Genomic DNA, 40,545 nt, shown 5'->3' on the forward strand with positions numbered 1-40,545 from the left:
TATATATATAGATGTAGCATCGCTATTGTCTCCAACCTGAGAAACCTCCTCCCTTCTTCCTCCCTCTGCGCCCTCTGCGCCCTCTGCGGTTCCCACATCTAAATTCCCAGAAAAAGATGTCAGCTCACCGCTTTCTCCTATATATATAGATGTAGCATCGCTATTGTCTCCAACCTGAGAAACCTCCTCCCTTCTTCCTCCCTCTGCGCCCTCTGTGTCCTCTGCGGTTCCCACATCTAAATTCCCAGAAAAAGCCCGCAGATATCCCAGTAAATTGTGCCGCAAAACAGACAGCGAGCGATCGAACTTTTCGCGATCGCCCACCGCCGCCCAATCAATCAAACCCATCGCCAAATCAATCTCAGATTTCAGCATTTCCCCCTTGACAAACCTGGGGCGATTTGCTATTATTTCGGTGGGGAGGTATTGGGAATTTTCAATTTCTAAATTTCGACTAAGCGAATTTTGCAAAATCTCTAATTCGGCAGCCACAAAACCCGGATCGAAACAAGAAGAGTCAGCAGCTTCGTACAAACAAATCGATCGCACTAAAGCACCGCTATCGTGACCCGGACTTACCAACCGCAAAATTACTAAAAATTCATCTCCGGGATTGGCCGACGAACTCAACAAAACTCGATCGGCAAAATCAAATAAATCTCCCTGTCCGACCAACTCGCCGTTGACAAAAATTTGAGCATCTTCCGCCCACCAAGTCAAGCCCAGTAGCAACCGCAAACCAACCACAGGATAGCCGTGCAAATTGTCAGGAATTACAAATTGCTGACCCAAATACAAAACTTGCTTCCCCGACGGCCAAGTAATATGTCCTTTGCTGTTAAGTTCGACAACAGGACTGTTACAAATATTTACCGAAGAGACAGCAGAGTCAGAATCGCAGTACCTCCAACCAGACTGAACCTCCACTTGGCTGAGGCGGCGCAACTTTTCGACAGTGGCAGAAATATTGTTGCTAGCAGGTGACACAGAAGCGCTCATATTTCGCTAAAATAGGAATTGTGTATTAATCAAAAATCGGATTGAACTCACATCTTGCACTATTCTCAAGAACAGGCAAGATGCCTGTTCCACAAAGAGTGAATTTTCTTGTGGGGAGTAGGGGGTGGGCATCCTGCAGTCAGTAAAAGGCTTATTGACATTGGTGCAATATCTTATATCGAACCGCGAAGACGCGTTCGGCGAAGCCGTTCCCGAAGGGTAGGACGCGAAGAAATAAAGGTTTCAGAGGGTTTGAAGCTTCGATTAAGATATCGCTTTGATTTTACAGCAATATTCAGCAATTCCGGCGCGAATCAAAAATCTGAATTCAAGAATTAAACTTATGTCCAACGGTTACTACGGCCCATACCAAAGCCGACTATTAAATTTTATATCGAAACAGTCCCGCCAAGTCGCTGACAATTGCGATCGAACTTGGCGTCAAATTAAAGAAACAACTCTCACCGCCACCCAAATTCTGCTTTATCCAGCTTATTTGCTGGTGCAAAGTTCCCGAATGCTGGGCCGACAGTTGCGGGCATCAAGTCAAAAAATAGATTTACCGGAACTGCAAGAATTTGGCGGTGACGAAAATGCCGATTTGCCACAAAATTGGTATCAGGGGGAAGTTTCCGAAGAAAGTTCGATCGCCGAAATTTTGCACCTCGCCGAAAATTTACTAACCTCGTCGCAAACCGCGAAAACTTTAGCCAGCTTCCCGCTGTTAATAAATCAGGGAAATGCTGCTAGCGATTTACATCCGGCTATCAATTTTAGCGGACAAACCGCCAAGCATCAAACCACTTCCGTCTTAGAACACCCGCTGGCTAAAACTGAATTAAAACCCCAGCCGAAAGTTGAGGGAATTGCCAGTTTTATACCAGCCCGCACTTTAGTATTGGTGGGAAGAGAAAATCAGATATTAGATATTTTGACACCCGAACAGCAGGAAATGCTTGAAGGTTGCATAACTTGGGAAGTAGCCAACAGCGGGCCGGAACGACGGGAAATTACCCAAAAAGAATTAAAATTTAATCTCGGTTTGGAGTCAGCGGCGAAAAAAGCGCAGTTACCGCCGATGCGTCGTTTTTGGGAATTGATGGCCTGGCTTCAGACGAGTCCGGTTGCCCTCAAAAGAAATCAGTTTGGAGAATCAATCCTCGCAGTTAAAAAATCGATCGACCGCAATGCCATCCTAGTCCAAAAAGCCCGCGCGCAGATCGAAGCAAAAACCGCACAGCAGTCAATTGCGGCATCGAATTCGATCGACCACAATACCCCAAAACTAGAAACTAATTTTAACAGCAAGTTCGATCGACCCCCAACTCCTCTCTCCTTTGTTACATTACTCGATCGCGCCGCCGTCAACATCGAGGAATTAACCCTCCCGCCAGCGGCAAAAACAACCGCCGCACCCACGGAAGCCCCCGGAGTCAAAATTGACACATCCGGCACAGATGCCAATGTAGATTTTTCCGCCCGTGACATCCTCGAAAAATACGCTAGAAACATCGAACAAATGATTTGGTCGTCAGTAGACCACCTTTTGGGCAAAGAAACGGCAGCCAGTGATAATACGGAGAAATCAGTTGCAATTCAGTATTATTTGAAACAGCGACAAGAACAAGAAAACACCCAAAATAGCCCAGAGGTCGATCGACCGTGGCTCAACTGGCAAGACTTATTCGGGGAAGCAGCACCGCCGCATTTAATCGACGGCAGTTCCCAGCCAGAGGCAGTAGTTCAAACCCTAATATCACAAGCTAACCCAAAAGTCAAGCAGGAAATAGCAGAAGTAGGAGAATTGCCCGAAGGTCGATCGATCGCAGTCTCAATATCCCCTTACCCCGAAGCACTTCACCGCCTGCTAGGGCAGCTAAAACAGAGCTTGCTCACAAAAAGCCCAAATACTCAACCCCAAACAGCATCTGATTTATCAGATTTAGCAGTTACTCAAAAAAATAGCTCTGCACTCGCAGCAGAATCAACCCCAGGGCGCGCGCCGGAAACCCAAGTGCCAAAAAACACCAACCCGAACACCGCACAAAACAACAAATCCCCAGCAGCAATCACCCCGCAAACCAGCAGATACACCGCCCCAACCCGCGCTGCTGCTGAACCAAAAAATCCCAGCGCAGGCGTCCCACCAGAGGGCGAATACTTAGAAACAAAAGCAGAATCGATGGGATACATTAAGCACCCCCTAGAACAAGTGCTCGAATGGCTCGATCGAGTTATGCTGCGGCTAGAAAACATCGCCGAGCAACTCTGGAATTGGGCAAAAATCAACTTGCCAAAAATCCTCAAAAGCAAAGATAAAATTGACTAATCTTTAGCTTATGATAAAAAAGTTGCGGCAACAGCAGCAAATCAGCTCAGTATTAGGCCATCTTTGGAGACTCCCACAGTGCTAACCCTCAAAATCGTAGTTAATGTAGTTGTTTTATTTTTTGTTTCCCTGTTCATATTTGGATTTTTGTCCAATGACCCAGCCCGGAACCCCAACCGCAGAGACATGGAATAAACAACTTATCTCGCCCGCAGAGTAGGGGCGCGTCACCGCAGCCCCTGCAACAGCCGACAAACCCGCAAAAATTAGTCGGACAAAACTTGACAATCCAAGCATCCAGGATACAAGCCCCCTGATTCATCAGTCCAGAAATAAAAAACCTGTATCCGATAAAGGAGCCCCCGAATTGATCCGTGGGGTAAATGCTTCAAATCTAAAATCTAAAATCTAAAATCTAAAATCGATTGACCTCGCACCGCCAGCGAGGTTATCTTGTGGCGGAAGCAAGTTCTGAAAGCAGCCCTATTCCGGCGCGCCAAAGCCACTGCAAATTTTAGATGTCAGATTAATCTCTAAACAGTTACCTTTTAGATGCAAAATTTTCAATAAATTGCACCCTATAAAATCTAAAATCTAAAATCTAAAATCTAAAATCGGATGACTTACCTGTAGTAACTATGCCCTATCCGGTACCGCCGCCAGAACCCCCTGGCATCATCTACATCGCAAAGCCAAAAAAAGTCGCCCTCACTGTCGCGGCCGGCGATGGAGACACCCTCCGCAACCCCGCAGAAATACCGGAACCAAGCCCAGACATCGTTCAGCCAGAACCCACACCAGCCCCAGCAGAACCCGCAGCCACACTCCTCGGCACCACTGCAGCCACCGATGGGCCTCCAGAAATCGCCGACCCCCTAGCGGAAGTCGAAAGCGGCCACGCAGTGGTGGGATTTCAGCGTCAGGCCCCTGTGGAAGAACCCGAAACTGCGGAAACTCCGAAAGATTCCTCGTTTACAGCTTACCAATTGGGTTCGGTAGAAAATGCCATTGCCATTCGGAATCGGGAACGAACCGCAGAGGCGCAGAGAAAACAGGAGAGAAATCTTGCCGGAAAGCAGGAAAGTTGGTATCAGGCCCAAGGCCGACAGTTAGAAGATAACTCTCCCCAACCTGCTGAAATTCCCGTTCCAGAACCCGCCCTAGAACCAGAACCCAGCGGGCAACAGCAGTTCGACATTCCCGCACCAGCAACCACCCCCGCACCCAGAACCCCCCCTGCGCCGACACCGAAACCTAAACCAGCCGCGCCGGGAGTCCGCACCGCCCCTTCTGGGCGGACGGTGCCTTTTCCCGTGACTCCAGCCGATACTATCGAAGTTAAGGCTGACAGCCAAGAATTCGACGACAAGCAGCAAATTGTGACGGCGGTTGGTAATGTCGTCGTGCGGTTCCGGCAAACTGTGATTGATGCCGATCAAGCGATTGTCAACTTAGTCACCCGCCAAGTGGTAGCATCCGGCAATGTCGCCTATACCCGCGGGCAACAAGTAGTGCGCGGCCAGCGGATGGAGTTCAATCTCGGCCTCAACAGCGGCGCAGTCGAACAAGCAAGAGGCGAAATATTCCTGCCCGCAGCAGGTAGCGAATTGACTCCCACACTGCCGACAGATATTAGTGCCGGGACGATTCTCGAACAGCCACTGAGCGATCGAATTACCAGCCAGCAGCCCCTGCGCGGAGTCAGATCCCCCGGCGCTGCTACAGTAACTCTCGGTGGGGGTGGACAGCTAGCAGCCCCCCAAGTGGTCGGCGCCGTCAACCGCATCCGCTTTGAAGCAGAACGCATCGAACTGCTGCCAGACGGCGCGAGGGTAGCAACCAACATTCGGCTTACTAACGACCCGTTTTCCCCCCCGGAATTTGAATACAGGGCCCGGACGGCGACGATTAGAAGGATTTCGCCCACGGCAGAGGAATTAGTCACAACGAAACCCCGCTTGGTGTTCGACAACCGAGTGAAAATACCCGTGTATCCCCGCAGGCAAGTGTTTGACAGCAGGCAGCAGAGCGGCCCGTGTTTGACCTTTGGCTACGACGGAGGCGAACGCGGCGGTTTGTATGCCGAGTGCGGTTTTGAGGTGTTGCAAAACGGGCCGGTGCGGCTGACTCTGACGCCCCAAATTTACCTGCAGCGTCTCGTGGCAGAGAACGGCGGCAATCCGTTTTCTCCCGACAGCTACGGGCTGAAAGCGAGGTTGGGCGCTAGTCTGGGCCCGCGTACCAGGCTGGACGGATCGGCAATATTTCTGAGTTTTGAAAATTTCCCGAACTTGCCGGAAGACAGCTTTCGGGGCAATTTGCGCCTGCGACAGTCGATCGGCACTCACACTCTGGCCGCAGAATACAGTTATCGCGATCGACTGTTTAACGGTTCTCTGGGCTTTCAAACCGTGCAGAGCAGCCTGGGGGCAGTCCTGACTTCCCCAGTCATCCCACTCGGAGGCACGGGCATCAATCTCAGCTACCAAGCTGGGTATCAATTTATCAATGCTGACACCGATCGACCAGACTTGCTCGAACCAGTGCGGGAAAACAACCGCATCGATCTGGGCCGTTCCCAAGTTAGCTTTGCCTTGAGTCGCGGCTTCAACCTGTGGGAGGGCGAACCGCTGCCCCGCACTCCCACCCAAGGTTTGAAGTACACGCGGACGCCGGTGGTTCCTTTCTTGCAACTAGCCTTGGGACTCCGGGGAGTTGGTACTTATTACAGCAGTGGCGATCGACAAAATTCCCTCGCCCCCAGCGTCGGCATTCAAGGGCAGTTCGGTCATTTCTCCCGCCCTTTCCTCGATTACACTGGGTTTAACGTGACTTATACCCAAGTGGGGCGCGACGGTGTATCGCCGTTTTTATTCGATCGCCTAGTAGATTTGAGAGTCCTGTCTTTTGGACTTGTCCAGCAAGTTTACGGAGGCTTTCGAGTTGGATTTCAAAGTGCTATTAATTTAGAAAGCGGGGAAACAATCAGTACGAATTACACTCTAGAATACAGCCGCCGCAGCTACGCAATCATTTTGCGTTTTAATCCTGAGCGTCAAGTCGGCAGCCTGACTTTTAGAATTAGCGACTTCAACTGGAATGGGACTCCCCAACCTTTTTCCGGGGACGCGCGAACTGTAGAAGGAGGAGTGCGTTTATCCGATTAATTCAATGGGCTAATTGGGAATTGGTCATTGGGAATTGGTCATTGGGAATTTGGAACCAACCGTCAACAGAAAACAGTCCACAGAAAACAGTCAACAGTCAACAGTCAACAGACAACACATGACAGAAGTGACCGCAATATCTGCACAAGCAGCGGCTCTGCTGGTTCACTACGGTTTTGACCTAGGTGGCAAAAAAGCCGAGAAATTGGCGGGTGAATGGCTGACCAAGTATCCCGGCTATTGGCTGCGTTTAGCAGTGGTTGAAGCACTTTATCAAGGGCGCTACAAGGCTGTTTCTGTGGGACAGCTATTGAGTATGTGGCATCGGATAGGTCAACCTCTCTATCATTTCAATCGCGAGTTTGAACGCTTGGTATGCAATAATTTTCCTCAAAATTTAACCGGGGAAAGTGCTGCTCAACTGTCACCGGAAGATATACTTTTATCGCACCAGGAACCGGAAGTAAGTGCCGCAGAGTTAGATTTGCGTGGGCCGTCAGAGGCGCAACTGGATGTGGCGCTTCAAGCAGAAGTCCCAAACACAGAGGCCCAGGAAACAGGAAAATTACCTGCTGCCGACGATCGCACCAAAGAAAATACAGAATTTGTAGTATATGAAGATGTGGCTGTTACCGCCCTCGCCGATCGAGCCGAAGTTGAGCACAAATTAGCGGACAAACCTGTGGCAAAATCATTCCCAGTTGTCAAACACACTGATTTTCATACCAAGTTAAAAGCGATTGCCAGAGAAGGCCGAAGAAAGAAGGGAGAAAGCAGAAATAGAGTGTAAACTTTGGGAACTATATAGTTATTTTTCACTTTTCACTTGGGGCACTTACTCCCATCCGAATTTCCGAACAAAAAGAAGCTTGTTCCGTACCGTTAGCTTGCTTAACAACGCTAGTCCGCAGCCGCAAATTGGGCATGAGATACCACAGCCTTTCTTCCGCATGGAGGGTGTCTGATTCTGTAATCAATGTCAGCACGTCGTCGCCCATCACGTAGCGACTATTACCCTTGTCTTGCAACACTTTGCCTTCGCTTGGATTGTCGGGATTTGGTACGATCGCTAGTATTGTAGAACCGATTTGTTTAGCTTGGTCGCGATCGGGAATACCGTCCCAACTAATCCGAACGCTAGTTAGCTTAGTTGAAGCCGGGTTAATCGAGTGTTGTTGGCAAAGTTTAACGACTGCTGCATCGCTAGCTGTCAGTATTTCTATTTTGAGGTCGGATTTACCTGCCTGCAATTCCCCAGAATGGAGATTGTGTACGGTACGCTGAGAAAACCATTTACCTGCACTTAACTCGAAAAACTCGATAACATCCATGAAATTTGTCTCTAAAGTCAATACTGCTTTATTTGCGATCGTGACTTGCGCGCTATGGAGTCAGAAACCCGGTTTCTTCCTACGTACCTAGCGGTCAAACCAATGATTTTGTCTAGAAACCCGGTTTAATAGTGCAAGTCCTTTTCTATATTTTAGAGGAAGGGGGCGCACCTGCAAAGCTTTCTGAGAGCTTTAGGTGAAACAGATTGCAGATGCCGCCCTGGTAGCAAACCCAACCAGGGGGACATCTGCCTCCCTGATGTGGCCGACTTGAGAGAAAATTAGAGCATCCGCCATCATGTTTCGTTATAAAAAGTCTTTTTCGCACTTTCAATAGGATTGCGATACCTGAAAATTTTTAGCTTGAGAGTGTTTATCGATCGACCATTGCCCAAAGAGCCGCTATGTTAAGAAAAACAAAGATATATGTCAGCTTTTGTCGCTCAATCGGTAAATTGGGCGTTGCTGAGTTGAATTATATTGGCCGCGATTTATTGTAATCGCACTGCTTGAAAATTCTCAAAGCAGACTTCGACTAAAAAACAAGCAATTCATCGAACCATCACCAAACCGAGGACAGCAAGCCTATAGCACATAGCATTCAAATATGTCATGCTAAGTCTAAGAGAAAAGATTCTCGATCGGCTTTTCGGTAGGGTGCAGCTAGCGATCGTATACATTTAAAGAACACATCCGTAAATTTATGACCGAGTTTAAACAAGGGCTGGATCAAATCCAGCCCGCAGAACAGACGAACTACCTGGGAATATTGCCCAGTCAGCTAGCAGCGACTTCAGACTCCGAAAAATTATACAGCTTACTAACAGATTACAATTTTATTAAAGCCAAGCTGTCAGCATCGGGAGTACAGGCGCTAATAGAAGATTACGATTTAGCAACAAGTCCCGATATTATTTCAGACCAAAAAGCCGAACGACTCAAATTAATCCAAGAAGCAATTCGGCTGTCAGCCCACATTCTAGCCGCAGATAAAAGCCAACTAGCCACCCAACTAATAGCCCGCTTGATGCGCTTTGAAAGTCCAGAAATTCAAGCCCTGCTAGCACAGGCAAAACATCAAACAACCCCCTGGCTGCGACCGCTAACGCCCAGCTTTACCCCTCCCGGCGGGAGATTGCTGCGTACCCTCACCGGACATACAGACTGGGTACAAGGTGTAGCAATCACCCCCGACGGCAAGCGGGCAATTTCTGCGTCCTCCGACCACACTCTTAAAATTTGGCACTTAGAAACAGGAGAAGAACTTGGCACCCTCAAAGGTCATCTTACCTACGTCAATGCTGTAGCTGTAACCCCCGACGGTACTAAAGTAATTTCCGGTTCTTGGGACAATACAATTAAAATTTGGGATTTAGAAACAGCGACAGAAATATTTACCTTTGCAGGCGATACTTTTGCCGTAGAAGCAGTAGCAGTAACTCCCGACGGCAAGCGAGTAATTTCAGGTTCTTGGGATGGCAGTATTAAAGTTTGGGATTTGACAAGCAGGGAAGTAATTTTTAACTTCAAAGGTCACAGCAGTTTTGTCCAGTCCGTAGCAGTAAGTCCTGATAGCAAACGGTTAATTTCCGGGTCGGGAGACAACAGCATGAAAGTCTGGAACATAGAAACCGGAAAAGAACTTTTTACTCTCACCGGTCATACAGACTGGGTAAAAAGTGTAGCCGTTACTCCCGACGGCGAAAAAATAATTTCCGGCAGCTACGACGAAACTGTTCAAGTCTGGAGTTTGTCAGAAAGAAAGCAACTTTTCACTTTAGGAAAACACAGCAGTTTCGTTCAAGCTGTGGCTGTTACCCCCGACGGCAAACGGGTAATTTCGGCTGCCGGCGACAAAACGCTGAAAGTTTGGAATCTCGAAACAAAAGAAGAACTTTTCACTTTTACCAATCACATAGCCCCAGTGAATGCTGTGGCCGTTACCCCGGACGGCAAGAGGATAGTTTCTGGTTCCTCTGACAAAACTCTCAAAGTTTGGCACTTAGAAACAGGCAAAGAAAATTTATCATTTGCAGGTCACGATGACTGGGTAAATGCCGTAGCAGTGACGGCGGACGGTACGAAAGCGATTTCCGGTTCAGGAGACAACAGCATTAAAGTCTGGAATCTCAAAAAGGGACAGGAAATTTTAACTATTTCGGGGCATCAAGATTGGGTAAAAGCGATCGCAATCACACCGGATAGCAAGCGAGTAGTTTCGGGTTCCGGCGACAAAACTGTGAAAGTTTGGGATATAGAAACCGGAAAAGAAATCTTTACTTTCACGGGTCACACAGACTGGGTAAATTCTGTGGCAGTGACGCCAGACGGAACGATGGCGATTTCCGGTTCTGGAGACAAAACTATTAAAGTTTGGAATCTAGAAACAGGAGAGGAAGTTTTTACTTTTTTAGGTCATGAGGACGGGATAAAAGCTGTGGCAGTTACTCCCGACAGCAAGCGGGTTATTTCGGCTTCCGGCGACCAAACTCTGAAAATTTGGAGTTTGGGTAAAGAAAAGAATATTTTGGCAAATTTCTGGAATTTAGCCGTCAAAAATCTACTTTTCACTCTCAAAGGTCATGAGAGTTTTGTGAATGCTGTGGCAGTTACGGCGGATGGCAAATGGGCGATTTCAGGAGGGCGGGAACAGAATTTGAAAGTTTGGGATTTGTCAAGTAGAAAAGAAGTTTTTACTTTGGCAGGTCATGCAGATGCGGTAACATCGGTGGCGACTATGGGAACAAAGGCAATTTCTGTTTCGGACGATAATACTCTCAAAGTTTGGGATTTGTTAAGTCGAGAAGTAATTGCTAGTTTCAGCGGAGATAGTGCTTTGAAAGCTTGCGCTATTGCACCGGATGGGGTGACAATCTTAGTGGCGGAAGCTTCGGGACAGGTGCATTTTTTGAGGTTAGAAGACGGGAAATAGTCATTAGTCATTAGTCATTATGCCGATCGCACTTTTGCTAAAATTTAAAAGTGCGATGGTCTTTTCCCCCATCTAGTTTACAATTGTTCCGGGTCAATTCCCATCGATCGCAGTCTTTCTGCTAGGACAGCAGCCCGCTGTTCAGCTTGTTCTGCCCGCAGTCGTTCTTGTTCCAAGCTGCGAGAAACATCCTCATAACTTGTAAACGGTTGGCCGTCAGGGCGATAAATTTGCAACTCTTCACCCGACAAATCAAAGCGAATTCCCAGTCGGGGACTGACCCAATTTTCGATCGCATCAATTACGTCCAAACGCCCCTGTGAACGCATCCAACCGCTGAAATCGTTGCGTTCCGGGTCGTACAGGTAATATTCCTCTACCCCGTGGCGATCGTAAAATACCTGTTTTTTATTCATTTCTGTTAGCCTGTTACCGGGAGAAAGAATTTCAAACACTACTTGTGGCGCGATATTTTCTTCTTCCCACTGCTTGTAAGAACCCCTATCTCCTTTCGGTCTGCCCAAGACTACCATCACATCCGGGCCGATAGAAGTTTTGTTATCTCCTTCAACAGGATACCACAGCAAATTTCCGGCGACAAATACATTCGGGTCATCCGCAAATAGCCACGCTAAATTTTGTTGAATGATGAGTATCCAGCGAAATTGTTTGGTATTGTCTGACATTGGTTCGCCGTCGCTGTCGGGGTAAATTACATCAGGTTTTTGAGGAGACTTAAGTTGAGTTACCATAACTGTTGTCCGGGGTTAGGGACTGTTTAATTTAATTTTAGCTTGTAGGAAGAGTGAAAAGTGCGATTAAGAGCGGGATAGCTAAGCCGCGCGTACTTTCTCAATACAATAACCTATTCATATTTCTCTCTCTTCTCTTCCTCTGCGCCCTCTGCGCCCTCTGCGGTTCATAAAAAAAATCTCACTCAGCAGCGAAAATAGGGCAGACACCGCCCGCCCTACAAAACTACTTCCTCAGCAACTTCACCCCGCGAATCGAATAATCCAAAAGCTCAATTGGGTGCATCAAAGTAACTGTTTTTCCCTGCAACTCCAAATGCTTCTTAATTTGCAAAGAACAACCCGGATTAGAAGAAGCAATCAACTCCGCCCCAGTATTCAGCAAATTCTCCACCTTTTGCACACCCAACTCATCAGCCACCTCCGGCTGAAGCATATTGTAAACCCCCGCACTCCCGCAGCACAAAGCCGCATCCACAGGTTCTTTTAACTTCACCCCAGGGATTTGTTGCAGCAACTGACGCGGCTGCAAACTAATTTTTTGGCCGTGCAACAAATGACAAGCATCCTGATAAACAATTGTCAAATCTCCGTCAATCAAAGGATTGAGTTTTGCCGTAATTCCCGCACTTGCCAAAAACTCTTGCACGTCCTTAACATTAGCAGCAAATTTCTCAGCTTTCTCCCGATAATCAGGGTCATCCGCTAAAATGTGACCGTATTCTTTCAAAGTATGGCCGCACCCAGCAGCGTTGATAATCACAAAATCAACACCCGTATTTTCAAAGCTATCAATCATTTGTCTCGCCAAAGCTTTCGCCTGTTGGGCTTGGCCTTGGTGTTCCGGCAAAGCAGCACAGCATCCCTGACTTTTAGGAACCACAACCTCGCAACCGTTAGCCGTCAAAACACGCACAGTAGCCTCATTAACTGGCGAAAATAACAGCCGCTGCACGCAGCCTAAAATCACGCCGACTCGATAGCGTTTCTCCCCTTGTGCCGGAATTACCTCTGGTAAATTATCCCGGAAAGAATCGACAGTAACTTTCGGCAAAATTGATTCCATCGCCGCCAAGCGGGGAAAGACTTTTTTCAGCAAACCTGTTTTGCGGACAAGTTTTGGCAGTCCTAATTTTTGATAAATAAATAGCGGTACAAGCAAAGGCCGCAATCTGTGAGGATAAGGGAAGAGATTAAAAATCAGAGTGCGAATTACATTGTCGGAAAAAGTGCGTTCCTGATTTCTAGTAACTTGGTGGCGAGTAGCGGAAATTAACTTGTCGTATTGAACTCCAGACGGACAAGTTGTAACGCAGGCCAAACAGCCCAAACAAGTATCGAAATGCTGCGAGGTTGCTTCGTTTAAAGGTGCGTCGCCTTCGTTAATTGCATCCATTAAATAAATGCGGCCTCTGGGGGAATCCATTTCTTTGCCGAGTACGCGATAACTCGGACAAGTTGACAAACAAAAGCCACAGTGTACGCAAGTGTCGATTAATTTCGGATCGGGCGGATTGTTCGCGTCGAAACCTGGGATTTCGAGGGTTTGTAATTGGGGATTTTGTGCTAGAAAATTGCTTTCTTTTGCAGGTCTTAAATTGTCGCTGGGAAGTTGAGATTTTTCTGAAGTTTGCATATATGGGAGAAAGTTCGGCAACGAGCAATGTACGGGATGTAACGGATGTAACGGATGTCAGTCCGATGGAAGTCGGAAGAAGAAAGAAGGAATAAGAAAAAAAGTTTAGTTATCTAGGAGAGAAGTCAGAAGCAATCGATTGCTTATATTTCAGCAATTAAGAAAAGAACTTCCTAACAGTCAGGCGCGGTTGCTATGCTTAGCAAGCCTAAATCCATCAAGCAAACAAAACTTCTCTTCTTTTCTCTTTCTTCGCGGTCTTCGCGCCTTCGCGGTTCGTTAAAAAACAAATCTGGTTCACAAATGACATAGACCGGGATTCAAGAAATACCCAACTCCTGACTATAAACTTTAAACTAAATACCGCTGATAAAACGATCGGGACTCAAAAGATTTTCCGGGTCAAACTGCTGTTTGATCCGGCGCATTAAATCGATCGCACTTCCAGTATAGCCCCAAACATCTAACTGTTGCTTGATATCGGTCGGCGCTGCTAAAACAGTCAGAAAACCGCCTTTAGCTTCGCACCCTCTGCGTACCTGCAACAACGTATCCGCCGTCGCATTCTCAAACCGCAAAACCCCCAAACCGCTGCCTGCATGAATCCAAGCGTTCTGTATCGGCAATGTGTTAATTGCCGTTACAGCTTCCGACGGTCTGATTCCTATTTTGCAAATAATTGCCGACTTTGTGCCAGAATCCCACATTGTTTCTGGCAATCTTTGCCATAACTGATTCTCATCATTTTCGCCGTAGCTAGTGCCTTGCAAACCCAACTTTTCGCCAACTTCCAGCAAGCGGGCTGATTGTTGTTTAACACTTGGGGCGATACTTTGAAATCTGACGATTAATCCCGTGCCCTTTCCTAAGCCTAATTTTGCCACTAATTCAGGTGACAGCAAATCAACGGCACTTGGTGTCAAAGCAGAGGATAATAAGATTTGAGCCGTTTGGGACAAAGCATTAATTTCCCCTGTCAGCACTACGGTTCCCGATGATTCAGGCAGCGGATAAACTCGGAAAGTTACTTGACTTATGACGCCCAATGTGCCGTAAGCACCAGTAAACAGTTTCATCAAGTCGTAACCGGCGACATTTTTAACAACTCGACCCCCGGCTACGGCAATTTTACCGTCCGATCGCACAAAGGTAATTCCCAATAGCAAATCTCTCACCCCCCGATAGCGATGCCGCAAGGAACCCGCATCAGCAGTAGCGACAATGCCGCCCAAAGTTGCCTGTTGCGGATATGCTGGATCGATCGGCAAAAATTGACCTGCTGCAGCTAAAATTTGTTGCAAATCCGCAAACTTCATCCCCGCTTCCGCAGTCACCGTTAAATCGCCCACAGCGTGTTCTACAAGCCGATTGAGGCGCGAAGTGCTGACAGCCACAAGCCCCGCTGCATCAGGAGATACCCTTAAATCCCCCTTAAAAAGACCCACTTTGACAACATCTTGCTCCCCCCTTTGTAGGGGCGGTGCCCCCGTGCCCGCCCTGGGCCGGGGGGGATCGGAGTCTAATTTAACTAAACCGCCCCAATCAAGTTTGCTGCCACTGCCACAAGGCAAGACTGCACAGCGATGTTGCTGTGCCCAAGCAATGACGGCCGCCAGTTCTTCCTGAGTATTGGGGTAAACAGTACAATCCATTTTCGTGTCGGGGGCAACTGCTTTTTCTACCCGTTCTTGCCAAAATGGCTCTGTATCTTGCCAGCGACAGATGCCAGCAGCCCCGACAATACTTTCTAATTCTTGTATGCTTACGTAATTTTCGGTAGAAAAAGATTTCATGAAGGTTATCAGACGCCCGGTAAAAAAAATTATCAAAACACTGCCTAAAACCATTAAATATTAATACGGGCCCGATATTCAAAACATGAAGAAACAAATGTCTCAAAACCGAATTTCTGTGGGAATTACCGGTCTCAACGAAGTGATTGGCGGCGGCCTGATTCCTCAACGCTCTTATCTGGTGCGCGGCGGCCCGGGTACTGGCAAGACTACACTGGGCTTTCACTTTTTGGCAGCAGGTGTGGCTCTGGGAGAAACGCCCCTGTTTATTACTTTAGGAGAACCGGAAGCGCAATTGCGGGCCAATGCCACAAGTCTCGGTTTTGATATGGAAGCGATGGCGTTCCTCGATTTGAGCCCATCCTCAGAATTTTTTACAGAAGTTCAGACTTATGATATTTTCTCCCCCTCCGAGGTGGAGCGAGAACCGACTACACAAAAGATTATCGAGCGAGTCCAAGCTGTCAAGCCACAACGGGTGTTTTTGGACGCAATCACTCAATTTCGCTACTTAGCTGCGGATGAGTTTCAGTTTCGCAAGCAAGTTTTGTCTTTTCTGCGGTTTTTAGTCGAAGGGGGGGCGACGGTGGTGTTTACCTCCGAAGGCACTTCAAGTGCTCCCGATGACGATTTGCAATTCATCAGCGACGGGGTAATTTATTTAGAACTGCGCCCTGAAGGACGCGCCCTGACTGTCACCAAGCTGCGAGGCTCTAACTTCCGCAGCGGCCGCCATTCGCTGCGCCTGACTCAGGCTGGTATGGAGGTGTTTCCGCGACTGCTTCCAGACAACTTTCAACAGGATTTTGTTGCGGAAGCGATTTCTTCTGGGGTTCCAGAAATTGACGAACTGCTGCACGGGGGACTGGAACGGGGGACTGTGACGGTGATTAGCGGGCCTAGCGGCGTGGGTAAAACGACGGTGGGGATTCAGTTTATGAAGGAAGCTGCAGGAAGGGGGGAGCGATCGGTAGTTTACATTTTTGAGGAGTCAAGTTCTACTCTGCTGCGCCGCTGCGAATCAGTTAACATCCCGGTTGGGGCGATGATTGGACAAGGAAGCCTTTCGGTGATACCCGTGGAACCTTTGCTGTACTCGCCGGATCAGTTTGCCTGTATGGTACGGCAGGAGGTGGAGCAGGAAAAGACGCGGATTGTGATGATTGACAGTATTTCTGGCTATCAGCTTTCGATGCAGGGACAAGATTTGGTGAACAATTTGCACGCTTTGTGCAAGTATCTGAAGAATATGGGAGTCACCGTTATCTTGATTAATGAGGTAGAAGCCATTAGCGGAGATTTTCGGCTGACCGAGATCGGAATTAGCTATTTGGCGGATAATCTTCTGTTTATACGCTATCTGGAACGCCAATTGCATAATAGGACAGAAATCCGCAAGGCGATCGGAGTAATTAAAAAACGAGTCAGCAATTTCGAGAGAACTCTGCGAGAACTCGAGATTACTCGCTACGGAATCAAAGTCAGCAAACCGATAGCGGGGCTGCGCGGCATTTTGAGTTCGGCGCCGGTGTGGATTGAGGGGGGAGCGGATGAAGATTGAATCGGGGTTTGTCCTGCTGTTTCTGGGCAAGTGCAGCTAATTTCGCAGTCGTGAATCTACTAATGAGTAGGGGGCGCACCGCGCACCTCACCACTAGCCTAAGTCCTGGAAAACTTAAATATATTGGTAAATTTGTGTATTTTTCGACTTTTATCGTAGTGTAGTTTTTAATTCTATGAAATACAGTAGGGGTACAGGGTACGCGGCAGTGTCCTGTACCCCAGCATCTGTACTTCACTCAACTGAAAACCTATGTAATAGTTCGCCGACAAGTAAGCTAATTCCAGATAGAAAAAGAATCCAACTTTATGCCACATCCCAACCCATATATAATCACTCACTCTCCAATCTAAAATCTAAAATCTAAAATCTAAAATGGTATAACCCGTATTCACAGGAACCTGATAAATGACTGGCAAATCAATAATTTTAGCCGTAGATCGCAATCATCGAAACTTGGAACTATTAGCACAATTTCTTAACAAAGAAGGATACCAGATGATCGCGGCTTATAACTTTGAAGATGTTGCACAAGCTATCAGTCAGCCTGCTAGGATCGGGATGGCTTTAGTAGATATTTCTGGTTTCGATCGCCGGATTTGGGACTGCTGCGAACAACTGCGAAATCACCAAATCCCTTTTCTGATACTCTCGCCCAAACAAAGCGCTGCTATTGGGCACGAAAGCCTCTGCCACGGGGCTCGGAATATGTTGGTAAAACCTTTGATCGTTAGAGATTTGCTATCCATTGTGCACAGCTTGCTAGGAGAATCTGCGTGAGTCAAATTTTATTGCTTGTCGAACAGAAAGAAAATCGCCGCCTGTTATTAGAATGGCTAGCTGTTTACTATGAGGTATTGCTGCCAAACTCCACAGATAATAGTGAGGATTTTTTACCATTTAATCAATCTTTTGACCTGGGGATAATTGACGGTATTTCCCTGAAACGCCACTGGCAATGGGTGGCAGCCCAAAAACAGGCAGAACACCCGGTATGCTTGCCTTTTCTTTTGATTACATCCCGCTCGGATGTAGGGATGGCAACGCAATTTATTTGGCAAAGTATTGATGATTTGATTATCGCTCCGATCGAGAAGATTGAATTGCAAGCGCGGGTGGAGATTTTGCTGCGATCGCGCCAGTTGTCTTTAACTCTCAAATTGTCTCACGACCAACTCGATCGCACTCTGCAAACAGCCCAAGAACTCAATGAGATGAAAACATCTTTGCTGTACATGATTGCCCACGACGTTCGCAATCCTTTGAATTTCATCATCGGCACTACACAACTTCTTAGCAAGTACAAGTTGACATTAACAGATGAGAAAACACAAGAACTTCTAGACAAAACTCAAGCAGCCGCCAAAGGTATAGATTTGTTATTAGATGATGTTCTGCTGCTGGGGCGTGTTGAGTCAGGACAAGCCGGGTTTTGCTTGCTACCGCTAGACTTAGCAAAGTTTTGTAATGAGTTGGTAGGCGAATTTCAGAGCAGCCTGAAGCTGAAACCTGAAAATGATCGGGTGACGCTGATTTTTGTGAATCACCATCAATCGGCTATGGCGTGTTTGGAGGTAAGCTTGCTCCGGCGAATTCTGGGCAATTTGCTGTCCAATGCTATTAAGTATTCTGCCCCCAATACCGAAGTAATTTTTGAATTAAAAGTTACTGAAACCGAGGCTATTTTTTCGGTACAGGATGCAGGAATTGGCATACCTTTAGCAGACCAAGGACGGCTTTTTGATTCATTTTACCGGGCTAAAAATGTCGGTCGAATTCCCGGTACTGGACTGGGGCTGAGCATTGTTAAAAAATGCGTGGACTTGCACGGTGGCGAAATTACGTTGAGCAGTGAAGAATGTGTGGGCAGTACATTTACAGTAACACTGCCGATCGCAAAACCAGGAAAAAAGCAAATCTCGCCTGCAACGCCTTAAACTAGATGCAGGCTTTTTCTTGGGATTTCAAGACGGGATTTTTCACAGGGATAATGTATGGCTGGTTTCTCATTTTTATTACGGACTCGATGGGACGCTTTTGATGGCTTTTTCGTGGGGAATTGCAGCGGAAATTAATCAGGAGCGATCGCACCGCTGGCGGAAAATTCACACTGGTTTAAACTGCATAGCGCTGCTGCTATTTCTCTGTCAAAGAGTAATATCATGTCCGATCGATTGACCATAATATCCCGGCCGGGGCGGGTTTTTGAGATTGTCAATTATTGGCAGATATTGTTGGTGAACCCGCCCCTACATGATTTTGGGCGAAGCGAAGCGGAGGGAATCGACCGGACATAATATAACGGGTTATCGCACTTTTTTGGAAATTCGTTTAAGCGGGCAAAAATAACTCATTTATCGCTGCGATTTCAAAAATTAAACTTGTCCGAAACCAGCGCCAAAATACAGTAAAATACTTTTTTTTATGCTACTTGTTACTTTTTTATACGGACTAATTCAAAGTTCTAAAGGAGCAATAGCGTTCAACAAATTTTCTAGGATAAATCGCAGCAAAGATTGAGTTGCTAATATTAAACCTAATCGAGCTTGGGCGAGTTGTGGCTGTTCTATTTTAACTTCTCCCCAAATTCGGCACTGGCTGTAAAAAATCTGAAATGCTTCGCTCAAACTATTGGCTAATTTGAAATAATTGACAGGTTGTTCGCGTTTTTTTACCTCAAAATTAGGATATAAATTGTCTAGCACTGTTAACAGTTGGGATATTAAACGGCGTTCTGCTGGATGCACTAACCGCAGTCGATCGCCCTCGTCGATCCAAGGGATAGGATTTGGACTCTCCAGCGACCAAATTTCCGGCGCTGTAGCGACATCTGGCTGGGCGATCGCAATTATCCGATCGCGGTGGGCCATTCGCAGCAGGGAACAGCAGCGCGCGTGGCTGTACTGAATCGGAAACAGTCGATCGGCACACACAACAGGAGATAATATTCGAGATTCTGGAAGTGGGAGGTTCGTTTGAGCTAAACGCTGCAACCAGACGGCTAAACCTGCATCAGTCAACTCCAACTCAATAATTCCAGCCCGTGCGACTTTAACGGCGAAATCTGGGTAGCACAGCGGTTGGAGAGTTTCGGCCAACTCGGCGGCGATTGTCTGCGGTGTCTGCTGCCAACTTTTAGCCAATTTCAGGGCGATCGCAGACAGGTACAGCACCCGCGCGCTATCTTTACTCCGATTTAACGGAATTATTGCACCATTCTCAATAAGCTTTTTATGGGCGGGCAGGATGCCCACCCCAAAATCAAATTCACTCTTTGTGGAACAGGCATCTTGGGCGGGCAGGATGCCCACCCCACAACCAAATTCACTTGTTGTGGAACAGGCATCTTGCCTGTTCTTGAGAACAAATTCATCTCTTGTGGAATGGGCATCTTGCCCGTTCTTGAGAATGGTGCCACCTATGAGATTTAATGGAATTTTCCCTAGTGCCTCTTGCTGGCCGATCGCCCTTTGGAACCTGGAAAGCAAGAAACACTTCACTGTAACTTCCGGGCACTGCTCCATATTTGCTGTATCCATATCGGCTCATCCTACCGTAAGAGCAACGATCGACTGTTACCGCTTGCACTTTTCTTGTACGTTAAACTGCTGATCTCAGAGATAGTCGATCGGCTCCCCCGGACGAGGCTACATCGAATTAATCGGCTTTATAGCGATTTTTTTGCTAAATATACAATAATTTACGACAAATTTTTTGCTGAACTATACCATTTTGATGTATTTTTTGCTACATTAAATATTTCGGTAAAACTAAGAAAAGTCAGCACAGTTAAGAAGCGTGCAAGCTCGATCGGGGGTTGGTTGTCTCACTTGGTATCGCACTGCTGGCAGAAGCTGTTTTTCTCACTCTTAAATATATCCCAGAGCCTCACTTATGCAATCAACTTCCACATCTGTAGAGACTATCGATCGACCGTTTATCACTTGGCAGCGAATTATCGACTGGGCCCAGGAACACTACCGCTGCCGGACTTTTAGCAAAGACGAGCGGATTCCCGCAAGACCCGGACTGCTGTATTTAGTCCAGAAAGGTTCTGTGCGGCTCGTAGGCAGTGCTCAAGTTAGCGCTGCTGCGGGGAAGTCGAAATCCGCTGACAAAACTACAGAAGAAGCTTTTTTGGGCTTCGTTGGCGCCGGTCAGCCCTTTGAACTGGTTGCTCAGTCTCCGTTTACTCTCCAAGCTTACGCCCACGCCGATCAAACTCACGTAGTGTGGATGTATTGGCACGACTTGGATAATTGGCCTCACTTTCGTAGGGAAATTTTGGATGCGTTTCGCTACCAACACCAGCGGAAACTTCTCTGGCTGAGCACTTTGGGACAGCGCCGGACGATCGACCGACTGCTGGGATTTCTCACTTTGTTGATCGAAGAGTTCGGCGAACCTTACATAGGTGACGGCGAACCGGATGTGGTTCGGGGCTACCGACTGCCTTGGACATTGACTCACGCTCAAATTGGCAGCGCAATTGGCTCAACGCGGGTGACGGTGACGCGCTTGATGGGTAAGTTGCGATCGAAAGGTTTGATTAATACTGAGGATGATAATTTAATCTGTTTGCCTGCTAAGTCTAACCCCCAAAAGACAAAAAACCAAAAGCAGGAGGTAGAAGATTCCTTGGATGATTCCCTGGATGATGAAGATTCCCTGGATGATGAAGATTCCCTGGATGATGAAGATTCTCTCGAAGAATCTGCATAAAATCCTGCGGGAAATTGCCAACAAACAGCACGTCACTATTAGTTTTGGGCAGTCGCGCTCGATGGCTCGACAGTGTAGGATAAATTGTGTAAACTTTTCCTGTTCTCGAAAGGTGCGACTGACAATGACCGATGACAAGCCAAAATCTTCAATCCCGAACAATCAGCAACGGGTGGTATTCTGCGACTTTGACGGCACGATAACTGTTGAAGAAACTTTTGTGGCAATGCTCAAGCATTTCGCACCGGAACTGTCGTCTCAACTGATGCCAGAAATATACGCTAGAAGGCTGAGTTTGCGATCGGGAGTGCGGCAGTTACTAGAGTCTATTCCCTCGGAACGTTACGGGGAAATTGTGGAATTTTCTAGGGGAAAGCTGATGCGGCCGGGATTGGTGGAATTGCTGGATTTTTTGGACAAAAAAAAGGTAGATTTTGCGATCGTTTCCGGCGGTCTTCGGATTATGGTAGAGACGGTAATGGGCGATTTGGTACACCGGGCGAGGGTTATTTACGCTGTGGATGTGGACGCTAGTGGCCCTCGCTTGCAAGTCAATTCTGAGTTTGAAGGAGATGAGGAATTGGTGTCTAAGGTGCGGGTGATGGGCCAGCACCCGGCCGAGGAACAGGTGGCGATCGGAGATTCGCTAACGGATTTTAATATGGCTTTGCAGGCTTCGTCGGTGTTTGCGCGCGATCGGCTTGCCCAGTATCTAGACGAACAGCAAAAGCCTTATACTAAATGGGATAATTTTTTTGATGTGTTGGAAAATTTGTCCCAAAAATGGAATTGAAACTATCGCCTTTCTCAGGTAATATAAATTCCGTTTGCATCGGTATTGTACGATGTTAAATTTTGTAGGGGCGGGTTCACAAACAATAATTGCCCATAATAGACAATATAATAAACCCGCCCCCGTGCATATAAGTCCGATGCTACCGGATTTGATATAAGGTACGCAGTGCACTACGTTTAGATAAACCAGCGCAATTCCTATTAACGTAAAAAGTAGATTAAAAACTGAGGATTTGTCAAGAATGAGTGGTGATTTGAGATCGGATTTAATTGCAGCAGCCAAACATTTTTACGATCGCGGTTGGATGGTTGGGACTGCTGGCAATCTTTCAGCCCGCTTACCAGATGGCACTTTCTGGATTACTGCTAGTGGCCGCGCGAAAGGGCAGTTAACTGAACAAGATTTTATCAGAATGAACTTAGACGGCGCAATTGTCGAGCAACCTGTTGCTGACAGCCGCCCTTCCGCCGAAACCAGCATTCATTTAGCCGTTTACAATTGTTTTCCAGACGCGAAAGCTTGCTATCACGTCCACTCCATCGAGGCAAATTTAGTTTCTCGGCTAACCGCAGGAGATGCAGTGCCTTTACCGGCGATCGAAATGCTGAAAGGTTTGGGAATGTGGGAGGAAAACCCGCAAGTGTCGATACCCCTCTTTACAAATTATTTAGAAGTCCCTAAGATAGCCAAGGAAATTTGCGAATTTTTTGCCATTTGTGCGCCCTCTGTACCCGCTTTGTTAATTCGCGATCACGGCATTACAGTCTGGGCAGAGTCGCCAGCCGCCGCCTACAATTACGTAGAAATTGTAGAATACATTTTTCGCTATACGATCGCAGCCCGCCAATTAAATTTAGATTTGAAATTTTAGATTTTAGATGAAGCGGTGCATGGATTCGGAGGCTTGGGGATTTGAGATTAGCAAACGAGAAAATATTCAGAATAGGCAACAATTATGGCGAAATATACCAGAATTTTATCCATAGATGGAGGCGGAATTAGAGGAATTATTCCAGCGCAAATTTTAGTTAGCGTTGAGTCAAAGCTGCAACAAAAAAGTGGCAACCCTGATGCGAGAATAGCTGACTATTTTGATTTAATCGCCGGCACGAGTGCAGGAGGAATTTTAACTTGCATCTATTTGTGTCCCGATGCCGAAAATCCCACCAGACCTCGGTGGGCAGCCCAAGACGCTGTTAATTTTTCGATTGAGAGTGGCCGCGACGTTTTTCAGACTTCATTGTGGCAAAAAGTCAGATCTCTAAATGGTGTGAGAGATGAGAAATATCCCAGCGAGCCCTTAGAAAAATTATTTTGGGAAAATTTTAGAGATTGCAAACTCAGCGAACTGCTAAAACCTTGTTTAATTTCCAGTTACGACATCGAAAGGAGAAAAGCTCACTTTTTCGATCAAATAGATGCTAAAGAATATCCAGCCGAAGACTATTTTATTAGAGATATCGCCAGAGCCACATCGGCAGCTCCCTCTTATTTTGAGGCTTCTAAAATCTATTCTTTTAGCAATGAATGCTACGCTTTAATTGACGGGGGAGTCTTCGCCAACAATCCCGCACTTTGTGCTTATGCAGAAGTTAGAAATAAATTCAGAATTCCTGACAATGACTCCTACCGAGGCCCGAAAGCAAAAGATATGGTAATTTTATCCTTGGGAACCGGAGAAGCTCAGAAAAAATACCCCTACGAAAAAGTAAAAAATTGGGGTCAAATTGAGTGGGTAGAGCCTTTGATTAATATCATGATGACGGGAGTTGCTGAAACTGTAAATTATCAACTAATTCAAATTTATGATGCGGTTGAAAGACCGAATCAATATTTGAGAATTACTCCCGATTTGAGCCACGAACAACCGCTGCCGATTGATGATGCCTCGGAAGAGAAGATATCGGCACTGCTGAGAATTGGCAAGGATCAAGCCGAAAAGAATAATGAACAGTTAGATAAGTTTATCGACTTGTTACTTGCTCCCGTAGTCCTAGGATTTTAGATTTTAGTCATATTGTAGGGTGGGTTGGGCGCGGCGATTAAGTTAAGTCACCAATAAATAAATCTTAAACCGCGCCTAACCCACCAACCGCAGGGCCCAGAGACAAAAAATATATGTTGACAAATCGTGCAATAATTGCTGTAGGATTGCCGAAAATCTCTATTTAGCAGTGCTTCGCCCTGTTTGCAATTAATCGCGAGCCCTCCGTCAGTGGTTAAGAAATACCAAGAAAAGCGCGATCGACATTTAGATGAAACCTTCAATAACAGGTGGTTTCAGCGGTTTTTTTTGACGTTGTTCCTGGGGGGCCAAGTGCTGCTACGCATACTCCAAGGCAAAATTGACCGTCGCAAAATCATGGAACATTTAGTAACAGTAGGCCTGGATTCTTTCCGATCCGTGCTGCTAATAGCCTTTTTTGGCGGCATGATTTTTACATTTCAATCCGCCAGAGAATTGGTTCGCTTTGGGGCGGTTGGGGCGATGGGAGGTGCGTTTGCTGTGGCATTTTGTGGCGAATTAGCACCACTTTTAACGGCGGGCGTGGTGGCGGGACAAGTAGGTTCGGCCTTTGCGGCGGAGATAGGAGAAATGCAGGTGACGGAACAAATAGACGCCCTGTATATGTTAAGAACAAATCCGGTTGATTATTTAGTAGTGCCGAGGGTGATAGCTTGCTGCATCATGCTGCCGATTTTAACAATTTTTGCGGTAGCGGTGGGAATTTTGGGCGGGCTATTTGTAGCGGTTCATTTTTATAATTTGGAACCGTCGGTATTTTTGGAATCGGTGCGGACTTTTTTGGGGCCTGGGGATTTAGTAACTGTGGTGATTAAAAGTTTTATTTTTGGGTTGATAATTGCCCTTGTCGGTTGCGGTTGGGGATTGACGACGGTGGGCGGAGGGAAAGGAGTAGGCCAAGCTGCAACGGCGGCGGTGGTAACTTCTTGGGTGTTGATTTTTGTAGCAGATTTCTTTTTATCGTTGTTGATATTTCACGAGTTGAGGATGCTCAAAGGTTGATAATCTTGGCGATTATAGCAGGATTCAGGAGTCAAGACGCTTAAATATTAAGGGTTTGAACAATCATCAACCCGAATGCCACCAGGATTTCTATAAAATAACATGAATATTTTTTTAACCGCAGATGAACGCAAATAAACGCCGATAAAATTGCATCAGCGTTCATCCGTGTTCATCCGCTGATATCTGCGGTTTAAAACTCTCAACTTCAGATGGTAGATTGGAGAAGGAGAAAGGAGGGCGATACACTCGAATTGCCTGGATTGGAACTTTCCCATCTGTTTCGGGGACGATTTCGAGGGTGTGTTTGGAGTTGCTCAAATTCTGAGCCAATGTTGTAGAATACTCGCGGCTTGAATCTGTAATTTGTGGAGGAACGTATGAATCAACAAACATTGGTCGCACTTGCCAGGAAATTTCAAAGCCTTTAGGCGTCGGTTTTTTAGACTCTTCATAAGAATTTTTCAGCCACCAGTTTCTCGGTTCAATCACGACGCGGCCAGAGTTTGAGACAAACATTTCGTCGTTTGTACCGCTGCCGTCGTAACCTGTTTTAGAACCTACAACGTCAAATTTAAACTTGCTGGCGTCGCTGTTAATCTCAGTAATCACGGCTTTCCAATCTTCGACGATTAGCGGTTTTTGACTGGATATTTGGATGATTGCTGGCCAACCGACGCCAAGAGTAACGCTAGGTCTGGTGATGCTGTAAAGTTCAGGAAATTCTGAGGGTTTTTTGCCGTCGATCGCAATTCTAGCAGAAATTGCTTTGCCGTTGAAGGTTTTATCGGCGATCGCATCTATTCTATTTCCTTCAAATTCTAAAACCAACTTGCCATCTTGCCATTTAACATCGGTGCCAACTGTATAGGTTTTCACTAAATCCTGCGGCGGTTGAGGAGAATTTGGCTTGTATCGCAGATGCGGTTTTATCAGGGCCGCTAGGAGAAAGTTTCCCCAATCGTTGAGGTGAATGCTGTCGCTCAATAGCTGTTGTGGCTGCAAGCGATTGTCTTTCAAATACCTGCGCCAAGGTTCACGAATTTCGGCTATTTCGCAGCCGTATTTATCGGCCAACTCCGGCAGCCATTTAGTAGAATGAGTGTTGTGCCATTCGTATCTTTTGACTGAATTTGGATCGTCGCTGTTGCCTGTAGGCATCCAGTCAAGATGGTCTGAATGCAAGAGTATTTCGCTAGCAGTGCGGCTGCGGACATTGGCAATTATGGCTTCGTAATCTTCACCGCCTCCGTAGACGTGAAAAATTAGCAAGTCTGGATAAAAAGGATACAAATCGTGTTCGCTGGGACGGATTAAAATCGGGGCGGCAAATCCTCCGATCGCCCGATTTTCCACAATCAAATCTGCATTGGGAAATCGCTGTCTTAAATCCTTCACTACATCTTTCCACCAATCTTGTTCTGTGATGGATTGACCGTAGAATAGAATACGCACTTGGCGACGGTCTGTTGGAGTGCTAGCAGCAAGTAGCCCCATCGTCCTTTGAATCCTTGCTCCAAAACTAGCATTATTTTCAATAGGAGCGGGTGGGGGAAATGGCGTAGAGGCAACTATTTTTTTGATGAGCGGAACTAACAGAAAGCTCAGACACAAAAAAAGCAGCCACAAGTAGCGATAAATCTTGGATTTTCTGCTATTTCTTTGGTGTTTTGCCATTGTTTTATTTTTCCCTGTCCGTTTCACTTTGCTCCAGGCGACTGTGGGATGAATGCTACGTGTCTAATCAGTAGCTGTAGCGTGCTTATGGGCGCACCTCACCAGTAGCTGTAGTGTAGCCTGTATGGAAATATATTACCAAATTGAGCGAGCCAAAAAGTGATATAATGCCTGCTAATTAATTGCACTCCGATCGATCGCACGTCAAATGGATTACAAAACCGCCCGCAGTTTTCTGATCGACCAAGGAACCGCCCTGGAAACCAAGAAAAATCCCGACGCCTTCCTGATGCGTCTCAAACAAGGTCAACCGCCCGTACCCGGACAGGTGACATCGATTTTATTAGCTTTAAAAATATTGTTTGAAGGGCTGCAAGAATCTCCAATGCTCGATCGACAATTGATATCGGCACTGCATTTACTGTCAGTAGAAGGTTTGCAGCAATTTGAAGCTGGACTCCGCAGAGGAGTTTCTTGGCCACCGCTGCTGAAGGAAGACTTAAATCGAATTGCGATCGCCGTCAAGAATATCTTTTCCGGCGTCTGGCAATAATTAGCTCAGCAACCACCGATCCCGATACCCACCGCCAGCCAACTCAATTTTTTTTATACAATTATTTGTAAAATTTTATGTTAATCTTGCTACATTTACCCTCGAATTGTGGCATCTTAATATAAGAATCACTTCAAACAAACAATTGGAGATACTACTCATGAACGCTGAAGAAAAAGCTAGACAACTAATTGCACGAGAAAGGCAGCATAGCGAACACTTGCACGAAGCTATGCTCAATCGTTCCTCCCACGAGCTAGAAACACATGGGGAGGGAATTGCTGAAGAAAAAGCCAGAGAATTAATGGCTCAAGAAAGGCAGCACAGCGAACACCTGCACGACTCTATGTTAAGCCGTTCCTCCCAAGAGGTAGAGGCATCGATCGCACCCGATGACACTGACAAATAAATTTTGTAAACACAAGACTTACGGACACATACCAATAAACCTGGTTTTTATACCATTTTTCATACCATAACAAAGGGCTGTAAAAATGTTTTTGTATAAACAACCAGGTTTCTGAGTCTTGCAATAGTTCAGCACAGCAAAACTCTACTCAAATCGAGGAGGATTTTAGGTGCAATCAAAACAGCCCCTGCTCGGTTGGCCGCCGCTATCACAAGCATCCACGCGCCATATATAGCAATAGAAAATGCCAGGTTCTACTCCTCGCGAAAGCTTTCCAGGGATGCCAAAAGAGCTGGCAGTCCCGCTAGCGCAGCCGACACCAGAGCCTCATCTTTGTAAACTCGAGATAGCCGAATACGGGTACTTTTAGACGCAGAGGTGAAAGAGCCTCGCCGTTGGGAATTTCCGGTTTCAACCCGCCCTAAATTTTGTGTTTCTCGCGTCACGCCAAACATAGCAGTATCCTCGCAGTATCGTCAATTAATCCCTAAATATGCGCCCGTAAATTTTCTCACGGCTTGCTGTATGTTTCTATTATTACTCAGATAGGTAACAGAGATGAAAGCATGAAATAATTATTCACGATAGATAGGGATCAACTTAAACTGCTTAAGGGCTTTTATTAATTTGTTACACGGCGGGTTTGTTTCAGCCGCCCACGACGACTCAGACACCAGCAACCAAAATCACCGATTTCACAGGAGGAATGCGGATCGATGATGCTAACTCTTAGTGCAGCAACAGTGATAAGTCAAATCAAGCCGACTGTCGAAAGCTTGGGCGACGGAGACTACCGCTACCGAGACTCCTTTGCGCTCGATCGACCTTTTCGAGAAATTCAATTTCGCAAACAAGACAGATACATCACCGGCAGCGATTCCGACAAACGCACGGGCAAAAGTTACTGCTTCCGGGGCATCCCCCAGCACAACAACATTATTAACATCACGGTAGCGATCGAAATTTCCCCAAAAACAGCACAGAAAACCGAGTGGAAATTAGCACCGGGAAACCCCATTAATTTCGACAGGCTTTATCCCCTGCAAGCAGGGCCGGGATTAGAATTGTACAAATGTTTGACAGCATTTTTACCAAAATTGAAGTAATTATATCAAATATGGTGGATTGCACCGGATATCTCTAGGACACGGCTTGGCCCATAGGTGTCAACTTAAGCTTTTAGTCCATCAATATTCCCGCCTACCCGTCAGTCCGCCAGGGGTTGAAACCCCTGTCTAATACCTAAAGTCCTCGCTATGAGGACTAATGAGTTTAAAAAATTTTATTCTCAGTCCTCATAGCGAGGACTTTAGCTTTGAGGCAGGGAATTCATTCCCTGTCGGACTGTCGGACAGTCGGACTGTTTAACGTTAAGTTGACACCAATGGAGACTGCCGTGTCCCTACCCTTCTTTGTGTTAATTTAACCTAAGAACCAGCATTTTCCAATTCTTCCCGCAGCATTTCCCGGTAGACTTTCGGCAAACGAGAACTCATAGAATTGGTTTCAATTCCATATCCCAAACTCGTCCAAGTTCCCGAAAGCATCCGCAACACGTCAGTTAATCTTTCCTGTCGCAACATCTCAGAAATATCAGCTTTCCAAAACTTGCGATCGCTCAACCAAGCATAAACCACAGCATCCTGATCTTCTGGTTCAAAACTGTAATCTTCCCAGAATAAAAAATTAGCACGACGCGCCTGATAGCGCTTAGCCTTCTCCTTCCAAGTCGTAGTCAGAAATTGATACCTGCCCGCAGCGGTAGTACACCTGCCTCGATTCGGGCCATTAACAATCTTCACGCACCAGTCAGGATGGCGGCTCAAATCTAATATGTATTTGCCACCGTAAACAACGTGATAAGGGCGAGCAACATTCGACTCGCTAGCAGAAATAGTACGCATCAGCGCCCGAATATAAGGATCGCCCGTTTTAATAGCCAGCGGCGGGAATTTTCCCCGCCCGCTTACCGACTGCGACAACTGCTGATTTCCCCGCAAACTGTCAACCAAAAAAACACCGCCGCCAATCACAGCGCCGATTAAAAGTATAAATCCGAGGATTTGAATCTCTGCTCGCCTCAGCAAACCTCTTTTGCGACGGCTCAATTTCTCAGCTTCTAGCCAACTCATTTCCATTTCCGAAATTTCCGCCAATTTTCGAGCCGCCCGCATCCGGCGCACCCGAAAATCGTATTGATATAGCGGCGCGGCTACCAGCGTTAGACTCGATAAAACCCCCGCCAATTTAATCATCCAGAAATCTAATTCACCGGCTATGGCAACATTTGTCAGAGTAGATATTCCTGTTAGTAATTGAGCCGGATCGATCGATCGCGCGGGCCAATAAAAAATCGCAAGTTGCACCAACAGCGACAGATTAAAGGCAAAAAAAATCACTACAACAGCATTCAAGCCTTCTCGCAAGTGCGATCGAATACCCGTATGCCGACGCTTGAACTTGCGCGCAACGCGAAAGCGCCCCGGCAGCATAATTAGTAAGGGATTTAAGATTTTGACTGCTAAAAAGTGACAAACAAAGAACACAGGCAACTGAATCAGCCAAGCCGCCAGCAGTAGACTCAGAAAGCCGATATTGTCGCTGACAAAAGGAATGCCCCTGCGAAGGACAAAACTAAAACTCTGAGCGAGAGCAAATGCCCTTAACCACGAAATCGGATAGGGGAACCAAGCTGGCCACTTGAGAGTTTTCATGCTGGGAGAACGAAAGTTTAAGGGCGAATGGTAAAACTATTAAGATTTTGCCAGATTTGGCGATCGGAAAACTGGCAATTCCCCTGCGGTTTGTACTGATGGGACTTGCGCGCTGATGCCCAGAAACCGGGTTTTTTAACCAAAAACTTGCCTAAAACCCTCAATCTCGGTAAAAAAACCCGGTTTCTTTGTTCGCTACCTGGGCCTAAAGAAACCGGGTTTTTTACCTTTGTGCTGGCTGCAACGGGTATTTTCGTGAAAAACCCGGTTTCTGGGCACCCGTGCGTCCTAATTCAATCAAATCACACTGGCAAACAACTCCTCAAAACTCTTTTGCGGAGCCTCCGACTTCGCCACAATTTCCACAACCTTGTTGCGAGAAGTCGGCTGAAACAGCGCCTCCACGCACACTTGGGCTACCTTGGTGCGGGGAATGCTGCTCTCAAACATTTTGTCCGCACCAGTCATGACGATCGCATCTGAATTATCCTCATTTTTGAGGCCGCCCGGACGGACGATCGTATAAGTTAGGCCGCTTTTTTGCAAATACTCCTCGGCTTGTTTTTTCCAAACCAAAATCAGCCAGAACAAATTCAGCGGGTGAAAAAACTGAGAGACGCACAGAGAAGTCACCAGCACAAAATGCTCAATTCCCTTAGCCTTAGCTGCATCCACCAAATTTTTAGTACCTTCAAAATCCACCTTGTAAGGCGCTGTCGGGTCAAAACCAGGGGCCGCCCCTGTCGCACACAGCAATACCGTACTATCGCCGATGGCATCGCCTAGGGAAGTTGCATTTAATACATCCCCAGTCACTAACTCAGCCTCCGGTGGTAAAATTTGCCTCGCTGTGTCTAGATTTCGGACTAAGGCGCGCACGGGAATACCTCGCTTGACCAATTCTGCGACGATGCGGCGGCCAGTCTGACCTGTGGCTCCTGCTACAAATGCTTTCATATGTCGAGTTATGCTGAACTAGGGTAAGTTTTGTTGCTATCAATTTCTCAATTGTAGGGAGGAAACTCCCTTAACACATCCCCAACCCGACCGGTGCGTATTACAGGAGAGTATAGAATGAAGCAAGATTCCGCTGAATATCAAACTTTTGAAGCTTCTGACGAAAATTACTACCCAGATGCGAGTTTCCGACAGCCCGAAAGTGGAAGCGCGGATGCACCAGAGGAAGTTGAGCCGATTTGGTTTCACACGCATTTTGAAGACAGCATGGAGATGTACGCCGATGCGGAGACGGTGGCGAAGCATTTGAACAACCACAAGAGTTGGTTTTGCCAGTGCGCTTCGCCGATGAAGGCCCAGCCGATCGGCGAAAACGGCTATGATTTATTAATCGGGCGTTTTGGGGCTTTCGGCTACCGTGTTGAAGCGAGAATTGGTTTAGAGTTGCTGCCGCCGGATGCTGAAGGCTGCTATTTGATTAAGACTATTCCGGTTCCGAATTATACCTCGCCTGGGTATGAAGTGGATTTTCGATCGGCAATGAAGCTAGGGGAGATACCGTCTCAGGAGTTTGCCGCCGATTGGCCGAGCTCGGAACGTGCTAAGCTGCCGCCTGTGATTACCATTACTAGCTGGAAGCTGGATTTGGCTGTGGGAGTTTGCTTTCCCAAGTTTATTCGATCGATGTCTCAACCTTTAATAGAAAAAACCGGCGATGCGCTTTTGGAAAAAATCATCAAACAAGTTAACCGGCGCTTGACTTATAAAACTCAGGTTGTTTTTCACGAAAGTTTGGGCATTCCTTTTCCGAAAAATCCTAAGAAATATTAAGCATACTTACGCTTTAACCTGTACAGCATTTAAATTGTATGTTAAGTGTGGGATCTCCTGCCCAACCCCTACTCCCCACAAGAGTAAAGATTTATTTGACTCTGCAATTTAAATGCGGATTAGCTTAACTCGCATTTGTAGGGTGTGCACTGCACACCTTACTCATAAGTGCGATCGTCATAACTCATACCCTCGTAGATTTTCGACTTCGGCGTGAGCGCTCAGTCGCACAATTTTAGATTAAATTATGGGGAATAACTGATTGTGTATGGGTTGGGATCGCGAGCCTAAAGTTGCTTTTTTGAAACTGATATCACTTTCTCCGGGTGCTTAGAGCGAGCCTTATGCCTAGGTTTTTGAATCCAACACTTGCTTTACCAGTTAATCCAAATCATCAAGTTATTGCTAATAAAATTTAAGGGTAAAGTCATGATTGCATTTTGACATATAGCAATTCTTGCAAAAGTCGTATTTTTTTTACCCCACGCCAACCCTCCCCGAACGCGCTGGGAGTCCGTAAGAAATTCACAAATGATGCGAGGATTGCTAGATGCTGATTTCTTATCAGTGGAATTAGTTTTTATTATTATGGGTCAATTTAGCACAGGGTTGGACACAATAGTTTCAAGTCAGATGCCCTCAATTTCGACAGTATTGTTATTAAAAGATTCTGCTTCTGTCATTATGCTTTCCCTCCTTATTGCCTCATGATTAAGCAATGTAGGCGACGCAGTTCAAAGCGGGATCCGATCGCCCTCGTAAACTAGCAAGTGTCTCAGATCACAAGGCAGATCGATCGCCCTCACTGCCAAAAAACGTAAAGTTATGTCAGATTAAGTAAGGGGTTATACAATAACTCTTGCCATATCCCTAGAAAGTTATGACAACGAAACTAAGAGCTACACACACAGAGAAAATGGAGAGAGACTTGCACCAGTTGAGGGCAGACCAAGAACTGATTCTCAATCAAGTAGACAATGCGATCGCTCTGTTCGACTCGTCTGATTGCTTAGTTTTGTTTAACAAAAAATTGGCGGGAATCTGGGAACTGTCCCCAGAATGGCTGGAAACAAAGCCGAAGTGCCACTTGCTGTTTGCGGAAATTGTCGATCGGGGTTACTTGTCCCTTCAGCAGTGGCAAGAGTTTCAGCAAGCACTCGAAAAATCTCAGGATGAAAGTTTATCATTTTATTTCGAGCAATCCAATGCGGTTTGTTTGGAGGTGTGCGCCACGATTACCAACAGCGGCGGACGGCTATTTACCTTTCGAGACGTTACGGTATACCGAAACTCCCAAGCTAGCTTGAACGCAGAAGTCAGGCGGCTTAGCTTTCTTTTAGGTTTAACTGAACGCCTGCAAAAGTCTGACAGTTTGCAAGAAATAGGTCAGTTTGCCCTCACCTATTTAGTAGAGGCAATGAATGCAGCTTTCGGAGATGTCAAGGTGATTAACGGCAAGGGAAACGATCGGCAAGCGTCGGGGATTTGCAACCAAGTTTCTAGTCAATTTTTGGCTACTTACGGGGAACCAGTAGTCGCAGGAATGCAAGAATTGCTCGACCAAGGCATTCCCTACGGCATCGGTTTACTGTGGGAAGTGGTGAAAACTGGTAAACCTGTGTTTGTCGAGGATTATGCCCAACATCCCAATGCCGTGCCGGAATTTCGGCATCCGGGAATCGGACAACTGGGTATTTTTCCGATCGCAGCTACCAACGGCACAATCATCGGAGTGCTGACGCTGGAGTCCCGCAACATCAAAAAACTGCAAGCCGCCGTCCACCAAGACGTACTCGAAGCTGCTTGCCGGACTCTGGGGGCGGCGATCGAGCGGGCTCAGACACAAGAGAACTTGCGCCAAGTTAATGAAGAATTAGAGTATTCTTCTCAGTTGAAATCCGAGTTTTTAGCCTCAATGTCCCACGAATTGCGGACGCCTCTCAACAGCATTCTCGGCTTTTCTGACTTGCTGCTGCGGCAAACGGCCGGACAGTTGAGCGATCGACAAATCAACTATGTAGAACTGATCGAAAAAAGCGGTCAGCACTTGTTGCAGCTAATCAACGATATTCTCGATCTTTCTAAAATTGAAGCCGGGAAAGTAGAACTCAACTTACAGCCTGTTCGCGTTCAAGAACTGGCGACAGACTGTATGAAAATGATGCAGCCACGGGCAGACAAAAAGCGGATCGGTTTGTCTTTAGAACTCGACAACCGTATTACTAAAGTTTGGCTCGACGAACGGCGAGTGCGACAAATTGTGATTAATTTACTTTCCAATGCCATCAAATTTACCCCCGAACAGGGACAAGTTAAACTCAGCGGGCGTCTGGCCTACGGCAGTGAAATAGACGGCGACTACCGACCGGATTGTTCTCCTATAAATGCCAGCACTCCTTATTTTTGTTTTGAGGTAAAAGACTCCGGCATCGGCATTCCTCAAGACCGCTGGCACTTGCTATTTCGACCTTTTCAACAGGTGGATTCTTCCCTGACTCGGAGGCACGAAGGTACAGGTTTGGGTTTGGCTTTGACTAAGCGTTTGGCAGAATTGCACGGGGGAACTGTTTCTTTTCAATCTGTTTGCGATCGGGGAAGTCTTTTCCGCGTTTGGCTGCCGTTGACGGAGATGCGTCAACAGTTGGGAAACTTTGCTTCTTGTGCTTTGGATACCAAGTTAGTTCCTGCTTCTGCGATCGCTTTACCAATTGCCAGCAAGCGAATTTTGGTTGTTGAAGACCAGCTTTTTAACCAAATGTTAATTTCTGAGGTGATGGAATTGGAGGGGTACGGGGTAGAGATACTCGCGGATGGGAAGGCGATGGCCGATCGTATTCTCGCAGCCTCTGCAGCCCCGGAGTTGCTGCCGGATTTGATTTTGATGGACATTCAGTTGCCGGATGTTGACGGCTTTGAGTTGATGCGCCGAGTTAAAGCAGATCCTGTCTGGGATTCGGTACCGATGATTGCGGTGACGGCGATGGCTATGCCCGGTGACAGTGAGCGATGTTTGGAAGCAGGCGCTTCTGGTTATTTGAGCAAGCCGCTGGATTTGAATTTGACGATCGCTACTATCCGTTCTTTTCTCACTTAAACAGCATTTATACAAAGCTTGTCAAAGTAACTGTTAGCTTGCACGGGATGAGAAAAGCTTGTCCATCAAAGTGCCAATAAAAATTTGCTTGAAATGATTTAGACGCGCTATATAATAGATGATGACGGGATTCAGACATCTAGAAAATATCATAATGATAGCTAATGCACGTTATCAGTCGGAAAAAATTAAGAGACTACTGCCAAAGTCACGCTGATTCCTGCGAAGCGCTCGATGACTGGTATAAAATTGCCAGTAAAGCAGCCTGGACTAATCTTGTTGAAGTTCAAGCTGTTTATCTCAAAGCTGAAGCAGTTGGAAATTTTACAGTTTTTAATATCAAAGGAAATAAATATCGCTTAATCGCGAGTATTAACTATGAGAAGCAAATTATTTATATAAAATACGTTTTCACTCACGCCGAGTATGACAAGGAAACCTGGAAAAATGACTATTACTTTTGATCTAAAAATTTACAGTAGCTTGCTCTCTCAATATCAGCCTCGAATTATCAAAACTGAAGAGGAAAACGAGATATTTTTGAAAATTGTTGAAGAATTACTCTCACGTCCAAATCAGACTCCAGAAGAAGATGCGCTGTTGGAATTGCTGGTAAAACTGATTGAGGATTTTGAAGATCGGCACTATCAACTTAATACATCAACGCCCAAGTCAAGGTTGCTGCATTTAATGGATGCTCGGAGTCTAGAAGCAGAGGATTTAGTAGAAATTATGGGTTCAAGTGAGGCGGTAGTTGAGGTAATTAACGATCGGCTAGAAATCAGCAAGAAACAAGCTGAGGCTTTGGGGAGGTTTTTTCACGTCGATCCGGGGTTGTTTTTGTTCAATTAAGCGATCGCACTCTGTAATGTCTCGGAGGGCGATCGCATCCAAGTGGATTGATTTGATGAGGGTGGGGGCGATCGCACCCCTCCTATAAAAATGAACAAGCGATCGCACTCACTCATCAAAAGAATCATCCCCAAGCAATTCCAACAACTCATCCCAAGAACAACCAAAAGTTTCCTTAATGCGACTAACTGGGTCTATTTCTATTTTTGCCATTGGCTGCATAGCATAACGGCGAACGGTATTGTATGGGACGCCTGAACGCCTGCTTAGTTCGCTCAGGCTCCAGTTCCGCTCCTCGCTAAGCTCTTTTACTTTGATTTTTACTCTGTACATACTCATTAGCTTATGAGTATTTCAGTGTCAGAACTATAACTTTCGCATATACATATTAATAATTACATATTGACATATACACGCTAGCGTCATAATATGAGTAATAAATCAAAAGCCAGCGCCTCTACCTACCAAGTGTCCGCGCTGGCTCTGGCTCCCTTTTGCAATGGAGACAAAACCATTATGACTTACAAAGAGTGCCTCAAGCCTTGGGCGGTTGCCCGTTTACTTCCCAATTTGCAGTGGGCGATTATCGGGCGATACCGCAGTCGATCGGACGCTGACGGACATCTTCAGTTGTGTCGCCAGCGAGTCCCCAATATCCGATTAAAAGTTGTGTTTGCTTTGCCCGATCGCACTGATTTGACACCTCATGGCCGATAACCGATCGTAGGAATCGGTTTTTTAGACAGAACTTACGCCAGGGCCGACAAAGAAACCGGGTTTTTTACCTAATCTGCGGACTACAGCAGAGGATTTTCGTAAAAAAACCCGGTTTCTGGCCACCCGTGCGTCCAAGACTATTAGGGAAAAAGAAAACAGCCCCACGTGAGGCTGTCTTCGATCGCACTATTGTATTTGCCACTGCTGGGCCTCCGACTTTTCCAACTGCCACTAATGCTGGGTTCACTGCCACAGAGGTGTAATTTATTACATTTCATGATGCGAAACGCTAAACTCAATAGTAGATAAATTTTAGATTGAATGTAAAATCAACTTATATTAACCTAACTCAACTATTTCGGCGATCGATCGGGGACATCTCTTTTCAGAAACGAGGGGAAAGACTAAAGAACACAACACAATCAGTTCTGGACGCTATTAGACTAAAGAAACCGGGTTTTTTACCCCGATTAAAAGTCTGTATGCAGTATTTTCGGAAAAAATCCGATTTCTAGGCGATCGTGCGTCAATCCTAGCTAAATACCTAAATCCTTTGTCCTTGCCGATCGGTGGCCAAACTTTACCTATCATATTCCATGTCAAACAAGTCGCCCTGCATCATGTTGGTTGATGACGAGCCAGCTAATCTTATTTTACTGGAAGAGTTATTGCACCTAAAAGGATACGCTACAGTATCAGCGCTATCTGGCCATGAAGCGCTCTCGCTTGCCCGCGCCTCTCGACCCGATTTAATTTTACTAGATATTATGATGCCGGAGATGGACGGTTTTGATGTGTGCGATATCCTACGGAAGGATACGGAATTGCAAACTGTACCGGTGATTTTTTTAACTGCCCTCGATGACGATATATCTCGCATCAAAGGGTTAGAAATGATGGCAGATGATTATTTGACAAAGCCTTTTAACAGTCGCTTGTTGCTGGCGAAAGTGGAAAATATTTTGCAGTTGAGTCAAATGCGATCGCAAGCAGTATCTTCCCAATTCCACCAGCAGGTAAAAGAGCAAAGCAAACGCCAAATCGCCGCAGCTTGGGAAGCCAACGAATATCTGTCAGAAAAATTTCAGCTATTTGTGCCAGAGCAACTTCTCGAACGAATTGCGCCGCAAGGAATAGAATCTATTCAGTTGGGCAATGCCACAGAAGAAGAGCTGACTGTTTTATTTTGCGACATTCGCGGGTTTACTGCGATCGCCGAATCTCAACAAGCTCGCGAGACTTTTGAATGGTTGAACGCTTTTTTTACTAAAATGAACGAGTGCATCACGTCTCACGGCGGGTTTATTGACAAATACCTAGGCGATGCAATCATGGCAGTATTTGACCAGCCAAATTCTCACGCCATGAATGCGATCGAAGCCGCAGTAGCAATGCAAGAAACCTTGCAAGAATTTAATGCCAGTCGCCACCAATACAATTTAGAATCTCCCGTCAATATTGGTACGGGAATTAACACAGGTATCGGCATGATCGGCACTTTAGGTTCCGATCGCCGCATGGACTCTACAGTCATCGGCGATGTGGTAAATACAGCTTCTCGGTTAGAAAATTTAACTAAAATATACGGCTGCCAAATTATTGTTAGCGAAAATGCCATTGTTCATGCGAGAGAATTTCTAAATGGCATAAGTTCCAACTCCCACTCAAAAGAAAGTCTATTATTAAAGTGCGACTTAGAAATGGAAACACAGGAGAGTATTATTTCTACTTCTGGGGCGACTGCTGCTGACAGCCATTTGCCCAGCAACAATTATTACTATCGCTGGATCGATCGAGTAACGCCGCGCGGCAAACAGCAAGCTATTGAAATCTACGAAATCTGGGCAGCCTCTTGTCCCGACTCTGAGGCAAAGCAGCTTACCCAGGGTTTATTTGACAAAGGAATTCAAGGATGGCAATCCGAAAGATTTGTCGCAGCCTTGGGATATTTTCAGCAACTAATCGAACAAAACCCTGCTGATACAGTCGTCAGTTTTTATATCAATCGCTGCCAGGAAAAACTAGGTTTTATACCTGTAAGTAAGCGCTCAGAAATCAACTAAATAGAACCAGTTCGTACTGAGGATTTCAGTCCTATTTCTTACGGCAAATACTAGCTCATAAAGATTTAACTTTTAGGGCGGGCGAGAAGCCAAAACCCTACTTCCCACAAGAGTTTAGAACTCTGGAAAAAGTCGCTAACTATCGTGAATTAAATAACTTACAAATTTAATTGTTATTGTGGGATGGGCTCTTATAGCCCATCCAAAAAGGACGGGCTATAAGAGCCCATCCCACTTTCAAGAGTGGAAGTTATTTAATTCTCATTCCTAACTATCGTGAATTGTATCTGCGTTGCGTCTGTGCTTTCCCTATTACTGAAAGATTTATGCCATAAGTCTACTCTAATTTTAGACCATCAAACAGCGGTCAAAACTTGCTCTCTCAACTTCCCGATCAACTCATTCACCCCCCCCGCATTCAAACGGTAACTCAGAGGATGACCGATTAAATAAGCCGAACTTTCAAACAAAACATCAATTTCCACCAAACCATTTTCTCGCAAAGTTTTGCCAGTCGAAACCAAATCCACAATTGCCTCCGACATACCCGTAATAGGCCCCAATTCCACAGAACCGTAAAGCGGCACAATTTCCACCGGCAAATTCAAATTGTGAAAATATTCCCTTGCACAGTGTACGAACTTAGAAGCAACTCTCCCGTGAGGAGGCAAATCCACCGTTCGTCGATAAGAACTAGATTCCTTCACCGCCACAGACAGCCGACACTTGCCAAAATTTAAATCAATTAAATTGGCAACTTTCGGCTTTTTTTCCCGCAAAACATCATAGCCAGCAATCCCCAAATCCGCTTGACCGTATTCCACATAAACAGGTACGTCGTGCGTCCTTACTAGCAAAGCTTTGGCAGTGCCCGTCGGGTCATAAATTTGAAGTTGTCGGTTCGAGGAATCGAGAAAAGCACTGAAGTCTAATCCAACCGATTTAAACAGCCGAATGCTATCTCCTAACAGTCCGCCTTTGGGAAGTGCAACAGTAATCATGTCAATTTTTAGAGGGTAAATTTCTTAATTTGGGAAGGGGGCGATCGCGGTCTAAGCAGAAACAGCTTTTACCAAACTCAGAATAACACATAGAGTTCATAGCAAAAAATAAATTTCGGGTATTGCTCGATCCTTGATTTGAGGATATATTATATTTAGTAATTTTTTATTTAGTCACTTTTTTCAATGGCGGTCGGTATGGAAAATAATCAAGAATTTGAAGAAAATTTTCACAGTGTAGACCAGGATTCCCTGAAAAAGATTACAGTAGATGAAATCCTCTCAGGCGGTGGTGTAGAGAGGGAGGAAATGGACTATACAGTAGCTGTACCTAGCGCTAACCAGGCAAGGGTTCCCAGGGACAGAGGCTTCTCCTCTCATGTGAAATCAAGCGTTTTCGATCGCGCCCCCCGATCGAAGTTTGCAGAAAAACGCGGAACGCTGGGAGGCTGTTAATTTGACAACTCTGGGCCCTAGAAGGGCAGAGATTCTTGTATCATTCAGTCCACTTAGGATCGCGAATTAAATAACTTACAATTTTAATTGTTATTGTGGGATGGGCGTCCCGCCCGTCCGTTTTGGACGGGCGGGACGCCCATCCCAATTTCAAGAGTGGAAGTTATTTAATTCT

General features: G+C 46.1%; 34 protein-coding genes and 1 pseudogene. 24 read left to right on the forward strand and 11 right to left on the reverse strand.

All coding sequences use genetic code 11. The features are described 5' to 3' along the window. Window positions 1–999 (reverse strand): annotated as a pseudogene (locus tag QT984_RS15955) (alpha-mannosidase); the annotation flags it as partial. Window positions 1,000–1,342: 343 nt separating this feature from the next. Here QT984_RS15955 and QT984_RS15960 point away from each other — a divergent pair. The 4 genes from QT984_RS15960 to QT984_RS15975 all read left to right on the forward strand — a co-directional run bounded on the left by QT984_RS15960 (window position 1,343) and on the right by QT984_RS15975 (window position 7,285). Beyond that, window positions 1,343–3,328 (forward strand): hypothetical protein, encoded by a 1,986-nt coding sequence (locus tag QT984_RS15960; RefSeq protein ID WP_333374398.1) that lies wholly within the window; start codon window positions 1,343–1,345, stop codon window positions 3,326–3,328. Between the two features lie 78 nt (window positions 3,329–3,406). Continuing rightward, the gene (locus QT984_RS15965) at window positions 3,407–3,523 is read left to right on the forward strand and encodes a photosystem II reaction center protein I (protein WP_039887172.1); all 117 of its coding nucleotides are present in this window, start codon (window positions 3,407–3,409) and stop codon (window positions 3,521–3,523) included. Between the two features lie 443 nt (window positions 3,524–3,966). After that, a complete protein-coding gene (locus QT984_RS15970; protein WP_333374400.1) occupies window positions 3,967–6,495 on the forward strand; it encodes a DUF3769 domain-containing protein in 2,529 nt (842 codons plus the stop codon). A gap of 118 nt (window positions 6,496–6,613) precedes the next feature. Next, window positions 6,614–7,285 carry a hypothetical protein gene (locus QT984_RS15975; RefSeq protein WP_333053080.1) on the forward strand — a complete coding sequence of 224 codons (672 nt, stop codon included), beginning with the start codon at window positions 6,614–6,616 and terminating at the stop codon, window positions 7,283–7,285. A gap of 25 nt (window positions 7,286–7,310) precedes the next feature. On the opposite strand, the gene QT984_RS15980 is transcribed toward QT984_RS15975, so the two are convergent. Beyond that, complete coding sequence (locus tag QT984_RS15980) at window positions 7,311–7,826, reverse strand: phycobiliprotein lyase (protein WP_333053082.1); 516 nt, start codon at window positions 7,824–7,826, stop codon at window positions 7,311–7,313. Between the two features lie 703 nt (window positions 7,827–8,529). On the opposite strand from QT984_RS15980, the gene QT984_RS15985 reads away from it, so the two are divergent. Next, window positions 8,530–10,758, forward strand: coding sequence for a hypothetical protein (locus tag QT984_RS15985; RefSeq protein WP_333053084.1), 2,229 nt, complete (start codon window positions 8,530–8,532; stop codon window positions 10,756–10,758). A gap of 77 nt (window positions 10,759–10,835) precedes the next feature. Here QT984_RS15985 and QT984_RS15990 read toward each other — a convergent pair whose 3' ends face one another. The 3 genes from QT984_RS15990 to QT984_RS16000 form a co-directional block, all read right to left on the reverse strand. Further along, window positions 10,836–11,510 (reverse strand): Uma2 family endonuclease, encoded by a 675-nt coding sequence (locus tag QT984_RS15990; RefSeq protein ID WP_333053086.1) that lies wholly within the window; start codon window positions 11,508–11,510, stop codon window positions 10,836–10,838. Between the two features lie 226 nt (window positions 11,511–11,736). After that, entirely contained in the window at window positions 11,737–13,146 is a 1,410-nt protein-coding gene (locus QT984_RS15995) for a heterodisulfide reductase-related iron-sulfur binding cluster (protein WP_333374402.1), read from the reverse strand. A gap of 356 nt (window positions 13,147–13,502) precedes the next feature. Then, window positions 13,503–14,939, reverse strand: a complete 1,437-nt coding sequence (locus QT984_RS16000) for an FAD-binding oxidoreductase (protein ID WP_333053089.1) — start codon at window positions 14,937–14,939, stop codon at window positions 13,503–13,505. Between the two features lie 97 nt (window positions 14,940–15,036). Here QT984_RS16000 and QT984_RS16005 point away from each other — a divergent pair, with 97 nt between their 5' ends. The 4 genes from QT984_RS16005 to QT984_RS16020 all read left to right on the forward strand — a co-directional run bounded on the left by QT984_RS16005 (window position 15,037) and on the right by QT984_RS16020 (window position 18,678). Then, window positions 15,037–16,500 carry an ATPase domain-containing protein gene (locus QT984_RS16005; protein WP_333053090.1) on the forward strand — a complete coding sequence of 488 codons (1,464 nt, stop codon included), beginning with the start codon at window positions 15,037–15,039 and terminating at the stop codon, window positions 16,498–16,500. 408 nt (window positions 16,501–16,908) lie between these two features. Further along, entirely contained in the window at window positions 16,909–17,280 is a 372-nt protein-coding gene (locus QT984_RS16010; protein ID WP_333053092.1) for a response regulator, read from the forward strand. Then, complete coding sequence (locus QT984_RS16015; RefSeq protein WP_333053094.1) at window positions 17,277–18,437, forward strand: ATP-binding protein; 1,161 nt, start codon at window positions 17,277–17,279, stop codon at window positions 18,435–18,437. The genes QT984_RS16010 and QT984_RS16015 overlap by 4 nt, the downstream gene beginning before the upstream one ends. A gap of 19 nt (window positions 18,438–18,456) precedes the next feature. Continuing rightward, entirely contained in the window at window positions 18,457–18,678 is a 222-nt protein-coding gene (locus tag QT984_RS16020) for a DUF4079 domain-containing protein (protein ID WP_333053095.1), read from the forward strand. 278 nt (window positions 18,679–18,956) lie between these two features. Here the strand turns inward: QT984_RS16020 and QT984_RS16025 are convergent, their stop codons facing one another. Beyond that, a complete protein-coding gene (locus QT984_RS16025; RefSeq protein WP_333339453.1) occupies window positions 18,957–20,039 on the reverse strand; it encodes a DALR anticodon-binding domain-containing protein in 1,083 nt (360 codons plus the stop codon). Window positions 20,040–20,394: 355 nt separating this feature from the next. On the opposite strand from QT984_RS16025, the gene QT984_RS16030 reads away from it, so the two are divergent. The 5 genes from QT984_RS16030 (at window position 20,395) to QT984_RS16050 (ending at window position 25,046) form a co-directional block, all read left to right on the forward strand. Continuing rightward, window positions 20,395–21,222: a Crp/Fnr family transcriptional regulator gene (locus tag QT984_RS16030; protein WP_333232006.1), complete on the forward strand. Its 828-nt coding sequence runs from the start codon at window positions 20,395–20,397 to the stop codon at window positions 21,220–21,222. Window positions 21,223–21,346: 124 nt separating this feature from the next. Further along, a complete protein-coding gene (locus QT984_RS16035) occupies window positions 21,347–22,015 on the forward strand; it encodes an HAD-IB family phosphatase (protein WP_333209680.1) in 669 nt (222 codons plus the stop codon). A 244-nt stretch (window positions 22,016–22,259) separates the two neighbouring features. Further along, window positions 22,260–22,889, forward strand: a complete 630-nt coding sequence (gene mtnB, locus QT984_RS16040; RefSeq protein WP_333232002.1) for a methylthioribulose 1-phosphate dehydratase — start codon at window positions 22,260–22,262, stop codon at window positions 22,887–22,889. A gap of 84 nt (window positions 22,890–22,973) precedes the next feature. After that, a complete protein-coding gene (locus QT984_RS16045; protein ID WP_333053100.1) occupies window positions 22,974–24,023 on the forward strand; it encodes a patatin-like phospholipase family protein in 1,050 nt (349 codons plus the stop codon). Between the two features lie 210 nt (window positions 24,024–24,233). Beyond that, window positions 24,234–25,046, forward strand: a complete 813-nt coding sequence (locus tag QT984_RS16050; RefSeq protein ID WP_333053101.1) for an MlaE family lipid ABC transporter permease subunit — start codon at window positions 24,234–24,236, stop codon at window positions 25,044–25,046. A 162-nt stretch (window positions 25,047–25,208) separates the two neighbouring features. On the opposite strand, the gene QT984_RS16055 is transcribed toward QT984_RS16050, so the two are convergent. Next, complete coding sequence (locus QT984_RS16055; protein ID WP_333374405.1) at window positions 25,209–26,723, reverse strand: SGNH/GDSL hydrolase family protein; 1,515 nt, start codon at window positions 26,721–26,723, stop codon at window positions 25,209–25,211. A 208-nt stretch (window positions 26,724–26,931) separates the two neighbouring features. On the opposite strand from QT984_RS16055, the gene QT984_RS16060 reads away from it, so the two are divergent. The 3 genes from QT984_RS16060 (at window position 26,932) to QT984_RS16070 (ending at window position 28,791) form a co-directional block, all read left to right on the forward strand. Next, entirely contained in the window at window positions 26,932–27,276 is a 345-nt protein-coding gene (locus tag QT984_RS16060) for a hypothetical protein (protein ID WP_015174589.1), read from the forward strand. Window positions 27,277–27,436: 160 nt separating this feature from the next. Next, the gene (locus QT984_RS16065) at window positions 27,437–27,685 is read left to right on the forward strand and encodes a hypothetical protein (RefSeq protein ID WP_333053105.1); all 249 of its coding nucleotides are present in this window, start codon (window positions 27,437–27,439) and stop codon (window positions 27,683–27,685) included. A gap of 716 nt (window positions 27,686–28,401) precedes the next feature. Beyond that, complete coding sequence (locus QT984_RS16070) at window positions 28,402–28,791, forward strand: hypothetical protein (RefSeq protein WP_333209675.1); 390 nt, start codon at window positions 28,402–28,404, stop codon at window positions 28,789–28,791. A gap of 321 nt (window positions 28,792–29,112) precedes the next feature. On the opposite strand, the gene QT984_RS16075 is transcribed toward QT984_RS16070, so the two are convergent. After that, on the reverse strand, window positions 29,113–30,399 hold the full coding sequence (locus tag QT984_RS16075) for a glycoside hydrolase family protein (RefSeq protein ID WP_333053109.1): 1,287 nt from the start codon (window positions 30,397–30,399) through the stop codon (window positions 29,113–29,115). A gap of 297 nt (window positions 30,400–30,696) precedes the next feature. Next, entirely contained in the window at window positions 30,697–31,356 is a 660-nt protein-coding gene (locus tag QT984_RS16080) for an NAD(P)H-binding protein (protein ID WP_333053110.1), read from the reverse strand. Between the two features lie 117 nt (window positions 31,357–31,473). Here QT984_RS16080 and QT984_RS16085 point away from each other — a divergent pair, with 117 nt between their 5' ends. The 4 genes from QT984_RS16085 to QT984_RS16100 all read left to right on the forward strand — a co-directional run bounded on the left by QT984_RS16085 (window position 31,474) and on the right by QT984_RS16100 (window position 36,133). After that, a complete protein-coding gene (locus QT984_RS16085) occupies window positions 31,474–32,187 on the forward strand; it encodes a DUF1997 domain-containing protein (RefSeq protein WP_333053111.1) in 714 nt (237 codons plus the stop codon). Window positions 32,188–33,067: 880 nt separating this feature from the next. Continuing rightward, window positions 33,068–35,281, forward strand: a complete 2,214-nt coding sequence (locus QT984_RS16090) for an ATP-binding protein (protein ID WP_333053112.1) — start codon at window positions 33,068–33,070, stop codon at window positions 35,279–35,281. 164 nt (window positions 35,282–35,445) lie between these two features. Beyond that, window positions 35,446–35,745: a type II toxin-antitoxin system HigB family toxin gene (locus QT984_RS16095; protein ID WP_333053113.1), complete on the forward strand. Its 300-nt coding sequence runs from the start codon at window positions 35,446–35,448 to the stop codon at window positions 35,743–35,745. Continuing rightward, on the forward strand, window positions 35,729–36,133 hold the full coding sequence (locus tag QT984_RS16100) for a transcriptional regulator (RefSeq protein ID WP_333053114.1): 405 nt from the start codon (window positions 35,729–35,731) through the stop codon (window positions 36,131–36,133). Before QT984_RS16095 ends, QT984_RS16100 begins: the two co-directional genes overlap by 17 nt. A gap of 108 nt (window positions 36,134–36,241) precedes the next feature. On the opposite strand, the gene QT984_RS16105 is transcribed toward QT984_RS16100, so the two are convergent. Then, window positions 36,242–36,472 carry a helix-turn-helix transcriptional regulator gene (locus QT984_RS16105; protein WP_333209670.1) on the reverse strand — a complete coding sequence of 77 codons (231 nt, stop codon included), beginning with the start codon at window positions 36,470–36,472 and terminating at the stop codon, window positions 36,242–36,244. 90 nt (window positions 36,473–36,562) lie between these two features. Between QT984_RS16105 and QT984_RS16110 the strand changes: the two genes are divergently transcribed. Together QT984_RS16110 and QT984_RS16115 are read left to right on the forward strand one after the other, a co-directional pair. Continuing rightward, complete coding sequence (locus QT984_RS16110; RefSeq protein WP_333374408.1) at window positions 36,563–36,850, forward strand: hypothetical protein; 288 nt, start codon at window positions 36,563–36,565, stop codon at window positions 36,848–36,850. A 596-nt stretch (window positions 36,851–37,446) separates the two neighbouring features. Beyond that, entirely contained in the window at window positions 37,447–38,913 is a 1,467-nt protein-coding gene (locus QT984_RS16115; protein ID WP_333209668.1) for a response regulator, read from the forward strand. A gap of 356 nt (window positions 38,914–39,269) precedes the next feature. On the opposite strand, the gene hisG is transcribed toward QT984_RS16115, so the two are convergent. Continuing rightward, window positions 39,270–39,914 carry an ATP phosphoribosyltransferase gene (hisG, locus tag QT984_RS16120; RefSeq protein WP_333053122.1) on the reverse strand — a complete coding sequence of 215 codons (645 nt, stop codon included), beginning with the start codon at window positions 39,912–39,914 and terminating at the stop codon, window positions 39,270–39,272. Window positions 39,915–40,112: 198 nt separating this feature from the next. Between hisG and QT984_RS16125 the strand changes: the two genes are divergently transcribed. Continuing rightward, complete coding sequence (locus QT984_RS16125) at window positions 40,113–40,370, forward strand: hypothetical protein (RefSeq protein WP_333053123.1); 258 nt, start codon at window positions 40,113–40,115, stop codon at window positions 40,368–40,370. Window positions 40,371–40,545 lie beyond the last annotated feature (175 nt).

This window comes from Microcoleus sp. Z1_B2 (assembly GCF_036700325.1).
In the GTDB taxonomy this organism is placed as follows: Bacteria; Cyanobacteriota; Cyanobacteriia; order Cyanobacteriales; family Microcoleaceae; genus Microcoleus.

What these genes read in the sequence shown, in the direction of transcription:
- QT984_RS15960 (WP_333374398.1), top strand. Translation starts at nt 1,343, where the DNA reads ATGTCCAACGGTTACTACGGCCCATACCAAAGCCGACTATTAAATTTT.
- QT984_RS15970 (WP_333374400.1), top strand. Translation starts at nt 3,967, where the DNA reads ATGCCCTATCCGGTACCGCCGCCAGAACCCCCTGGCATCATCTACATC.
- QT984_RS15975 (WP_333053080.1), top strand. Translation starts at nt 6,614, where the DNA reads ATGACAGAAGTGACCGCAATATCTGCACAAGCAGCGGCTCTGCTGGTT.
- QT984_RS15980 (WP_333053082.1), bottom strand. Translation starts at nt 7,826, where the DNA reads ATGGATGTTATCGAGTTTTTCGAGTTAAGTGCAGGTAAATGGTTTTCT.
- QT984_RS15985 (WP_333053084.1), top strand. Translation starts at nt 8,530, where the DNA reads ATGACCGAGTTTAAACAAGGGCTGGATCAAATCCAGCCCGCAGAACAG.
- QT984_RS15990 (WP_333053086.1), bottom strand. Translation starts at nt 11,510, where the DNA reads ATGGTAACTCAACTTAAGTCTCCTCAAAAACCTGATGTAATTTACCCC.
- QT984_RS15995 (WP_333374402.1), bottom strand. Translation starts at nt 13,146, where the DNA reads ATGCAAACTTCAGAAAAATCTCAACTTCCCAGCGACAATTTAAGACCT.
- QT984_RS16000 (WP_333053089.1), bottom strand. Translation starts at nt 14,939, where the DNA reads ATGAAATCTTTTTCTACCGAAAATTACGTAAGCATACAAGAATTAGAA.
- QT984_RS16005 (WP_333053090.1), top strand. Translation starts at nt 15,037, where the DNA reads ATGTCTCAAAACCGAATTTCTGTGGGAATTACCGGTCTCAACGAAGTG.
- QT984_RS16010 (WP_333053092.1), top strand. Translation starts at nt 16,909, where the DNA reads ATGACTGGCAAATCAATAATTTTAGCCGTAGATCGCAATCATCGAAAC.
- QT984_RS16025 (WP_333339453.1), bottom strand. Translation starts at nt 20,039, where the DNA reads ATGGATACAGCAAATATGGAGCAGTGCCCGGAAGTTACAGTGAAGTGT.
- QT984_RS16030 (WP_333232006.1), top strand. Translation starts at nt 20,395, where the DNA reads ATGCAATCAACTTCCACATCTGTAGAGACTATCGATCGACCGTTTATC.
- QT984_RS16035 (WP_333209680.1), top strand. Translation starts at nt 21,347, where the DNA reads ATGACCGATGACAAGCCAAAATCTTCAATCCCGAACAATCAGCAACGG.
- mtnB (WP_333232002.1), top strand. Translation starts at nt 22,260, where the DNA reads ATGAGTGGTGATTTGAGATCGGATTTAATTGCAGCAGCCAAACATTTT.
- QT984_RS16045 (WP_333053100.1), top strand. Translation starts at nt 22,974, where the DNA reads ATGGCGAAATATACCAGAATTTTATCCATAGATGGAGGCGGAATTAGA.
- QT984_RS16055 (WP_333374405.1), bottom strand. Translation starts at nt 26,723, where the DNA reads ATGGCAAAACACCAAAGAAATAGCAGAAAATCCAAGATTTATCGCTAC.
- QT984_RS16060 (WP_015174589.1), top strand. Translation starts at nt 26,932, where the DNA reads ATGGATTACAAAACCGCCCGCAGTTTTCTGATCGACCAAGGAACCGCC.
- QT984_RS16065 (WP_333053105.1), top strand. Translation starts at nt 27,437, where the DNA reads ATGAACGCTGAAGAAAAAGCTAGACAACTAATTGCACGAGAAAGGCAG.
- QT984_RS16070 (WP_333209675.1), top strand. Translation starts at nt 28,402, where the DNA reads ATGATGCTAACTCTTAGTGCAGCAACAGTGATAAGTCAAATCAAGCCG.
- QT984_RS16075 (WP_333053109.1), bottom strand. Translation starts at nt 30,399, where the DNA reads ATGAAAACTCTCAAGTGGCCAGCTTGGTTCCCCTATCCGATTTCGTGG.
- QT984_RS16080 (WP_333053110.1), bottom strand. Translation starts at nt 31,356, where the DNA reads ATGAAAGCATTTGTAGCAGGAGCCACAGGTCAGACTGGCCGCCGCATC.
- QT984_RS16085 (WP_333053111.1), top strand. Translation starts at nt 31,474, where the DNA reads ATGAAGCAAGATTCCGCTGAATATCAAACTTTTGAAGCTTCTGACGAA.
- QT984_RS16090 (WP_333053112.1), top strand. Translation starts at nt 33,068, where the DNA reads ATGACAACGAAACTAAGAGCTACACACACAGAGAAAATGGAGAGAGAC.
- QT984_RS16095 (WP_333053113.1), top strand. Translation starts at nt 35,446, where the DNA reads ATGCACGTTATCAGTCGGAAAAAATTAAGAGACTACTGCCAAAGTCAC.
- QT984_RS16100 (WP_333053114.1), top strand. Translation starts at nt 35,729, where the DNA reads ATGACTATTACTTTTGATCTAAAAATTTACAGTAGCTTGCTCTCTCAA.
- QT984_RS16105 (WP_333209670.1), bottom strand. Translation starts at nt 36,472, where the DNA reads ATGAGTATGTACAGAGTAAAAATCAAAGTAAAAGAGCTTAGCGAGGAG.
- QT984_RS16110 (WP_333374408.1), top strand. Translation starts at nt 36,563, where the DNA reads ATGAGTAATAAATCAAAAGCCAGCGCCTCTACCTACCAAGTGTCCGCG.
- QT984_RS16115 (WP_333209668.1), top strand. Translation starts at nt 37,447, where the DNA reads ATGTCAAACAAGTCGCCCTGCATCATGTTGGTTGATGACGAGCCAGCT.
- hisG (WP_333053122.1), bottom strand. Translation starts at nt 39,914, where the DNA reads ATGATTACTGTTGCACTTCCCAAAGGCGGACTGTTAGGAGATAGCATT.
- QT984_RS16125 (WP_333053123.1), top strand. Translation starts at nt 40,113, where the DNA reads ATGGAAAATAATCAAGAATTTGAAGAAAATTTTCACAGTGTAGACCAG.